Origin of the sequence: Pedobacter ginsengisoli (genome assembly GCF_002736205.1) — a bacterium.
In the GTDB taxonomy this organism is placed as follows: domain Bacteria; phylum Bacteroidota; class Bacteroidia; order Sphingobacteriales; family Sphingobacteriaceae; genus Pedobacter; species Pedobacter ginsengisoli_A.
Genome location: NZ_CP024091.1, coordinates 4,383,030 through 4,440,389, shown reverse-complemented (window position 1 = coordinate 4,440,389; position 57,360 = coordinate 4,383,030). Strand labels below are relative to the sequence as shown.

Genomic DNA, 57,360 nt, shown 5'->3' with positions numbered 1-57,360 from the left:
AGATGAAAGTTTTATTGCTGGACAGGCTGCTGGTGCAGTAGCTGCTTATGCAGCGTTTTTCAAGACAAAGACATCTGTAGCGCCTTTAAAAGAGATTCAGGGGGAATTAATAAAGTACCAATTGTCTCTGATGCCATTTACCGATATTAAGCAAGCTGATACCAATTGGAAATCTATTCAATTTTTAGGACTCTCGGGTTTTTTAAAGACAAACATTACGAATGGTGGGGCTAATTTTGAGCCTGAGCGTACAGTTTCGACCGCAGAAATAAAGGACCCTATTAAAGAGTATTATTATAAAGCCCAAATTTGGTTTGATGAGCATAAGGAGCCTGATATGACTATTGGTGCAACATTAAATCTTGTTTGCTATGTAGGAGGGAAGTCGCCAAAGAACACTGAAGATGAGATTAAAAAGAACTGGAAAAAGATATATAACTTTAAAACAGACTACGATCCAAAGCGCAATATTACACGCAGAGAATTTGCCGTTCTGGTGAATGAATATTTAAAACCATTTGGGGTTAATACCGATAAAACAGGAAGAGTACAACGTTAAAATAAAAATAGACAAAAACTAATTTGTGTTTTTGAGATATAGATTTAGTCTATGTGCCTATCAAGATTAAGTATCCGCTATATCCTGAATATGGTTGTTTTTGAGTGCAGATAGGCTTACCTTTGCACCATCAAAAAAAATAAAACACAAAATATAATTATGGCTATAGTAGGAAAAAAATTCCCAAGTGTAAGTATCGATGCGATGTCAGAAATGGGTGACGATTTAAAGATCAATGTATTTGAAGAAGCAGTAAGTAAAGGGAAAAAAGTTTTATTATTCTGGTATCCAAAAGATTTTACTTTTGTTTGTCCAACAGAATTGCATGCTTTTCAGGCAGCATTACCTGATTTTGAAAAAAGAAACACTATTGTAATTGGTGCATCATGCGATACAAATGAAGTTCATTTTGCATGGTTAAACACGCCAAAAGATAACGGTGGTATCGAAGGTGTAACTTATCCGATTTTAGCAGATACTCACAGACAATTATCAAACATTTTAGGTATTGTTGAGCAAGAGGTTGAGTATGATGAAGAAGGAAATGAAATTTTCTCTGGTTCAAACGTTACTTACAGAGCCACCTATTTAGTTGACGAAACAGGTAAAGTTTTCCATGAAAGCGTTAACGATATGCCGGTAGGTAGAAATGTTAAAGAATATTTACGTTTAATTGATGCTTATGCTCATGTTCAAAAACATGGCGAAGTTTGTCCTGCAAACTGGGAAGAAGGCAAAGAAGCAATGAGTGCAAACAGAACTGGCGTTGCTGAATACTTAAGCGCTAACTAATCAACTAATTTAAAATTATGTTTTTAGAATTAACAGAAGATAATCTTCAACAATATGTTGCTGAAAACAAGAAAGTAATGGTTCAGTATGCTGCATCATGGTGTGGTAACTGTCGAATTATGAAGCCGAAGTTTAAGAAACTCGCTGCTGAAAACGAAGATGTTGCTTTCTTAATTGTGGATGCCGAAAAACTTCCGGCTTCACGTAAACTGGCAACTGTAGACAATTTACCAACTTTTGCTGCTTTTGATGGGGGGGCTTTGGTAGATCAGGTTCAAACGAACAAAGCAGAAGTATTAAGCGAATTATTTAATAAAATAAAATAATGAAAATCCCGGTTATAAGACAGCTATTCCAAAATAGTACTCCAGAAAATCTTGAAGCAACCTTAACTGTTTTAGAAGCTTTTTGTGAATTCAGAGGGGTAAGTGAGAAAGAAATTGATGTAGCAGGAGAAATGATTACCAATATCTGTGGAGCGCTTGAAGTTCATGAGAATGTAAAAGCAGGAGCACTTGAAAAGGATGCGTTAAATGCATTCGGTCAAAAGGTAATGGGATCAATTGATAGGCATTAATTTAGCAACATAATGAAAAGGGGTTCACTTTATTGATGTGACCCCCTTTTTTATTGTTTTATGCCAGGTTGCGGCCTGCGTTTACAACGCCATAAACTGTTCTTATTGCAAGCTTTTCGTAAGCTTGTTTTTCTTCTTCTGTTATTTTGTTTTGTAGCTGTTCCAAGGCGTAATGCTGTATAAGTACCAACGGCAATACAATCTTCTCCCTAACGGCAATAGAGCGCTTCTCAACAGGGTAATTCTCCATCAATGTCTCATGGCCTGCTAATTTTAAAAGCATCTCTTTAGAAAGCGTAAATTCGTCAAAAAGGATTTTCCAGAAAGCACCGTACTCTTTATCGTTTATAAAGTGGGCAGTCACAGCAAAGTCCGACTTACTCATAGACATCATACAGTTATCAATGATTGTTTTAAAGTAACCTGATTCCTGATAAGTTTTAACAACCTTATCCCAGTTTCCTGCTTTTTCCTGGCTCTTCAATGCCGTACCCATACCATAAAATCCAGGAATGTTCTGTTTAAGTTGGCTCCATGCAGTAACAAAACTAATTGCCCTTAAATCTTCCAGTTTTAATGAACCCCCAGCATTTCTTTTTACCGGTCTGCTACTGATTGTAATTTTAGATAATAAGGTAAGTGGCGAGAATTTCTCCAGATAACTTAAAAATAATGGATGTTTACGCAGCGCAACGAATGATTCGTAGCTTTCCTGTGCCATTAAATCCAAAAGGTTTTTATGAACAGGATCCAATAAAATGTTATGTCTTTCCTTAATACCTGCAGAAATACCAGCGTTTATTAACTGTTCAATGTTAAATTCGGCACTGTCAATAGAGCCGTACTGAGAACTGATTGTCTGACCCTGAATCGTCAATTGAATATTTTTATTTGCAATTTCTTTACCCATAGAGGCATAGAAACGGTGCGTTTTACCTCCGCCTCTCGAAGGTGGGCCGCCACGGCCATCAAAAAATGCAAGTTGAATATTGTGTTTATTAGCAGTTTCTGTTAAGGCAACTTTAGCATTAAAAATAGACCAGTTAGCCATTAAGTAACCGCCATCTTTTGTGCTGTCAGAGAAACCAAGCATAATATCTTGTTTGTTGCCTCTTTTTTCTAAATGTTTCTTATAAAACGGATGAGAATATAAAGTTTCCATAATAGCCCCGGCATCGGCAAGGTCATTTACTGTTTCAAATAAAGGAACAAAATCTATAGAAAGATCGTCCTCTTGCCATCCATTCCATAAAAACAGTTCTATCAACTGCAAAATATCACTGGCTTGCTGGCAGTTACTGATAATGAACCTGTGGCAGGCAAGTTCCCCATTGCTTTGCTGTATTTGTTTAACTTCAGTAATGGTTTGAAGTGTGTCCTGAACTAATGAATCAGCCTTTTCGTTATGTGATACCCTCGCACTTTTAAAGGTAAGGATCTTAATTTTTTCTTCTTCCGATAAGCTGTCATAGTTCTCCGGGAACAGAGAATTGATCGGTTTGCTTTGTCGGCAATAAGCATGCACATCCCTTAAAACTCTGCTGTCCTGTCTAATGTCGAGCGAAGCAAAATGACTTCCATAAAGTTCAACTTTGCGGATCAGGTCAGAAACAATATCAGCAAACAAGCCGTCATGGCTTTCAATAAGTGTATTTTTAATTTTATTCAAGTGTTCAATCAGAAATTCCGAGATGTTTTCCATTTCGATATTCGGATCAAATGCATTTTTATATAATACCTCCTGAACTATCGAGATAGGCTCATCAACACCTCTAAAGGTGATGCGTCTTTTCAGGTTTCTAAAATCTCGGTAATAGCATCTGAATAGAATCTGACGGAGCATTTTTGATACCTGTACGGTAGATTCTGTATGTACATTCGGATTTCCGTCTCTATCGCCACCTGGCCAAAAACCAAGTTCTATAATCTTTTTAGACTCCAGACTGTAATCATTCAGGCTTTTGTCTATTTCTGATTGAATATTGGCTGCAGCAAAATAAAACACATTTTCAAGGTACCAGGCTAAACTCAGCGCCTCATCAACCGGAGTTGGGGATTTTTTATTGAAAAATGGCGTTTTACCTAATTGCTGAAGCAAAAGGTGGATGCTGGTAATGTCGTTAATTTTAATGGCAGCAGTTAGGTCTGTGATGATTGACAGTACGCTGCCCGGATAAAATTGAGTAGGGTGTGCTGTTAATACCAGCCTTAAAGAAAACTCTTCAATCAGCTTTTCTATTTTCTGGTTTAAAGAACTATCATCAATTCCTTTTTTCAGGTAAGAAAGTAGCGCATTATGCTCATCAGAAGCATTAAGTTTGTTAAAAGAGGCATCTTCAACAGCATCAAATAACACCACCTGGCGCTCAATATACTGGATAAATCTGAACAGAAGATCAATCACGTCCTTAGCCCCGTTATTTTGTGTATACTTCTTAAAAAAAGCATTAATAATTTCTGCCGGAGTTTCATGGTTATTTACACCATCTTCACAGTATTTTATAAACAGTGGCAGCAGTGTGCCGGTGTCTTTAATCTTGTAAAAAGGAAGGGTAAGGAAAAGGCTGTTATAGAGTTCAAATCGGGATACTACTTCGTTGTTAAATACTGATTCTCTCTGTCCTTTTGCGCGTTGTTTCTGCATCATATTTAAAGGGTATTTTTTCGCGCTTAAGCTACCAAAAATGATTTAAAAAAAAGACCCCTAAGTGCTATTAATTTAATTTTGATTTTTTTACAAAAAAAACTAACTTAGTACCATAGAGGTTAAACAAATCCTTTTAAACTTATGTGCTGATTTGAGGGCGGAAACGCAATAAATGAAGCAATTTAATTGTTAATTTTTTGGGGTAAAACAGCCGTTAAGATTTTCTTAACGGCTGTTTTGTTTAATGTAAATCTGCCGGAACTTCAACATTCTTTTTGAACTTTTGAAGGTATAGCAGCGGAATTGAACACAAAAGTATCAGTCCGGCCACCCAATATGCATCACTGTAAGTGAGTAGTAATGACTGTTTGGTAACTGTCCCTTCTATGGCTTTTACAGCCAGTGATTTTGCGTCCAGATAGTTATATCCCTTGGCCATAAAATTCTTTATAAAGCCATTAAAACGGTCGGTAAATGCAGGGTTATATTCATTAATATTTACAAGTAAATTACTGCGGTGAAAACCTTGTCGAACATGGATCAAAGTTGTTAATGCAGCAATACCAAATGAGCCGCCAAGTTGTCTCATCATATTGTTCAAACCAGAGCCTTGCCCAATCTCGGCACCTTTTAAATCCTGGATGGCAAGCGTAGTTAACGGAACAAATAATAGGGCCATGCCCACACCTCTTATCATCAAAGGAAGAAAGAAATCGTTAGTGCCCGATTGTAATGTTGATTTACTCAGCATAGAGCAAAAAACAAAGAACAAGAACATACCTATGGTAGCCATAAACTGCGCAGGAATACCTTTTTTTAGAAATATCCCTATAAACGGCATCATCACAATGGTACACAACCCACCAGGGAACAAAAGCTCACCCGTCTGCAGAGGCGAAAATCCCAGTAAATTCTGACAAAACACAGGGAACACGAAAACTGATCCATAAAGACCAAAACCCAGAATAAACGAAGTAAACATACCCACAGAGAAACTTCTGTGGCGCATAATTTTAAAGTTTACAATAGGATGGTCGGTACTTAATTCCCTCCAAATAAATAGTAAGAGCCCAAGTACAGAGGTAACTGCAAGCGCTGTAATGTACGGAGTGGCAAACCAATCTTCACTTTCACCTTTTTCAAGAACAGTTTGTAAACTTCCAACAGCAACAGCAAGTAAGGCAATTCCCCACCAGTCAACAGGCATTCCTTTTCCGTCTTTTGGCGTCTCTCGTACAAACATATAGGTGCAATAAGCCGCCAGTATACCTACCGGAATGTTTACATAAAAAATTAACGGCCATGAACTAATCTCCAGCAGATACCCACCAATTGTTGGGCCTACAGTAGGTCCAACAACGGCACCCAATCCAAACAAAGCAGTTGCAATACCAACATCTTCTCGTGGCCAGGTCTCAATTAATATAGCCTGAGCAGTCGAAATTAAGCCCCCTCCGGCTAGCCCCTGTAATATTCGGAACAGGATCAGCTCTTCGAGGTTGGTTGCATTTCCGCAAAGAAATGATGCAACGGTAAAAAGTATAATAGAGAACAGGAAATAGTTTTTACGGCCAAAACGACTACCCAGCCATCCTGACATAGGCAGTACGATTACGTTAGCTACAGCGTAGCCTGTTGATAACCAGGCAACATCCTCTAGGGTGGCGCCAAGGTTACCTTGTATTTGAGGAATAGCAACATTTACAATAGTGGTATCAATTAGCTCCAAAAGCGAAGCTGTGATCACTGTAAAGGTTATTATCCACTTTTTTAAACCTTTCTCGGCCATTTTTAATCTTTTATAGAAACAGAAACCTTAACACTCATGCCGGGGCGTAGTTTAGCCAGGACCTCTTTTGGTGCTTTAGTGATTTTTATTTTTACTGGCACGCGTTGTACAACTTTTACAAAGTTACCGGTGGCATTATCAGGAGGTAATAGCGATCCTTTTGCGCCGGTAATAGGAGCAAAGTTGTAAACCTCGCCCTCAACTTCCGCATCAGGATAAGCATCCACGTCCACTTTCACCTTTAATCCCGGGTTGATGTCTTCAAGCTGGGTTTCTTTAAAGTTGGCAGTAACGTAAATACTATTTTCGTTAACAACAGAAAACAAAGATTGTCCGGCTTGTACCAACTGGCCTTTTTGGACATTCTTTTTAGAAACAATTCCTGTTGCAGGAGCCTTAATGTCTGTGTAGGATAGCTGTAATTTAGCAAAATCCACTTCCGATTGATGCTGAGTAACACCTGTATTGCTGACTACTAATTGCGATTGAGTGGTGCCAACCTGCTTAACTGCGGCATTATATTGATCCTGTGCAGCAGTAAAAGCAACCTGTGCCGATTCTTTTTCGGCTTTGGCTTGGTCAAATTGTTGTTGAGTTATAGAGCCATCTTTAATCAGGTTTGCATAGCGGTTAAAATCTTTCTGAGCTAATGCTAATTTAACTTTTGCAGCTTCAATATTGGCCTTAGCAGTACTTGTGTTGGCAACCGTGGCAGCAATTTGCGATTCAGAAACACCTACGCCTGCACTGGCTCCTTTTTGTCCGGCCATAGCCTGTTCCAGCTTTACTTTATAGTCGCTGTCGTCAAGCTTTACCAGTACATCGCCTTCTTTTACAAGCGTGTTTTCTTCAAATTTAATTTCCTTTACATAGCCACCCACACGTGCAACTACCGGACTAATATCTCCATCAATCTGAGCGTCATCCGTATCAACGTGTTTGCTGTAGTATATATATTCTTTGACGCCAAATATGGCCCCAATTAAAATTAATACCCCTAATATAATTGGTATAACTTTGTTTTTCTTTTTCTTTTCAGTTGTCATTGCTGTAATTTGTTATGGAGTTATTGGGCGATTTTTCCTGTTGATTTTAGTAGCGTGTAATAGGCAAGTCCTGCATCTGCTTTAGCTAATTCCAAGTTAATTTTAGATTGGTATAGCAACGTTTCGGCATCGATACGATCAATTGCAGAGGCTACGTTATTTTTGTATTTAGAAGCTAGTAAGTTGTCGTTTTCAGTAGCTTGGGTAATTGAAGTTTCAAGCACTTTAATTTTACCTAAAGCCAGCTGATAATCCTGGTAATTTTTGTTGATCTCTGTTTTAACCTGATCGGATAAAATATCCTTTTGGATACTTACATTTTTCTGCTGAATCCTGGCTTCGGTTACTTTATTTTTATTGGTCCACAGGCTTCCTATATTCCATGAAATATTTGCTCCCAATGTCATTGGCATAATGTACTGATTAGTAGGAGGGATAAATTTGCCGCTTGGATTAATATAGTACAGGTTTGCACCAACACCAACAGTTGGTAGGGTATTGGCCTGAATGGATTTAATATTAATATCGGCAACTTTATTTTGTAAGTCGACCTGTTTTAATTCCTGGCGATTCGATAATGCTAAATCCAGGTATGAGGTTAATGGCGAAACCGGTTTTATTGCATTGTCTGGCTCCGAAATTTCTATATCAGTACTTTCATCCAGTCCCAGTAAAATATCCAGGTTGTAGTTAATAACCTTTCTGTTGTTCTCAATTTCCATTTCAGTTAGCGAAACGTTGGCTTGCTGAAGCTGAAACCTTAAAACATCGTTTTTAGTTACTATTCCCTGCTCAAAAAAGCGTTGTGATTGTTTTAACTGACCGGCAATAGATTCCAGATTTTGTTCAACAACCTTTTTGCTTTGCAAAACCTTAAATAACGAATAGTAAGTATTTATTACAGCATAGCTAACCTCTTCTTTGTTTTTATCAGCATCAAGGCGTGCCACATCCGTAAGCAATTTTGTCGATGCTTCAGCATACTTCAACTTACCTCCTCCATACACCAGCTGTTCTACAGCAGCAGTACCTATAAAGGCATCAGCTCTGTTGGGCAAATGAATAGGATCCGAACCACCAATGGTTAATTTATTGGTAGGGATTTCGGCATGGTTGTATAAAAATGAAGCGTTAGCTGTAGGTAGCGCATTGTCTTTAACAGAAGCAAGTTTCGAAACCGCTTCATCAATTTTACTTTGCGAAAGCCTTAAGTTTTTGCTGTTGCTTATGCCTAAGTCAATTGCTTCCTGCAGACTTAGCTTTTTTATGTTTTGGGCATATAGCATTCCGGGAAGCAGAAATGCCACAAAGCTTAATTTAATCGTGTTTTGTATCATTGTTGGGGTGTTAGGTAAATAGTGATGAGCTCTTTTAAATGAATAATTAAGCGATCTGAAATGATTTTACGATCGTCCTTGTTATTGATGTCGAGCGTAGTTCCTGAGGTTATTTTAGAAGGAGAGATAGCAACGTAGCTTATGGTGCCCATTACAGTTGCAATCAGCATTTTTACATCTACTTTTCTAAAGCTTCCATCTTCAATTCCATCTTCAATTATGTGCTGTATAACCAAAAGGTTTTCAGCCATTGCATTCTTTATGGTGATAAACATTTCAGGCCTTTGAGATAGCGATAACTCTCTGTGCATCATTTTATGAAAGGTATGATTACATAATATGCGGTTTGCATACCCATCAACAACCTTTAGTAGTTTTTCCATTCCGGTTAAACGGTCTTTGCTAATGCTATTCAGTTCATCCTTGAATCCTTGTATCCGGTTATTCATCATTTCAACGAACACGCCTTCTTTTGACCCAAAATAGTAGTTAATCATAGCCATATTTGCGCCAGCCTCTTTCGCAATCTGACGGGTTGAGGCTCCTTCATATCCTAATTCAGCAAACAGCTTTGATGCTGCTTCCAGAATACTCGATCTCTTATCTGCTTTTTCCATGTAATCAAATTGTGAGGCAAAATTAATCAATCGATTGATTAATTTATGCTAATTTAATCGACATAATGTTTGTTGACTTTGTGTTGACAAAAGTCAAACCTGTAAAGCAAGCGAACAACAGTATGCAAAACAAAAAAGCCTGCCCAAAATATGAGCAAGCTTTTTATAACTATCTTATTTTGAGACTAGTTTCTTTGCTGATCAAGCCATTTTTTCTCAACAACATAAGAAATAATTAGCCCCAAGCCTCCAAAAATGAATATCGATCCAAAATAGACCGCTACAGCCTCTTCATCATCTATACCCGATTGCAGTACGCAAAACAATGCGGTTAGTATGCCTAAGCCCAAACCCACCATAAGCAGTCCAAATTTTAAGCTCAGGAAGGGGGTAGGCGCGCTTTGTCTTGTTTTGGCAATTCCTGGATCAATCCCGCGTTCAATCATCGCCATTTTCTCCTTATTAGACATGTATCTTATGCCAAAAACCATTGCTGTTGCGCAAACAAAAAGAGATATAAATACTAATTCCGGTCCCATGTTATTCTGTTTTATGTTTTAAATATTTTATTGTTTTGAATCTGTGTTCTGTGTGCTATGACTACATCAAAATATATCAGGTTACACAGATTTTAAAAAAATGTTTGTTGCTGTTATTTTATCTTTATATAAATTTTGAAATACTTTGGATGAGCTTATAAAAAAAATAAACAGCATTTATCCGCTAAAGCCTAATAACCTTAAGCTTTTGCTCAATGAAATGCATAAAATAGAGTTGCCCAAAAACAAGGTTTTAGTAGAAGCCGGACAAATTGGTCGCTCGGCTTATTTTATACAAAAAGGGATTGTGCGGGCCTATTGCGAAGGAAAAGACAATCAAATCACTTTTTGGTTTGGTTTGGAGGGTGATTTTGTATTTTCTTATAATAGCTATATAAACGGACTACCGGGTTACGAGAGTATCGAGTTATTAGAAAGCAGCGTACTCTACGAAATTAAAGACGAAGCCCTGCAACGCTTATTTCTTGAGCATACAGACCTGGCAAACTGGGGCCGTAAACTGGCAGAACTTGAACTGATTAAGCTCGAGGAACGCTATATTTCAAGATTGTTTAAATCGGCATCCGAGTGCTATGCTGAACTGCTTAAAAACTCTCCAGGCTTAATTCAAAGAATCCAGTTAGGGTATATAGCATCTTATCTTGGTGTTACCCAGGTAACGCTTAGCCGGATTCGTGCAGAAATAAAGTAGCAAATTCATTTTTTAACATTTGTAAAAAAATGCCCTGTTAATTCGCCCTAATTTTGCAGAAAAAAAAATTATGAGCTGGATTATTTTAATTATTGCCGGATTGTTTGAGGTTGGGTTTACAACATGCTTAAAGCTATCAAATAACTTTACCAACTTTAAATGGAGTGCTGCTTTTGCGGTCTGTATTTCATTAAGTTTTTACTTCTTAAATAAAGCAACTCAAACTTTGCCAATGGGAACTGCATATGCTGTTTGGACCGGTATAGGTGCCGTAGGGACAGTAGTTGTTGGCATAATATACTTTCAGGAACCGGCCAATTTCTGGCGCATCTTCTTTATCGCAACTCTAATAGGGTCTATTCTAGGTTTAAAATTCTTTGCCGGAAGTCATTAATTTTAATGAATTGTTGTAACCTGCAGTCATGACCCGGCGTCATAGCCTGTATATGCAGCAACAGCAAACAGATCAGGAGCTAATTGCACAAGTGCTTAGGGGTAATACCTCTGCCTATTCGGAATTGGTAAAACGCCATCAGCGCTTTGTATTTACCCTTGCTGTGCGTTTTGCTAAAAACCGCGAAGACGCGGAAGAAATAGCTCAGGACTGCTTTGTAAAAGCATATAAAGCTTTAGGGACTTTTAATCAAACCGCTAAATTTTCGACCTGGTTGTATACCATTACCTATACTACCGCTATGTCTTTTTTGCGCAAAAAGCGGATAGAAACACAGTCAATAAATGGCAGCGAAAATGATCTGGAACTAGAAGGACATCAATCAGATCTGAGCAATAACCTGGCTGAAAGAAAATCTGTAAATAAATACCTTGATGAAGCAATAACAACACTATCAAATGATGATATTGTAATAGTTACCATGTTTTATAAAGGTGAGCAGAGTTTAGAAGAAATATCGCAGGCATTAAATATGCCTGCAAATACAGTAAAAATAAGGCTGCACAGGGCAAGGGCTAAACTGAAAGATAGATTAGAGGTTTTACTAAAAGATGAGGTAAAGGAATTGTTATGGAACTAAAAGATGAAGAATTAACCGAATTACTGAAAGGCATGGAGCTCGAAGAGCCATCAATGTCTTTTACACGTAATGTAATGGAGCAGGTAAAGTTCGAAAAACCTCCTGCATCACTAAAAACAAGGGTTGATAATCGAATTATTTACGGAATTGCAGCAATTTTTGTGGCATTTATTGCTGGAGTTATTATATATGCAATTGCCAATACTACAGCTTCTTACAAATTGCCGGAACTTAAAATGGACTTCAGCGAGGCTGTAGACAAAACATTAACCCCGGGGTTTTTAATTGCTTTCCTGTTTATTGATGTAATTATAGCTTTAGTATACTTTGATAGTATCCTGAGACGGAAAAGGATTAAAGGCCTTTAAAAAGGCTATTTTATCTCAATAGGGAGCTCAATATAAGTCTTATCCCATGCAATGATCAGATTAGCACCTTTGTCTTGTTGGCTAAAAGTAATGCATAAAGATTCAACTGTATTCGTCAATGCCTTTACAGGAACATCAACCCTTACTATATCTTTCTCGTGATTATAAATAAGCCCCCATTTATCAGTCTGCTTGTTGATAATTATTGTCCAGATTTCCTTATTTGGAATAGCAAATAAGCTATAAGAACCAGCTTTTATTCTTTTGCCGCCAATAATAACCGGCCTATAAAGTTTTATTTCTGTTGCTTCATTTGCGCCAGCACGCCATACTTTGCCAAATTGTTCAAGTATGCCAAAAATTTCACGGCCTTTTTTAGAAGGACGAGAATAAACAACCTTAATCAGGGGCGAAGAATTGTCTTTAGCTTTTGCAACATTTACAGGGAAATATGCAATATCAGCAGGGCTGGAATCAACGGCGGGGAATTTTACATCCTGAGCCATAGTTTTACCGGCAAACAGGGCAAGCAAGGCCAAAAACAATATTTTCTTCATAGGGATGAGGTGTGATTAAGAAAACCCCGATTTAGTATTCGCGTCCTTTTACGATTCCATTTAAGAAAATGGCGCCAAAAATAAAGCCGATAATACCACCGAGAATTGCAAATCCAAAGCTTCCGGTAATAATAACAGCAGTTAAAATTCCAAAAAACATACCTAAAATGTAATAAACCCAGTCAAAACTGTTGTTGTTTTCTTGTTCAGTCATTGTTAAAATACTTAGGTCGCAAAGGTAAGTGTTAAGTTGCACAATAGAAAGTGCAAAATTGTGTTTTTATCTGTGTTTCTGTTGGGCAGAGTTGTAACAGAATCGGGTCAGGGCCGTAATTTACTTAGTAAAGGGTACCTTTTGCCAAACAATACCCCAACTTGCTACGAGCCCGTTACAACTCTGATAGAAGCTAAGGTGCGGTTTGTTCATTATAAATGATAGAAAAGCTGATGTGAATTCAAGGGGGAGCCATGTTTGTCTTGCCATTTTTGTAATATTGTTAAATGGACAATGATTTGCATTACAGATTCATTAAACCCGAAAAACCACTTTCGGAGTTTGTGGATAGCTTTTGGTGTTTGCATAATCAATCTGATAGTGGTAAAGAAACAATAGGGCTGCCCGATGGGCGTATTGATTTGTTCCTTTTTAAATCATCCGAAGAACCGTTTCGTATTGTACTTATTGGTCTTGGCACGCTTCCGCATGAACAAGCCATTATACCCTCCAATAGCCTGATGTTTTCCATTAGCTTTAAATTACCTGCCGTTGAATATGTTTTTGGCAATACAATATCGGACATCATAAACAGCGGAAGGCTTTTGCCTGAACATTTTTGGGGCTTTGCAGAAGATGATTTGCAGGATTTTGATCTTTTTGTACAAAAAGCTACGCTAAAGATTCAATCGCTTTTACCTAATGAAATTGACGAACGCAAACGCAAATTATTTGAATTGATTTATGCTACAAAAGGAGCAATTACGGTAAAAGAGCTTTCAGAAAAAGTGTTTTGGACCAGCAGGCAAATTAACCGCTATTTTAACCAGCAATTTGGCATTTCGCTTAAAGCATATTGCACCGTTTTAAGGTTTAGAGCTTCGCTTGAACATATTGCACAGGGGAAGCTATTTCCGGAAGAAAATTTTTCTGACCAAAATCATTTCATCAAAGAAATTAAGAAGTTTTCGGGTGTGGCACCTAAAGAATTGTTTAAAAACAAAAACGACCGATTTATACTATTATCATCCCTGATCAAGAAATAGTTTTGCATTGTAAAACAAATTTCAAAATTATGTTGATAGGAAATAAAGCCGTTGCTGTTGTTGGTGGTGGAATGGGAGGTTTAACTTTGGCTCGCTTATTACAAATGAAAAATGCCAATGTAAAAGTTTACGAAAGGGATGCCAATCGTGATGTTCGCGTTCAAGGTTCTACTTTAGATTTACACGAGGGAACCGGTTTGGAAGCCATGAAGCGGGCAGGTTTACTGGACGAATTTTATACCCACCACCGTCCGCTTGCAAGTAAGATGAGGATTGTTGATGAAACGCTTTCAATAAAATTTGACGATCATGGCGATGAAAAAACAATTGCAGAGAACCGCCCGGAAATTGATCGTGCGCCTTTGCGCGATATTCTACTGAACTCACTAAAAGCGGATACAGTTGTATGGGATAGTCATTTTGTTTCGATGGAGAAACAAGGTGATGGCTGGCTGTTGCATTTCAAAAATGGAACAAGCGTTTATGCTGATTTGGTTATTGCTGCGGATGGAGCAAACTCAAAAGTGAGGGGCTATTTAAGTACTGAAAATCCGGTTTATTCTGGGGTTACGCTGATTGAGGGGAACATCTATAATGCAGAAAGAAATACACCTAAGCTTTTTGAGCTTACAAAAGGCGGAAAGGTTATGGCCTTTGGTAATGAGCAATTTATCGGCTATGGTACAAAAGGTGATGGCTCAATTATGTTTGTTGCAAGTTCTAAGGTGCCAGAAAACTCTGTTAAAGAACGCGGTATTGATTTTAAAAATAAAGAGCAGGTTTTTGAATGGTTTAAGCAAGAGTATGCGGGTTGGAGTGATGAATGGCATGAATTTTTTACGAACGATGACGTACATTTTATTCCACGGCCACAATATTATTTTCCGATGGATCAGACATGGGAGACACAAGAAAGCCTTACTATGATTGGAGATGCTGCACATTGTATGCCTCCGTTTGCCGGAGAGGGAGCGAATGTTGCCATGCAGGATGCGTTTGAATTGGCAGATTGCTTAACGGGGAACAAATTTACAGATATCAAAACTGCGATCTCCCATTTTGAAAAAGAAATGGTTAGAAGAGGTGCTGAAGCTACTCGGGATACCCTAGAGAATACAGAAAGAATGCACTCAAAAACCGCTTTGCAACAAATGCTTTTGTTTTTTAGCATATAAACGGAGACTAAATTCCTTTATCCACGCAATAATGTATATCGCAGTGCCATGCAACCGCTGCTTAGCATTTGTGATGAGGTTAGTTTTAAATCCAGATTTTCCGGTAAGGACATTTCAGTAAACAAGCGCCGTCCCTGCCCAACGATTAGCGGATGAACAACCATGTGGAATTCATCTACCAAGCCTAATTCGATCAATCTGGCGGGTAACTCTACGCCGCCTGTTGAGATCGCTTTACCTGGTTGCTGTTTTAACTTGAGGATTTCTTCTTTCAGGTTATCGCGGATTATGATTGTTTGTTTGTCATTTGCACTGTCGGCACTGTGCGAAACCATAATACGCTTAATATTAGCAAAGACCTTGGCAAATGCGTTTCCAGACTCATTCATTGATTGTGTTTGGGCTACCTCAGGCCAGAAAGGGACCATCAGCTCATAAGTTTTTCGTCCGTAGATGATCAGGTCAGTTCCTTCAAGTAGTTCCCTGAAGTAGTCTTGGATATCATCTGTGCCACTGAATCTGGTATGATCGCAACAACCATCCAAGCTAATGTTAATGCCATAAATAAGCTTTCTCATTACTGCCCTGGTTTATTAATGATTGAGACGGTGAGCCGACTTACACAATTCATTTTACCCTTGTCGCTATAGATTTTGATTTCCCATACATGAGTTTTTGCACCAATATGGAGGGCTTTGCAGATGCCGGTTACGAGCCCACTTTTTACCGGGCGCAAATGATTTGCATTTATCTCCAGCCCAACTGCTACATACTTTTCTGGATCGATACACATGTAAGATGCAACACTTCCCAGTGTTTCGGCCAGTACTACTGAAGCCCCGCCATGTAAAATTCCTGTGGGCTGATGGGTCCGTTCATCAACCGGCATGGTTGCGGTTAAAAAGTCTTCGCCTACCTCGGCGAACTGGATGTCTAAAAAGCCACCCATATGATTTTTGGGTTGGTTATTTAGCTTTGCGGGTGAAAATTCAGTAAACCAGATCATAAGTACCTTTCTTTAATAACACTAATGTGATGTATAATATGGCCGGCCATTACAAATAGCAATGCCCTTACGGTAATCTGTCGTTCAGAAGCTGTTCCACTTCTGTTAAGTTCCTTTTCTGTAAGCGAATTTATTAAATAAAGGTTGGATTTGCGCAAAAGAGCAAATTCTTCTGAAAGGCTCAGTAAACTCCTGTCTGAAAAGTGGGCATTTGCAACATAGTCATCCTCCTCAAATCCAGGGAGTGCATGCTGCTCTCCGCGGGCAAAACACATTAGCCTGTAAATGAATACCCGTTCTGCATCTATAATATGTCCAATAACTTCTTTAATGGTCCATTTTCCGGGAGCATAGGCATAATCGGCCTTTTCTACCAAGGAATTAATAAAATCAGGGAAATCTGTGGTTTGTTTTTCCAATATTTCCAATACATCATCGCCAACAAGCTTAATGTATGTTTCGCCCCAGGCGGGATACTCATGTGTTTGTGGTCGGTTCATAAGTTATACTGCTTTTTAAAACGATACGAAATGTGGTGCCTTTGCCAAGTTCAGATTCTTTAACAAAGATCTGTCCGCTATGATAATTCTCAATAATCCGCTTGGTAAGTGACAAGCCTAATCCCCATCCCCGTTTTCGGGTAGTATAGCCGGGCTGGAAAACGGCATCAAATTTAGACCTGGCAATACCTTTTCCAGTATCAGTTACATCAATAAAGACTTCTTCTTTTGCCAGGTTTTCTATAATGTTTATAGCAATGGTGCCTTCGTTTTCAATAGCGTTGGCGGCATTTTTAAGTAGATTTTCAATTACCCAGTCAAACAGGGGGACATTTAACAAGGCGCGTACCTGCTCATCTCCGCCAATTGTAAAGACAATCTTGTCTGATGTGCGCAGTTTAAAATACTCTACAAAATTATAGATCACAGTGTATACCACATGGTCTTCTACAATTGGTTTGGAACCTATTTTTGAAAAACGATCGGTAATTACTTCAAGTCGCTTAATGTCGTTTTCCATTTCGGCAATGAGCGGGTCCTCTTCGGCATCAAATCTTGATTTTATAAGCTCAACCCAGGCCATGAGAGAGGATATAGGGGTGCCAAGTTGGTGTGCTGTTTCTTTTGCCATACCTACCCATACCTGGTCTTGTTCAGCCTTACGGGCAGAACTGAAAGCAACATAAGCCGTAAGTAGGAATAGGGCTATTACGCCTAATTGTATGTAAGGGAAATAACGAAGCTGTGTTAAGGTTGGAGAATCTTTATAGAAAATCCACCACCGTGTACCGTCTAACCCGGTAATTGGGGTTGGAGGGTGTTGCTTTTTCATAGTCCGTAATTCGCGGGCAAAATAGTCGGGGTCGTAGGTTATGCCCTTCTTTTTTTCGAGATCGTAATTTGTCTTGGTTGAATCCAGACCCTGAAAACTAAGGATTTCCATTTTTGTAGAATCCGTCATGATAACAGGAAGCTTGGTATTGGTTCTTATAAGCTCTATCAGGCTGGTATAGCGGTCATCATCGTACATTACCAGCGACTGTTCGGTTACTTTTACATAAAGTTGAAGCTGTAATTGCTCCTCGCGCTCCATTTTTTTAACAAAGAAGTCGCTGTAAAATACTGATGCTGCTCCAATAATAATGGCAAAGAACAGCAAAAAGAACTTCCATCGTCGTTTTTTCTCGTAAGGATTCATAGAATATGAAAAAGGCAAATTACAAAAATATATCTTTGCAGTGTTATTATGGAAAAGAAAGTAAGAGTAAGATTTGCCCCTAGTCCGACAGGAGGGCTGCATTTAGGTGGTGTACGTACCGCTTTGTTTAATTATCTGTTTGCTAAAAAACACAACGGAACGTTTGTTTTGCGTGTTGAAGATACTGATCAAACCCGTTTTGTTGAGGGTGCAGAAGAATATATTGTTTCGTGTTTGGAATGGTGTGGAATGTCGCCGGATGAAAGCCCGCAAAAAGGTGGTGAATTTGGCCCGTACCGTCAGAGTGAGCGTAAAGCGACTTACAGACAATATGCAGATCAGCTAATTGCTGATGGCTATGCTTATTATGCTTTTGATACTCCGGAAGAACTGGACGCGAAACGTAAGGAGGTACCTAATTTTACTTACGGACTTGCAACACGCAATGGAATGCGTAACTCACTTACGCTTAGCGAAAATGAAGTTGCAGAACTTTTGGCCAATAACACCCCGCATGTAGTGCGTATTAAAATGCCTGAAGATGAACTGGTTTCTTTTACAGATCTGATTAGGGGGCATGTAAGTTTCGATACAAATTTAGTTGACGATAAAGTTTTGTTAAAGGCAGATGGCATGCCTACTTATCACTTAGCCGTGGTTGCTGATGATAAAGCAATGGAAATAAGTCATATTTTTAGAGGAGAGGAATGGCTTCCGTCTGCTCCGATACATATTTTATTGTGGCGTTATCTTGGATGGGAGGATGTGATGCCTCAGTGGATTCACTTGCCGTTGATATTAAAACCCGACGGGAATGGAAAATTAAGTAAACGCGATGGTGACAGGTTAGGGTTCCCGGTTTATGCACAAAACTGGACTGATCCTAAAACAGGCGATTTAACTAAAGGATTTAAAGAGCTTGGCTTTATGCCAGAGGCTTTTGTGAATTTATTGGCCATGCTGGGATGGAATGATGGTACAGATCAAGAACTGTTTTCGTTAGCTGAATTAATTGAAAAGTTCTCGGTTGAGCGTATAAGTAAGGCGGGAGCAAAATTCGATTTCGAAAAGGCCAAATGGTATAACCACGAGTGGATTAAAAATGCTGATGCTTTAAAATTAATACCTACGGTAAAAGCCGCTTTTACGGAGCAAGGCATAGCAATTAAAAGCGAGGCTTATTTACTTAAAGTAATAGATCTGGTTAAAGATAGGTGTAACCTGCTGGGAGATTTTGTTGCGCAGTCGGCTTACTTTTTTGTTGCCCCTGCTGAGTATGATCTGGCTGCTGTAAAACCAAAGTGGACAGTTGAAAAGGCCACATTTTTTGAAGCTTATGCTGCGTGGATAACTGATAATACTACTGCTTTAGAGTTAGAAGAGAAATTTAAGGATCTGGCAGCAACACATCAGTTTAAACCTGGGGAGTTGATGTTGCCATTTAGAATAATGCTGGTTGGAGGTAAATTTGGCCCTGGGGTATTTGATATTGCAGTTGCTTTAGGCGCCGCCGAAACTATCCAAAGAATAAAGAATGCATTAGTTGCTTTTAACTAATTATTTGTAATTTGGTATAACAATTGTCTCGGATTTTTGTCTTATCAAATTAAAAAATAATTGTATGCAGTGGTTCGGTAAAGGAAGCGGTAATATTGACGATAGAAGAGGAATGAGTGGTGGTACCATCGGCGGTGGCGTTGGTATTATCATTGTAGTTTTAGGTCTTCTTTTTGGAAAAGATTTAACAGGGTTGGTTAGCCAGCTTCCTGTAAACAATGTTACACAATCTGAAGGGAAACAAGGGGATCCCGCGGATGCTGAAGGTAAATTTGTTGATGGCGTGCTCGAATCGACCAACCAGGTTTGGGAACAACAGTTTCAAAATCTGGGCCAGCAGTATGAAGAGCCAAGGATGGTATTGTTTACCAATATGGTTCAATCGGCCTGTGGAAATGCAAGTTCCGCAGTAGGACCTTTCTACTGTCCCGGAGATCATAAAGTTTATATTGATCTGTCCTTTTATCAGGATTTAAAAAACAGGTTTGGTGCTGCAGGGGATTTTGCTCAGGCTTATGTAATTGCACATGAGGTTGGCCATCATGTCCAGAATTTATTAGGCATATCTGATAAGTTACAAAGAGCCAGAGGGCAGGTAAGTGAGGTTGAGTATAACCGGCTATCGGTTAAGCTGGAACTACAGGCAGATTTCTTTGCCGGTTTGTGGGCGCATCATGCCCAAAATTTAAAAGACTTTAAATTAGAAGAAGGAGATATTGAGGAAGCTTTAAATGCCGCTAATGCAATTGGTGATGATAAATTGCAAAAACAGGCTCAGGGCGAGGTTGTTCCGGATGCTTTTACTCATGGTACATCTGCGCAAAGAATGTACTGGTTTAAGAAAGGTTTTGAAACCGGAGATATTAATCAGGGCGATACATTTAATTCAAGGCAACTATAAATAAGCCGGGAGTTTGCAATTTTTTTGATATATAAATAAGTTTAAACGCTTAATATTCTCTGGAGTTGTATAACTTTAGAGCAAAACTATTATACAAATTAATTTTGCTAATGCAATTTAAAAGCTTATTCCCCTTTAATAATGATATTAATTGTAGATGATACTCCAGAGAACCTTATCTCTTTAAAAAGGGTTCTGGAAAGGCATAATTTTGAAGTTGATACTGCATCATCAGGAGAAGAGGCCTTAAAAAAGGTTCTTAAGAATGAATATGTACTGATTATTCTGGATGTGCAAATGCCTGGTATGGATGGCTTTGAGGTAGCTGAGGCGATATCTGGTTACAGCAAGGCTAAAGAAACAGCAATAATCTTCCTTTCGGCTGTAAATAAAGAGCTCAAGTTTATTACCAGAGGATATTCTTCTGGTGGGCTCGATTATATTACGAAGCCTGTTGATATGGATATTCTTCTTTTAAAAGTAAAAACGTTTTACCGCATTTATGAGCAGAGCAGGAAGCTTATTGAGATTCAAAAGGCTTTGCTTGACGAAATTGAATACAGAAAGCAAGCCGAGCGTAAAAAGGATGAGTTTATTAGTATAGCCAGTCATGAACTTAAAACGCCCTTAACAAGTGTTAAAGGATATATGCAGCTGTTGGGAAGAAGTGTTGAAAAAGGAGATATCCCAACGGTAAAGAAACACCTCGAGAAAGCACAGATCCAGTTAGAGAAGCTTCACGAGCTGATTGCCGATTTATTGGACATATCAAAAATAGAAAGCGGAAAACTTAAGTTCAATAAGAAAACCTTTATAATTGATGAACTTTTGGATAGTGTAATTGACATTATCCGTCAGTCAAATCCTGAGTTCAATATTATTATTAAAGGGCAAAAAGGCATTGAAGTTTATGCTGACGAAATGAGGGTTGAGCAGGTAATTATAAATTTTTTAACCAATGCCATTAAGTATTCGCCGGGAACTGATGAGATTCACATAAATGTAGATTTAATTGACAATAAGATTTATGTGGGTGTTAGAGATTTTGGGATCGGTATTGCTGCGGATCAGCAAAAATCGGTGTTCGATAAATTTTATAGGGTTGAAGAAACTTCGATACACTTTCAGGGATTAGGTATCGGGTTGTTCATTACTGCTGAAATTATTAAAAGGCATGGAGGTGAAATTGGGGTTAAGAGTACGCTTGGAGAGGGCTCCGAATTTTATTTCATTTTACCACTAAATTCTGACACTGATGCAGATTAAAAAGACATTAATTTATGAAGGAAAAATCATTAAAGAATAATCTGCGACTAGGCTTAGGGCTATCGTTACTGATACTTTTTATTTCATCTCTTGCGTCGTTTATCAGCATAAAAAACCTGCTCAGAAATTCAGAACTTGTTTCGCACAGTAATGAGGTTATAACTGATCTGGAAGGTGTAATATCGACCTTAAAAGATGCTGAAACAGGACAAAGAGGTTATTTACTGACAGGGGATAGAGTTTTTTTAGAACCATACAGGGGGGCTAGACAATTAGCTGTTGAAGCTTTAGGTAAAATAAGTTCTGATACAAGAGACAACTCTTTTCAGCAGCAAAATGCGAAGGAACTACAAGGGATTATTGAAGGCCGGCTAAATATTATTGAAGCTACTATTGAATTAAAAAGTAAAGGAGCAAAGATAGGTACTGATCAGCTGCTGGATGGTAAGGTGTATATGGATAAGGCCAGAGCAGTGATTAAGAAAATGGAGGTTGAGGAAAGAAGATTGTTGGATGAGCGTACTGCCAATATGAATAAGCTGGCGGGTTATACACCAATTTTAATTCTTATAGCTGCTTTTTTTGCAATTTTAATTACAATAGTTTTTTATAGAAGGGTTTATTCGGATTTTAATACCAGAACGAAGTTGCAACGGGAGCTGGAGGAAAAGAGCCAGGAGATGGATACCAGAATTGAGGTTATTCAGGACATTGCCTCGCAGATTTCTAAAGGGGATTATCAGATCCGTCTGAATGCTGAACAAAAGGACGGGTTGGGCAGTTTGGTCGGGTCTTTAAACTCGATGGCCGAATCTCTACAGTATTCATTTTCGTTGCTGGGCGATAAAGAATGGCTTCAGTCGGGCATTGCCTCTCTGAATGAGAAAATGGTTGGGGAAAAAAGCTTGGAAGAGCTGGCCAATGATATTCTTGAAGATATTGTTACTTATACTGATAGCGCAGTTGCTGCTTTTTACCTGAGGGGGAGCAGTGAAGAATTACTACTTACAGGAAGCTATTCTCTGATAAAGAATGAAGGTATAGTACGCCTTAAATCTGGAGAAGGTGTTGCTGGTCAGGTGTTTAAATCAGGAAAGCAAATATTAATCAATGATATTCCCGAAGATGAAATGACCATTAGCTTTGCATCGGGCAGTACCAGGCCAAGAAATATTGTAGCTTTTCCTATAATTAGAAATGGTATCACTACCGGGGTATTGGAATTCGGTACGTTAGGCACTTATACTCCATTACAATTGGAGTATTTTAGCAGTATTTCGCACAATATTGGTGTTGCAGTTCATGTAGCACAAAACCGTAAAAAACTACAGGAGCTTTTAGAAGAAACCCAGGCGCAGGCAGAAGAACTGCAGGCTCAGCATAGTGAGTTGGAAGGTCTTAATGCCGAGCTGGAAGCTCAAACGCAAAAAATACAAACTTCGGAAGAGGAGCTGAGGGTACAACAGGAAGAATTATTGCAAAGCAATCAGGAACTTGAAGAAAGAACCAGTTTGCTGGAAGAAAAAAATCAGCTTATACAGGAGCGAAATCTGGATATACAGCAGAAAGCGGAGCAATTGGAGCAAAGCACTAAATATAAATCAGAGTTCCTTGCCAATATGTCGCACGAATTGCGTACGCCTTTAAATTCGATATTGCTGTTGTCTAAGCTTATGTCGGAGAACAAGGATCTCAGTACTGAATATGTAGAGTATGCGGACGTAATTCAGAGCTCGGGACAAGGGTTACTTGGGCTTATTGACGAGATACTGGATCTCTCTAAAATAGAGGCTGGTAAAATGAAACTTGAGTTTGGTGATTTTAGTGTAAATGAGGTATTAACGGACATGAAATCATTGTTTGAGCCGCTTGCTAAAAATAAAGGACTTGAACTTGTTATTGATGTTGCTACGAACGTAAGTATTATTAATACAGATAAAATGCGGCTGGAGCAGATTTTAAAGAACCTGCTATCAAATGCTATTAAATTTACAAGCCAGGGCAAGGTATCATTAACCGTAAAAAGAGATGATGCAAATAGGTTTACTCTGTTTAAAGTTACTGATACAGGTATAGGGATTCCAGACGATAAGCTTGGGCTTATTTTTGAAGCGTTTCAGCAGGCAGATGGATCGACCAGAAGAAAGTTTGGGGGTACCGGACTTGGGCTTTCAATAAGCCGGGAGCTGGCTAAGCTTTTAGGGGGTAAAATTGAACTTGTAAGTAAAGAAAATGTGGGGAGTGAGTTTACTTTCTCTTTGCCTGTAGATAGATTGGCCGAAGTTACAGTTGATGAGCCAGATGACAAGGATACTTTTGCTGTTCCGGAAAAACAAACAGAAGCTGCTTTAGAACGGTTTACGGTTGATCGTATTCCGCAAGAGGTTGAGGACGACAGGGACAGCATTAAGGAAGGCGATAAGGTGATTCTGATTGTAGAAGATGATACCGCATTTGCGAAAACCCTTTTAAATTTTACCCGTAAAAGAAATTACAAAGGTATTGTGGCTGTTAGAGGAGATGTTGGGATTGAACTGGCCAATCATTACAAGCCGCTTGCTATTCTGTTAGATATTCAGCTTCCTGTTAAGGATGGGTGGCAAGTTATGGAAGAGTTAAAATCTAATCCTAAAACCAGACACATTCCGGTTCATATTATGTCGTCGCTTGAGGTTAAAAAAGAGAGTTTGTTAAAAGGGGCCGTTGATTTTATTAACAAGCCCATTGCTCTTGAGCACATGGCTCAGATATTTCAAAAACTTGAACAAGCATTAACCAGAGGGCCTAGAAAGGTGCTTATAGTTGAAGAAAACAAACAGCATGCTCAGGCTTTAAGTTATTTTTTAAGCAATTATAACATCAACACACAGGTAGCTGGGAATGTTAAAGAGGGAATAGGTGCCCTACAGGAAAAGGAAGTGGATTGCGTGATACTTGATATGGGGATACCTGATAAAAATGCATACGAAACCCTTGAAACGATTAAGAAAAGTGAGGGACTTGAAAACCTGCCTATCATCATCTTTACCGGGAAAAACTTATCGAAGGGAGAGGAAAGCAAGATCAGACAATATGCCGATTCGATTGTGGTTAAGACGGCTCATTCTTATCAGCGGATATTAGACGAAGCGGGCTTGTTTTTACACCTCATTGAGGAGAATGAATCGGATGCAAAACATAAAAATCAGGCCACTGAAAAACTTGGTGGTCTATACGAAGTGCTAAACAATAAAACGGTGCTGATTGCTGATGATGATGTTCGGAATATATTTTCGCTTACAAAGGCGCTGGAACAGCATAAGATGAAAGTTTTGGCTGCTACGGATGGAAAAGAGGCGCTGCAGATGCTTAAAGAGAATCCGTTGATAGATATTGTGCTGATGGATATGATGATGCCAGAGATGGACGGATATGAGAGCACAAAAGAAATCAGGAAAATTCCGGCGTATAAACAATTGCCGGTTTTGGCTGTTACTGCAAAGGCAATGATGGGTGATAGGGAAAAATGTATAGCGGCAGGGGCGTCGGACTATATCTCGAAACCTGTTGATATTGATCAGCTGATTTCATTATTACGTGTGTGGCTTTACAACAAAGTGTAAATATATGGCAAAGAAAGTATTGATAATTGATGATGATAACAGGAACATTTTTGCTCTGTCGGCTGTTTTAAAGGCCAGGGGCTATCATTGTTTAACTGCTGCGGGTGGGGAAGAAGGCATAGGTTTGCTTAAAGAGAATAAAGAAATTGCAGTGGTTTTGATGGATATGATGATGCCCGGGATGGACGGATATGAGGCTATTGCTAAAATAGACGAAAGTCCTGATCTTAAGCATATTCCTGTGATAGCTGTTACCGCACAGGCTATGGTTGGCGATAGAGAACGGTGTATTAATGCGGGGGCGGTAGGTTATGTTTCTAAACCTATTAATGTTGAAGAATTAACAAGTTTGCTTATTAAATATATTTAACCTGATTGGAACTCTCTGTAATTAACGACGACCATGTTGAGATTTTACTTTCAGATCTCCTGGAGCAATATGGCTATGATTTTACAGGGTATTCAAGAGCATCTTTAAAGAGAAGAATCATTAGGCTGTATAGTTTAGATAGGGCAGTGAGCTTTGCCGAGTTCAGGTATAAGATAAATAACGACAACTTATATTTTAAACGGTTTGTAGAACAGATTACAGTTAATGTAACCGAGATGTTTAGAGATCCCGGTTTTTTTAAAACCTTAAGAGATGTAGTGCTCCCAAAGCTGGGGACTTATCCGTTTATCAGGATCTGGTTGGCGGGTTGCTCAACTGGCGAAGAGGCGTATTCAATTTCAATTATTTTAAATGAGCTTAATCTGCTGCATAAATCATTAATCTATGCTACAGACTTAAATCCCATTGTGCTGGAAAAGGCTGCTCAGGGTATGTTTGGAATGAATTATATGAAGCAATATTCTGAAAACTATATTTTATCTGGTGGTTTAAAGGATTTTTCAAGCTATTATACGGCTAATTACTCACTTGCAAAATTTAACGATGAATTAAAAAGCAAGATTATATTCTCGACACACAACCTGGTTTCTGATTACTCCTTTAATGAGTTTCAGCTTATTTTATGTAGAAATGTCCTGATCTATTTTGATCGGGAATTACAGCAAAAGGTGCTGAACCTTTTTGATGAGAGTCTTGAAGATTTGGGATATCTGGCATTGGGAACCAAGGAAACGATTAATTTTTCGGGTATTTCTGCTAAATATAAACGGTTGAATTCAGAGAAGATCTGGAGGAAAATACAATGATGAAAAAATGTGAAGCATTTATTATTGGAGGCTCTGCAGGGAGCTTGGATGTACTTTTAAAGGTGCTGCCATTAATTAATGTTAAAATAAGATTTCCGATAGTTATTGTTATTCATCGTAAGCATGGAGCAGATTCTTTATTGCCCGAATTGTTATCGAGCAAAACTGAGCTTAGTGTTAAAGAAGTAGAAGAGAAAGAGCCACTTACCGCGGGGACTATTTACATCGCACCATCAGATTACCATCTACTGATAGAACAGGACAGGACTTTCTCTCTGGATTATTCTGAGAAAATAAACTATTCCAGACCGGCAATTGATGCTACATTTCAAACAGCGGCCGAAGTATATAAAGATAAATTAGCTTGTTTATTGCTATCAGGATCGAATTCGGATGGTGTTAACGGGTTAAGCAGTGTTAAACTTTGGGGTGGGGTAGCATTAATTCAGGATCCATCAACTGCACAGGTTGCTTATATGCCGGCACAGGCTCAGGCCAACGTAAAAATAGATGCGGTTTTAAGTATAGAAGCTATTGCAGAATTTATAAATTTGTTACCCTAAACTTTTTAGTTAATCCCGGGCGCTAATGGAGAAGAATAAGAGAGTATTTGTATTTGATGACAATGCAGAAATTTTAGAGCTATGCACAATTATTCTTGAAGATGCAGGCTATGATATCAGGACATCCTCGACCTCTAATGATATTATAGGGCAGGTGCAGGCTTATGTTCCGGATATTATTTTTATGGACAATTGGTTGCCTGATGTAGGAGGGGTAGATGCAACCAGGGCGCTTAAAGCTCATGAAACACTAAAAAGCATCCCTGTAATTTATTTCTCTGCAAACAACGATGTGAAAACGTTAGCGGCCGAAGCTGGGGCAGATGGCTACTTGTCTAAGCCGTTTGACATACAGGAACTGGAAGATGTTATTAGAAAACATTTGGCAATATAAAGAACCGGCTGCATCTGAGTTAAGGTGCAGCCGGTTTTGGTATTTAGTTATGGTTATTTTACTCCTAAAACATCAACACCCTGTTCAAAAATGATGTCAACAGGAATTCCTTTTTTGGTTAGTTTATCCAGATCGGTTTGAAGTTCGGTTGAAATAACGGCATTTTCCTTTTGCGTCTTTTCTACAGCAGCCTTGTCTCCATTTCCTTGCAGCGTTATAATCAAATTGCTTAATTTATTCATTGCTGTCTCGAACTTAGAAAAGTCAACCTTGTATGTGCCGTTTTCATTTCTCACAAAGGCTCCATTCTCTTTAAAGAAGTTAAAGCATTGCATATTTGCTTTGCCATGTGCGCTTGCTGCACCAAACCTTACTGAACGAAGTATACCCGCCATATAAGTAGTGTAAAACTGCTTAATATCGCCTTCTAGTTCTTTCTTTTTAAGTAAACCTGTTACCATGTAAAGACCCAGAACATCAGCTTTTCCTTCTTCAAGCCATGAGTATTGCTCTTGCAGAGCCTCTTTAACAAAGCCTTTGCCGGTAATTGTTTTTTTGATACCTAAGCCGTGGGCAACCTCATGGAACATTACGTTGGCAAAGAAGGCCTCAAAATTGATGTATTGCTGCTGATCTTTGTCTATAAGTTCCTTGGCTATAGGGATTAGAATTTTATCAAACTTGGCTTTCATTGCATTTTTTAGCTGTGAGCGCCTTGTCCCTTTCTTTTGCTGTATGATCTCGTCATTTGGAAGGTTTACCGCAATTGTTTTTGACCCGGCATTACAATCACCGGCATAGTAGATTACGTCGTAAGCATTTAGTTCAGAATCAGTACCAGGTTTTTCTTTTTTATATTTAGCTTCAACAGGCAAGCCTTGCTGTAACTGAGGGAGCATGCTTACATACTTGGCAAGCCGTTTACTCCATACCTTGTCTTTAATGAGCACATATGCCTCGTAAGATGCACGCGCATTGAATAGTTTGTCTTCATAATTCTCAATAGGTCCTATTATAATGTCTAGGCTATTGTTTTTCATGTCTAACCACGCGTAATCACTTGCCGTATAATTATCTGTTACCAAAGCATCAGCACGAAGATTAAGGTATTTTTTAAGTCCCGCATCTTCTGCCAGTAGTGCAGCCTGCTTTAAAAGATTTGAAACTTTTTGTAGTTCAGTAGCAAAAAGAACATGATAAGGAATTGAAATCAGTTTTCCGGTGCTATCCTTTTTTATAACAGAATATTGGCCGTATTTATCTTTTGCATCAGATTTTTTAAGATCATCTTTAGTCATTCCTGCAGGATAAAAACTGGCGGCATCTGGCTTAGGGCCAATACCTGGTATAAAGGGCTTATCTCCATTAAGTCTGTCCCAGGGGCCATAGTTAATCCAGATAAAAGACTTTGTTTTTTCGTCCTTAATGGTGTTTAGTAAACTATCTCTTTGCGGGTATGCCTGTTTCCAGAATAGATCATCCATTATTTGAGCAGACTGTATCAAAAGCGGAAGTATTTTGCGCTCATTAATAGTCAGGTCATTTAAATTGGTGGTTAGCTTTACTTTTTCATAAATGTCCAGGCGCTCATTTACATACTTCTGTAAGCTGTCGTTTGCTGTTGTCTTTTCTGTTGTTTTTGTGTTTTTGTCCTGCGGGTTACCACACGAGGCAATTCCTGCAATTATTGAGCATCCAGCAATAAAAAGGCTTGCTTTGCTTATGTTTTTCATATATGAATATATTAGTACTTTTATGCCTACATCGCCTGAATTGGGCAAAGCAGATTTAATCGCATAGATTTAATTGCGACTAAAATAGTAAAAAATAGTAATTTCACGCCTTCTATCTTTTCATTATGGCACATCAGATCAAATTACGAAAGGGCTGCCCCTATATTTTAGCAATGCTTATTCTTGCCTCATGTTCAACAGGTAAATATGCCGCTACAAATAAAGTATATAAGAAAAAGGCAGGTGAGTTTGCAGAAACAATAAAGTCAATGCCGCCTGTAAATCAGGGAGTGGTGCTTTCCGATCCGACACTTCAATCATGGGTTGGCTCAGTTAATTTTGGTATACGGAGGCCGAATTTTGTGATTCTCCATCATACTGCTCAAAAATCTACTGACCAGACAATAAAAACGTTTACAATTGCTAAAACAGAGGTAAGTGCGCATTATGTAGTTGGCAGAGATGGGAAAGTTGTACAAATGGTAAATGATTATTTAAGAGCCAATCATGCTGGTGTAGGGAAGTGGGGGAACGACACAGATTTGAACTCTTCTTCAATTGGAATTGAAATTGACAATTCTGGTGCTGAGCCTTATTCTGAGCCTCAGCTAGAAAGCCTGATGACTTTGCTTGCAACATTAAAAAGCAGATATAAAATTCCTACAGCAAATTTTATAGGCCATTCTGATGTGGCACCAAGAAGGAAGGTTGATCCCGCAAATTTCCCATGGAAAAGGTTTGCTGAAAAAGGCTACGGCTTATGGTACGACAGTGTGCTTGTGATGCCGCCAGAGGATTTTGATGCAACACTTGCGTTAAAAATTATTGGGTATGATGTCAGCAATCTACCTGCGGCAATTGTGGCATTTAAGATTCACTTTGTGCAAACAGACGTTACACCGGAATTGACGCCGGCTGTTAAACTGATTCTGTTTAACTTATACAAGAAGTATATGTAAAGAACACATTCCGTCCTTTAAATCAAAGGACAGAATGTGTTATAATCTATTTATTGGCTTTTGCCCAGGCATCCTTTAGAGAAACAGTACGGTTAAATACCAGGTGCTCAGGGGTAGAATCTTTATCAAGGCAATAATAGCCTTTTCTGATGAACTGATAGCGTGCATCCTTATCAGCATTAGCAAGGTAAGGTTCAATATAGGCCTGCTTAATGATTTCTATACTGTTTGAGTTAAGATAATCTTTAAAGTCGCCCTCTTCAGCATCAGGACATTCCGAAGTAAATAAACGATCGTACATTCTGATTTCGGCACTTCTTGCATGTTTGCTGCTCACCCAATGGATGGTACCTTTAACGTTGATGCCACTAGTATCTTCCCCACTCTTAGATTCTGGAATATACGTGCAATAGATTTCGGTCACATTACCATCTGCATCTTTTTTAAAGTCTTCACATTTTACAATGTAAGCATGTTTAAGTCTTACCATTGCTCCGGGTGCAAGTCTGAACCATTTTTTTGCAGGTTCTTCCATAAAATCTTCGCGTTCAATCCACAATTCATTGCTGAAAGGAATCTCTCTTGTTCCACCTTTATCTTCCGCTTCAGGGTTGTTTTCGCCAATTAAAATCTCGTTTTGCCCTTCAGGGTAATTCGTAATTATAAGTTTAATAGGGTCCAATACCGCCATAACCCTGTTAGCAGTTTTATTTAAATGTTCGCGTACACAGAACTCTAAAAGGCTTAATTCAATTAGGTTTTCTCTTTTGGCAACTCCAATCCTCTCACAAAACTCTCTTATACTTTCTGGGGTATAGCCACGTCTCCTAAGTCCGCTTATGGTTGGCATACGCGGATCATCCCATCCACTTACCACGCCTTCGTTTACCAATTGAAGCAATTTACGCTTACTCATAACCGTATAAGAAAGGTTTAAACGGGCAAACTCATATTGTTTTGAAGGGAATATCTCAAGTTTCTCAATTAGCCAATCGTACAATTCACGATGTGCTACATACTCAAGTGTACAAATGGAATGCGTAATGAATTCAATGCTGTCACTTTGCCCATGTGCAAAATCATACATTGGGTATATGCACCATTTGTTTCCTGTTCTGTGATGTTCGGCATGTTTAATACGATAAAGCACCGGGTCCCTCATAATCATGTTAGGGCTGGCCATATCTATTTTTGCACGTAGGGTGTACGTACCATCCGGAAATTCGCCGCTTTTCATTCGGCTAAAAAGATCAAGATTCTCTTCAATGCTGCGGCTTCTCGATGGGCTGTCTTTGCCGGCTTCGGTAGGCGTGCCTTTTAATTCTGCAATCTCTTCTGCAGTGCTGTCATCCACATAAGCAAGACCCTTTTTAATAAGGGTTACGGCATATTCATAAAGAGAATCGAAATAATCAGAAGTATATAATTCGTTTTTCCACTCAAAGCCAAGCCATTTAATATCGGCTTGCTGACTGTCTACATATTCGGTTTTTTCAGTAACCGGATTGGTGTCATCAAATCTTAAGTTTGTATAACCACCATATTTTTTTGTTAGTCCAAAGTTTAAGCATATAGCTTTAGCATGGCCTATATGCAAGTATCCGTTAGGCTCTGGCGGAAAACGTGTAATAAGGGTTTCGTATTTTCCGCTATTTAAATCGTTCTCAATGATTTCTTCAATGAAGTTCAATGATCTTTCTTCACTCATAAAAACTGTAAATTTAGTGCCAAAGTTAATATAAAAGCGCTAATTTACTTACATTTACCACCTACTATTAGTATAAATTATGAGCAAAATGTTAAACAGGCCAATACGTGTTTTAGTAGCAAAGGTAGGGTTGGATGGGCATGACAGGGGCGCAAAAGTAATAGCAACTTCGCTAAGAGACGCTGGTATGGAGGTAATTTATACGGGATTACGGCAAACGCCTGAAATGGTAGTAAACACGGCTCTGCAGGAAGATGTTGATGCCATTGGTATTTCCATACTCTCAGGAGCTCACATGACGGTTTTTCCGAAAATAGTAGAGGTCATGAAGCAGAAGCAATTAAGTGATGTTTTGCTTACCGGTGGAGGGATTATTCCTGAAAATGATATGAAAAAGCTTAAAGAAATAGGAGTAGGCGAGTTATTTGCACCAGGAACTACCATGGCTACTATAGTAGATTACATTAAAAATTGGGTGGCTGAAAACAGAAATTTTTAGACTATGGATTATCAGAATATTTTATCGGAAATAAAGGAGGATATCCTTTATATTACCATAAACCGAGAACATAAATTAAATGCCCTAAATAAGGATACATTGGCCGAGCTGGCTGAAGCAATTAGGCTTGCTACTAATAACAAGGTGATAAGAGGGGTTTTAATTACTGGTGCCGGCGAAAAGGCATTTGTTGCTGGTGCTGATATTTCAGAATTTTCTAATTATAGTATTGCTGAAGGCGAAGAGCTTGCAAGAGCGGGGCAGAACACGGTGTTTGATGCAATTGAGCGCTGCACAAAGCCTGTAATTGCTGCTGTAAATGGATTTGCTTTGGGCGGAGGATTAGAGCTGGCTATGGCTTGCCATATGCGGATAGCCTCAGATAATGCCAAGCTTGGCTTGCCAGAAGTTTCCCTCGGGTTAATTCCGGGATATGGTGGGACACAACGATTGACTCAGCTGGTAGGCAAAGGAAAGGCAATTGAAATGATCACAACAGCAGATATGATCACTGCTTCCGAAGCTGAAAAAATAGGGTTAGTGAATTATGTAGTTCCACAAGCTGAGCTTATTGCTAAGGCAGAAGAAATATTAAGTAAAATAAAATTAAGAGCGCCATTGGCAATTACCGGTGCCATAAAAGCTATAAATGCATCACTATCACACGATGTTGATGGCTTTGATGCTGAGATAAAAGAATTTGGTAAATGCTTTGGTACTTTGGATTTTAAAGAAGGAACAACTGCATTTCTTGAGAAAAGAAAACCGGTATTTTCTGGGAAATAAAGTCATCATTTCGCCAAAACTCATTAGTCAATAGTAGAAACTTAGCGGCGTATTGGTTGCAAGTGAGAAATAATTGTATACTTTTTTCATAAAAGTGTAGAAAAAATTTCCCAGTAAAAAAAAACTAGCTATATTTATTTCATTAATTACGCTCTAATTTTTTAGGTAATATGAGAAAAATATTAATTGTCGACGATGAGGTAAACATCGGTGTGCTGTTGTCCAAATTTTTAACCCGAAATTCATTTAGTGTATCAACGGCTACAAGTGGTGTGACAGCAATGGATTACCTCGCTAAAGAAGCTTATGACCTTGTTTTATGTGATTATAGGCTAGAAGATACAGACGGGAGAGAGATGCTGATCAAGATAAAGGAAAGTTATCCCAGTACCGGGGTTATTATTATTACCGGCTATTCTGATATCAAGCTTGCAGTTGAACTGATAAAATTAGGCGCGTATGATTATATTACCAAGCCTCTATATCCCGACGAAATTTTAAATACCATTAATAAGGCAATTGAAACTCAAATTGCCTTAAATGTAAATCAATCTGAAACCTCGTCTGAAGCACCTAAGCAAAAGACTGCAAAGCAAGTTTACCAGCAGGTTGATAATTTTGTTACCGGTCAAAGCCCGGCTTCAAAAGAGTTAATGAAGCAGATTCAATTAGTTGCACCAACTTCTTATAGCGTAATTTTAACTGGCGAAAGTGGTACAGGAAAGGAATCTGTTGCTAAAGCAATTCATTTAAATAGCCCCAGAAAAGACCGCCCTTTTGTGGCAATGGACTGTGGTTCTCTTACTAAAGAACTGGCAGGAAGCGAATTCTTTGGTCATGAAAAAGGATCCTTTACCGGAGCACTTTATACTAAAATAGGTCATTTTGAAATGGCCAATGGTGGAACACTTTTTCTTGATGAAGTAGGTAATCTTTCATATGATATTCAGGCTGCATTATTAAGAACTGTACAGGAGAGAAAAATTAAAAGAATAGGAAGTACCAAAGAGATTGATCTGGATGTAAGGATAATTGTTGCTACAAATGAAAACCTTGGTAATGCTATTCAGAAAGGGAAATTCAGAGAAGATCTGTACCATAGGTTTAATGAGTTTTCTATTGGATTACCGCCGTTAAGTCAAAGAGGTGATGATATTATGGTGTTTGCCTATACATTTTTAGATGTGGCCAACCAGGAGCTTTCCAGAAATGTACAGGGATTTTCTGAAGAAGTTGTAGACTGCTTCCTGACCTACAATTGGCCGGGTAATGTAAGGGAACTTAAAAACGTGGTAAGAAGGGCTACTTTGCTTACCGAAAGTCAGGAAATACAATTAAAAGCACTTCCTCTTGAAATCTCTACTTATGCCAAGGCTTCGGCCATTGAAAGCTCAATTTCCCGTATTGAAAAACCAAGGGATTTGAAAAATGCTGCCCTTGAAGCGGAGTATGATGCTATTTTAAAAGTTTTAAGAGAAGTGAATTTTAATAAAACAAAGGCCGCAAAAATCCTGAACATCGACCGGAAAACATTGTATAACAAAATGAGAGCGATTAATTTGGATACGTAAAGTGTTACTGATAGCTACTGTCGTCTTTATCGGATTACTGATACTGGGATATTTCCTTGTCAGGAGTGTGCAGTTTGTTAACCGGTTGAGGAGAGAGGCTACAGGTCTAAAAAAATATAATAAATATTTACTTGAGCGGGTTGAGGTTCTTAATCTGGCTGAACGGATTACCCATCTGGGTAGTTGGGAAATTTTCGTAGAAAGCGGACAGGTTAAATGGTCTGATGAGCTTTATAAGGTATATGGGTTTAAAAATGACAACTTTTTACCCGATACGCATATCAATGAACAGGTTATAGCACCTGAATACCGGGATAAGGTAAATAAAGAATTAAAATCAGCAATTGACAACAAAACATCTTTTGCCGTTGAATATCAGATTGTGCAGCCCTCCGGAGCAAGGAAATACGTGCTTGGGCAGGGCTTTTATATTGAAGGAGAAGATAAGCTTGTTGGCACCATACAAGACATTACAGAGCTAAAAGAAGCTGTTCTAAAGTTACGTATAAACGAATCTTTGTTAAGAGAGGCCGAGATGGTTTCGCATAGTGGGAGCTGGGAATGGATTGATGGAAAAGAATTCATACTTTGGTCTGATGAAATGTATAACATACATGGCTTTCTTCCTCATTCAGTGTTTGTTAATTTTGCGTTTTATAAAGGGCTTGTCCACGATGACGACCTCTATGCCTTTATGCAGAACTTTAATAAGGCTAAAAAAGATAAGCTTCCTTTTAAAATAAACTATAGGATTGTGCTACCTGGCGGAGAGACCCGGCACGTACTTACAACAGCCGAATATAAACGAATAGGCCTGAATGAAAACTATGCCTATATTGGAAATACGCAGGATGTAACTCAATTAAGAGAGGCTGAGGTGCAACTTGAAGAAAAGATAGCCGAGCTAAATCGCTCCAATCATGACCTTGAGCAATTTGCCTATGTTGCTTCGCACGATTTGCAGGAGCCCTTAAGGAAAATACAGGCTTTTGGAGATCGTTTAAAAGATAAATATGCCGGGCAAATGAATGCTGAGGCTCAAGACTACATCAGCAGAATGCGTGGAGCTTCTGAAAGAATGCGGGCGTTAATTGATGACTTGCTTGCGTTTTCTAAGTTAACAAGAGGCAATAAAGGCTTTTCTAAACTTAAACTTGGTGATATTGTTAGAAAAACATTAAGCGATCTTGATTTTACAATTGAGCTTAAAAAGGCTACAGTAAACATTGATCTTGAAGATGATGAAATAGACGGAGTTGAAAGTCAGCTGATACAGCTTTTTCAAAATTTGATAGGTAATTCTTTAAAGTTCACAAATCAAAATGAGCCTCCATACATTTCAATATCCTGTACCACAAAATATGGATATGAATTAAGTATAACGGAGATTAATAAAAACCAGATATTTTATGTTATTGAAATAAAAGATAACGGAATTGGTTTTGAAACTGAAGAGGCAATGAAAATATTTGATATCTTTCACCGCCTGCATTCCAGAGCCGACTATGAAGGAACTGGTATTGGCTTGGCCATATGCAAAAGGATAACCGATAACCATTCTGGTTTTATTTTTGCAGAAGGTAAATCTGATGAGGGAGCTACTTTTGTTGTAGTTCTTCCAAAGAAACAAATAAAATGAAAACAATCTCATTATGAAGCAAGTAAGAGTCCTGTTAATTGACGATGATGAAGATGACTACGTTCTTACCAGGGAGGTTTTTAACCAGATATCTCCGAGATATGAACTGTCATGGGTGAACAGTTATGAGAAGGGCATTTATGCTATTTTAAAGAAACAGTTCGACGTTTTTCTTGTTGATTACAGATTAGGTAAAGGAACCGGAATAGACTTGCTCATTGAGGCTATTAATTCGGGGTGCGAAGAGCCAATAATTATGCTTACGGGTAAAGGTGACTTGGCTATTGATGAACAGGCGATGAATATTGGCGCGGCCGATTACTTGGTTAAAGACGAAATAGACCCCTCATCTCTAGATCGCAGTATCAGGTACGCTATTAAACAGGCCGGATCAGTAAAAGCCCTCAAAGCTAGCGAACGTAAGTACAGAGCTATTTTTGAACAGGCAAACGACCCCATTCTTGTGTCTGATTATTCAGGAAGAATTTACGATATCAACACCGCAGGATTAAAGTTTTTTGATTATGAACGATCAGAAATACTTCAGTTAAATACCAATGCTGTTTTTAGTAATGCTGTGGACGCAGAAAAATTTAGGGAGCTAATGGAAAGCAATGGTTCTCTGAGCGATTTTGAATGCGAACTGATTTCAAGTAAATCAGAGATTTATTATTGTAGCTTATCCTCATTTATTCAAACAGATATGGTTAATATGGAAGAGGTATATCATACCATTGTTCATAACCTTAGCCATCGAAAAAATATTGAAGAAAAATCCGTTAGTTTGGGTAAAATGTCTATTTCAGAGCATATAGCAAAGGGATTGGGCGAGGAAATAAGAGATCCTTTAAGTAGTGTGAACCTGGCATTAGATGAGCTGGCGGCGGATTCGTCAATTGTTTATAATGAAACCATTCAATCTTATCTGGAAATTATAAAAAGTAATTGCGACAGGGTAAATCAGCTGATGCAAAACTTTATTTCGAGTACAGAAACCAAGACCTTAAACCTTCAGCGGCATAATATTTTAACAGTTATTGAAGAGGCCATTTCAGAAGTGCAGGATTTAATAATTGGGCATAACATAAAGCTAACAACAGAGTTTCATCAGTCAGAGCAAAAGGTATTGCTCGATAAGCCAAAAATAAAGAACGCATTGGTCAGTGTAATAAAAAATGCAGTTGAGGCCATGCAAATATATCCTAAAATGATACATATTAGCAGCAGCTCTGATGGCGGAATGTATGAGATTGGGGTAGAGGATAATGGCATTGGTGTTGATCCTAAAGATCATGAAAAGATTTTCGAGCCATTTTTTACAACAAAAAAGCGTGCCAGCGGATTGGGGCTTACCCACACTCAGCGTGTGTTAACTACACATAATGGGTCCATTAAGCTTAAGCAACTTGCGCAAGGCAGTTTATTCCTTATTCGTATTCCAATATACCATGAGGGAACACTATGGTTTTAAACTGCATTTGGCGTAGTTATTGGTGTGCTTTTGTTAATATCTTATTTTGTATAATTGATAAAAATATATGAAACTAGTGCTGTGGCGACTGAAAGATTGGAGAGAATTAAAACAATTTCAGAGCAAGGTGAGTTATAAGAATACAAAGAGCAGAAATAAAAAATAAACGTTAAACATAAATTAAAATATCATGAGTGATAATTCAAAAGTATTAATAGGGCTTTTAGCCGGTTTGGCTGCAGGTGCAGCATTGGGATTACTTTTAGCACCTGAAAAAGGAAGTGATACCAGAGATAAATTAAGTCAATCACTAAAAGATCTTGGGGACTCTATCAGAGATAAAGCTGCTGATGAAATAAACCATCTTGCCAGCTTAAAAGATAAGGTTGTAGGGTCTGTTAAAAGCAAACTCCGTCAGTCTGAAGAAGAATTTATTGATGATGTAGAGCACGCTTAATAAACAACCTTTAAACCAATAGTATGGAGGAAAATCACGAGAATAAGGAGAAGGGCATTGAGGACCTGTATGAAGATGCAAAAAGTTATTTAGATACCAGGGTTGAGTACACACGTTTATATCTTGTAGAGAAAATCTCAAAGATATTTGCCGATTTGGTAACCAACGCTGTGGTAGCTATTTGCTTTGTGTTGGCCTTTTTGTTTGGCACTTTTACTTTAGCCCTTTTCTTGTCAGACCTGCTTGGAAGTTATACAAGAGGTTTTGGTTGCGTGGCGTTAATCTATGTCTTTTTGGCACTGATCGTTTATTACACGAAAGAAAAATATATCGAGAAGGCAATAATAAACTTTACTATCAGAAATTACTTTAACAAATTGGCGGATAAGGATGAAGAAGACAAGAAAATATAATATCCGGAACCTGGAAGAACTGCATGCAACGGTAGCCAGCCTAAAAGCTGAATACACCATGCAGGAAGATGCGCTGCTAAGTGATACGAAAGTGTATTTCAGGCAATTTACTTTAGGCGGTTTTATTAAAAAATATGCAACTCCTTCAGCTTTCCTGAAAATGGATGATAAATTGAATCTGAGCAGTAGTTTAATGTCTTATATATTGCCTTTTATTATGAATACCACATTGTTCAGAGGGTCGGGTTTTCTTACAAAAACACTTGTGGGCCTGGCATCAAATAAAGTAGGGAAAACTTTAGATGCAGAGCATTTGTCGGCTATTTTTAATTCCGTTAAATCCTGGTTTACCGGCTCTAAGAAAAAGAGAGAAAGTACGGAAGTCGATTATGGCATTCCGCCAGATAGTGAAAGCTATTAAAATAAAAAAGGGAGTTCAAACGAACTCCCTTTTTTATTTGCCAACCGGCCTTAAGCCGTTGTTTTTATTTTCAATTCGTTCAATTGCTTATCGTCAATTGTAGAAGGGCTATCAATCATAACATCTCTGCCCGAGTTGTTTTTAGGGAAAGCAATTACATCACGAATGGTATCAAGGCCTGCAAAAATAGAGCATAACCTGTCAAAGCCAAATGCAATACCACCATGCGGAGGTGCCCCGAACTCAAAAGCGTCCATCAAAAATCCAAACTGTTTTTGGGCTTCTTCAGCCGAAAAACCTAAATGTTTAAACATTAAGGCTTGTAAAGCCCGGTCGTGGATACGGATTGAACCACCACCAATTTCAGTTCCATTTACTACCATATCATAAGCATTAGCCCTTACTTCTCCTGGTTTAGAGTCTAGCAGATCAATGTCTTCTGGCTTAGGCGAGGTAAATGGATGGTGCATAGCATGGTATCTTTCAGTCTCTTCATCCCATTCTAAAAGAGGGAAGTCAAGTACCCATAAAGCGCTGAATTTGTTTTTATCGCGTAAACCTAAACGGCTGCCCATCTCTAAGCGCAGCTCACTTAATTGTTTGCGCACTTTATCTTGTAAGCCTGCCATAACCAGCACTAAATCGCCGGGCTGAGTATTAAAAGCTGCCGACCATTTCTTTAACTCATCTTCATCATAGAACTTGTCTACAGATGATTTTAATGAGCCATCTTCATTATGCCTTAAATAGATCAATCCTGTTGCACCAATCTGTGGACGCTTAATAAAATCAGTCAGCTCATCAACCTGTTTACGGGTATAGCTTGCACAGCCTATAGCATTAATACCAACAACAAGCTCTGCATTGTCAAATACAGGGAAATCTTTGCCTTTAACAAGATCCGTGATTTCAACAAACTTCATGTCAAAACGGGTATCAGGCTTATCAGAGCCATAAAAACGCATGGCATCAGCATATTGCATTCTTGGCACTTCAGGCAAATCAAAGTTCTTAACTTCTTTAAACAAAGTACGGATCAGCCCTTCAAAAGTATTTAATATATCTTCCTGCTCAATAAACGACATTTCGCAGTCTATCTGAGTAAATTCCGGCTGCCTGTCAGCACGCAAATCCTCATCCCGAAAGCATTTTACAATCTGGAAGTACCTGTCAAATCCAGATACCATTAACAGTTGTTTAAAGGTTTGTGGAGATTGAGGTAAAGCATAAAACTCACCGGCATTCATACGGCTTGGCACTACAAAGTCCCTTGCACCTTCTGGTGTAGATTTAATAAGTACAGGTGTTTCAACTTCAATAAAGTCTAGCCCATCTAAATATCTGCGTACAGCCTGTGCCATTTTGTGACGCAATATCATATTGTTACGAACCGGATTTCTACGTAAATCAAGGTAACGATATTTCATTCTCAGGTCATCACCACCATCAGTTTCATCGTCTATTAAAAAAGGAGGTAGTTTAGCTGAATTTAATACTTCAAGGGCAGTTATTTTTATCTCAACTTCACCAGTAGGTATTTTAAGGTTCTTGTTAGAGCGCTCTACAACCAATCCGCTGGCTTTAATAACGAACTCTCTTCCTAAATTACGGGCAGCTTCACACAATTCACGATTATCATCCATATTGAAAACCAATTGGGTAATCCCGTATCTGTCACGGATATCTATAAAGGTCATGCCTCCTAAATCTCTTGATTTCTGTACCCAACCGCAAAGGATTATATTTTCTCCTAAGTTCTTAATGGTTAAAGCGCCGCAAGTAGTTGTTCTTAACATTATTAAAATTATTAAGCGGCAAAAATATTCATTTTGAACCACATATTTTAAATGCTGACGATTTTACTTGCTATATTTAATTTATTAACTGTTTAGAAGGGCTTCTCATCATGCTGAATTCATTTCAGCGCCCCGCTTAACCATGTTTTTTGAAAGATAAGTCCGGGATGATGAAATGAATTCAGCATGGAGGTGTCAGATTACGGAGCTTGGATGGGAGGGTTCTCAAAACTTTTTTTAATACAACATGCAACGTTTTAGAAAACCTGCTGTCATATTAAACGAATCAGAAAAACATTGGAAGCAGTATACATAGATAAGCACGTAGAATTAGTAGCCAATTGCCGCAAAGGCGATAGGAAAGCACAATTTGAAATTTACAAATTGTATGCTAAAGCTATGTACAATGTGGCCCTCAGAATAGTTAACCATGAGGCCGAGGCTGAAGATGTTTTACAGGAAGGATTTTTAGATGCCTTTACAAGAATAGAAACCTTTAGGGGCGAAACAACTTTCGGCTTATGGCTAAAGCAGATCATCATTAATAAATCAATTAACCAGCTGCGGAAACGAAAAGCAGAATTTATAAGTATTGATGACGTAGATGTTGCTGATAACGAAACAGAGGATGAAGAAGAACTGGAATTAAAAGTAAATGAAATCAGAGAGGCCGTGGCCAGGCTTCCTGATGGATATAGAGTGGTGTTAACACTGTATTTATTTGAAGGGTATGATCATGAAGAAATATCGCATATCCTAAAAATATCTGAAAACACATCGCGTACACAATACATGAGAGCCAAGATGAAGTTAAATGGCTTATTAGAAAAGAGAGGAGCATAAGATGAGCAAAAAGTTAGAAGAGTATATCAGAGAGCATAAAAAGGCCTTTGATGACGGGACACCTTCAGATCAGTTGTGGAGTAAAATTGAAACAGCATTAGATAAAGAAAAAGTAAAAAAGCCTTTGAGGGTGCCGTTGTGGTTCGCTATAGCTGCATCCCTGATCGTGGTGATGGCAATTACTTTTATATATACTTATCGTAGTCAAAAAACAGGGGTAGAAATAGCAGATGTGAATCCGGTTTATGCACAAAAAGAAATGAAATTTGCCAGCCTTATAGAACAGAAAAAAGATAGTTTAATGGTGTATGCAGAGGAAAATCCGAAACTATACAGCGAGTTTAGTGCTGATTTGCAAAAACTGGGTGCTGATTACGAAAACCTGAAAAAGCAATTGCAAAACAGTCCAAACCAGAAATTGGTAGTACGGGCCATGGTAAAAAATCTGGAGCTGCAGCTTCAGGTAATAAACCAGCAATTATCCATTATAAACGAGGTCAGTCAATATAAAAGGGAAAACAAAATTTAAACAAATGAAACCATCATGATTTTTCAAACCACTTAGTGGAATGGATAAATCTGATAGTATCATCACAATCGAAAAATAATAAACTATATAAGGATGAAAAATTTAACGGGAGTTCTTGCAGCCCTGCTACTAGCATCGGGCATTGCCGACGCACAATCTATAAATATCGAAAGTGCGATAAATACAGAGGTGGCAGTTAATGTTTCGCAGAAAACAGATATTGATGTTGATACACCTGTAGGCTTTACGCAGAACCTAAGCCAGGGAGACGATGACCCAATGCGTTCAAAAACCTTTACTAAAACTTTTGCTGCCGATAATTCTGATAAAATAGTATTGAGTAATCAATATGGATCAATACAGGTAAAAACATGGGACAGAAAAGAGGTAAAAGTTGATGTTGATATAAAAGCTTACAGCAATAATGAAGCAGATGTTCAGGCTTTATTGGATAACATTGAAATAGAAGCCGGAAAATCGGGAGACCAGATTGTTTTTAAAACCAAAATGGAGCAAAGGAACGGCAATTGGGGTAATGGAAGCCGAAACGGAAGAAGATGGCGCAGGGAAGTGAAAATTAATTACGTTGTTTACATGCCGGCAGCCAATGCACTAACCATGTCGCAAAATTATGGAGATATTAATATGGGCGACTTAGGCGGCGCACTTTATGTAAAAGTACAGTATGGTAATTTTACCGCTCAGAACTTAAATAATAGCAACAATTACATCTCAGTTCAATATGGTAAAACCAATGTTCAATCAGTAAATAAAGCCATTGTTAAACAGCAATATGGATCTGGCTTGACCATAGGTACGGCTAACACAATTGATATTGATGCCCAATATACCGCGGTTAATGTTACAAATATTAAAGGAAACGCAGTTATTAAACAACAATATGGCTCAGGTCTTACCGTAGGGTCAGTAGAAAACCTAGATCTGGATGTTCAGTATGCCAATGTTAATCTAAACACCATTAAAGGAAACGCAAAAATCAGACAGCAATACAACAACATCAGCATTTCATCAGTTGGCAGCTTAGATCTTAATGCGCAATACACAAGTGCAAGTATTGGAACTTTAAGGGGCGATGGAAAATTCGATATGCAATACAATAAGTTAAGCATTGATGAGGTAACCAATAGCTGTAAATCGTTAACTGTTGATGGCGGGTACCTTGGCATCTCTGTTAATTTTAACAATTCCTTTAATGCAGATTTTGATGTACATACCAGTTATGCTTCCTTTAACTATGGCGACAGGGTTTCGGCCAGAATTACAGATGGAGGAGACAGAGGATCGACTACTAAAAACTATACCGGTAAAATAGGCAATGGAGGTGGCGCCAGGGTAAAGGTAAAATCCGATTACGGTTCAGTATCATTTAAATAAAACTAAACCAAACACAACTAAAGCTTGTTGATAAATTCAGCAAGCTTTTTTTATATCTTAGCTTCAAAATATAATTTAAAAAATATGGAATTTTTGAGCAGTCCCGAAGCTTGGATATCATTACTGACCCTGACCATTTTAGAGATTGTTTTAGGGATAGATAACATCATTTTTATCTCTATTCTGTCTGGTAAATTACCTGTCGATCAACAAAAAAAAGGCCGTCAATTGGGTTTGGCTCTTGCCATGATTACCCGAGTACTGCTGCTATTGTCGCTTACCTGGGTAATGACTTTAACCTCCGAGCTGTTTAATCTGGGGAACTTAATAGGCGTTTCTAATGCCGAATGGTTAGCAAAACTGTCCATATCCGGGCGTGACCTCATCCTTATTGTAGGAGGGCTCTTTCTAATTTATAAGAGTACCCACGAAATCCACGAGAAACTGGAAAGTGAAGAAGAAAAAGAAATTAAAGGCAAGGTGCACTCTTTTGCAGGTGTAATCATCCAAATTCTACTCCTGGATATTGTATTTTCATTAGATTCTGTAATTACAGCCGTAGGTATGGCAGAGCATGTTGAGGTAATGATCGCTGCGGTTGTTATCGCTGTAATTATCATGATGTTCTCGGCCAGTGCAATCAGTAATTTTGTAAACGACCACCCTACAGTAAAAATGCTCGCCTTATCATTCCTGTTGTTAATTGGTGTTTCGCTTTTGGCCGAAGGTTTAGATCAGCATATTCCTAAAGGATATATTTATTTCGCAATGGCTTTTTCAGTTTTAGTAGAGATGCTGAATTTGAAAATGAAAAAGAATGCCAAAAAACCTATTGAGTTGAGAAATACCCCTCGCGAAGAGGAAACTAAAAACTAATACCATTAATGATTTCTTTTTTTGAAGCCTCCCTTGCTGAGCTTTCCATACATAGAATTGGAAACAAATCGCAAGACGAATTTTACGTGTTGTCTGAGCAGTCTGTAACCATACAAGATAACATGCTAAGCAATCTGTTACAGCAATATTTTCTTAGCCCTTACGAAAAGGTGAATGAGATTTATCGTTTTTTTCATCCCAATTCCGATCTTAACTTAAATGAAGTATATCATTTTGCATCAGAGATATTCGAAAAAGGGGAAACCTTTCATGAAAACGGTAAAGAGCTTGCCAAATATCTTTACGATGTATCCGGGCATCCGAAAATAAAATCAGGAGAGCTCTATTTGGCCTATTTCGAAAACGTGCAAATAGAAGGAGAGCTTCATGATGCTATCGGGATCTTCAAATCGGAAACCAAAGAAACTTACTTAAAAGTATACCCGGAAAATAGTGGCTTCGGCTTAAGTTACGAACAGGATGCCATTAATATCAATAAGCTTGATAAGGGTTGCCTAATCTTTAATACCGATAAAGAAGAGGGGTTCAGGGTAGCAGTAATAGATCAAACCAATCGTAGCGCAGAGGCAGTTTACTGGAAAGATGAGTTCCTGAAGCTAAAAATCAGAAACGATAACTTTAATCAGACAAACAATGTGTTGGGGGTATACAAAACCTTTGTTACCGAACAGCTAGATCAGGAATTCGATATCTCTAAGGCCGATAAAATAGATTTGTTAAACAAGTCTATGAAATACTTTAAAGAAAAAGAAAGCTTTGATATTGATGAATTCTCGAACGAGGTGATTGGCAATACCGAAGGGATCGAAGCCTTTAAAAACTATAAGAAAAATTACGAAGAAGAGTTTGATGCACCTATTCCTGATAGTTTTGATATTTCAGGAGCCGCGGTAAAGAAACAAGCACGTGTTTTTAAAAGTGTGCTTAAGCTTGATAAAAACTTCCACATCTATATCCATGGCGATAAGGAACTGATAGAAAAAGGGTTCGATGACGATAAATCTATGAATTACTACAAGGTTTATTTCAGGGATGAGGAGTAATTAGTAATTAAATAATTGTAGTTTAGTGGTAAGCCAAATATCCTAAACTATAATATGAACCCTGAACCGCAAAAGAGTAGTATTTTCAAAGTAATAGGGGCGTCGTCCCTCGGCACATTAATCGAATGGTATGATTTCTATATTTTTGGAAGCCTTGCCACCATTATCGGATCACAACTTTTTCCTGCCGATGCAGGCGCCTCTGCATTAATAAATACCCTTGCAATATTTGCTGCGGGGTTTATTGTTCGTCCTTTTGGCGCATTGGTATTTGGTCGTTTAGGAGATCTTATTGGCCGTAAATATACCTTTCTGTTAACCCTGGTACTTATGGGCGGCTCAACCTTTTTAATCGGGCTTATCCCATCTTATTCCAGTATCGGCTATGCCGCACCAATTTTAGTATTGATTTTACGATTGATACAAGGCCTTGCCCTTGGGGGCGAGTATGGCGGTGCAGCAACGTATGTAGCAGAGCATGCACCTGCAAATAAACGCGGCTTTTTTACCAGCTGGATTCAAACCACGGCAACCGGAGGGCTATTCCTTTCGCTTGGTATAATTGTATTAACCAAAAACATACTTGGTACAGATGATTTTGCCGACTGGGGTTGGCGGGTTCCATTCCTGTTATCTATTTTATTAGTAGGTGTTTCCATCTATATCCGCATGAAAATGCACGAATCGCCAATGTTTGCTAAGCTTAAAACCGAAGGCAATATTTCTAAAAATCCGCTCAAAGAAAGCTTTAGCCACAAGGCGAATTTTAAAATGGTTTTGCTGGCTCTTTTTGGTGCAACAATGGGGCAAGGAGTTATTTGGTATACAGGTCAGTTTTATGCCCAATCGTTTATTGAAAACACTTGCCATGTAGATTTTAACGACTCCAGGTATATTCTTTTATGGGGTATAGCATTTGCAACCCCCTTCTTTGTGGTATTTGGTTCTTGGAGCGATAAAGTAGGCCGAAAGTGGATCATGCTTACCGGGATGTTGCTGGGTATTATTTTTTACAGGCCAATATATCAGATATTTCTAGACGATACCGATGTAACCAGAATAGAACAAAAATACATTAAAGTGATTTCCAATCCTGTAACTACAAGAACCTTAATAGAAAACAGCTCAGATAGTTTAATTACTACTACATCGCAGGTTACCTTATTAAGCGGAGGCTCATTTACAAAAATACAGGCGCATACCAAATATGCTGATCCAGGAAAACCGGCAACTATTTCGCCGGATGTTTTTAAGGATAAGAAACTTTCTACTCCTGTTTTCTGGAAATTTGTATTCCTTATTTTCTTTCAGATTGTTCTGGTAACTATGGTTTATGGCCCAATTGCAGCTTTTTTGGTTGAGTTGTTCCCAACCAAAATAAGATACACCTCTATGTCGCTGCCATACCATGTGGGTAATGGCGTGTTTGGTGGTCTGGTACCTTTTATTGCTACGCTTATAGCCAGTTTCTCGGGTTCTACGCCACTATCCGGCTTGTGGTATCCAATTGGTATTGCGGCATTAAGTTTCGTTATAGGCGCAGTTTATTTATCCAATAAGAAGCCAGACCATGGCGAGGCTGATCATTAATTAAAAAAGAAATTACGATGAACGCATTAAAAAAAGCATTAGGAATATTCTGGATCATACTTGGTCCGGCATCCATCATATTTATGTTTATGCAGGCTATTGAAAAAGTAGGCCTGGCACCCGAAGGAGTTGCCAAAACAAATACCGCCCTGCAGTGGGGAATTATCCTGTTTATTTTTATCCCAATCAGTGCAGGCCTTGTTGTTTTTGGCTATTATGCACTTAAAGGAGAATACGATAAGTTACCGGAAGATTAGGTTACAATACCCGTAGTAATAATCCTTTTAAATACTCACCTTCAGGGAAGGAAATACGTACAGGGTGATCTTCTGGCTGGCTAAATTGCTTTATAATTTGCACTTCTTTACCTGCGTCTAATGCTGCCCAGGCAATAATCTGTTTAAAAGTTTCTAAATCCACAGCGCCAGAGCAGGAGAAAGTAGCCAATATACCACCACTTTTAAGAAGAAGCATGCCAAGTCGGTTTAAGTCCTTGTAGGCACGTGCAGCCCTGTCTAATGCCGATCGTGACGGTGCATATTTTGGTGGGTCAAGCACTAGTACATCAAACTTCTTACCCTCTTCTTTAAACGTACGCAGTTGCTTGTTTACGTCTGATTGGATACTGGTTTGCTTATCCTGAGCAATTCCGTTCAGGCTAAGGTTATGTTGCAAGGTTTCTATGGCAAGGGCAGAGCTGTCAACACTGGTTACATGAGCTGCTCCCTGCTTTAAGCTGTTTAATGAAAAACCACCACTATAGCAGAAACAATCCAATACGGTTTTATCTTTGGTATATTCTGCAAGGATTAATCTGTTGTCACGCTGATCACAATAGAAGCCCGATTTTTGTCCGTCTGCAATATTAATGTGGTAAACCACGCCATTCTCTTTTACTTCAATAAACTCCGGAGGAGTTTCTCCCCATAACAAGCCCTGGGTAGCTTCCAGGTTTTCGTGTTTGCGAGCTCCGGCATCACTTTTATCAAATATTCCTTTAGGATTTAGCTCTTCCCTTAAAATATCAATAATATCTTCTTTAGCAGCTTCTATACCTGCGCTTAAAATCTGCAGAGATAAAAAGTCAGCATATTTATCTACAATTAAGCCGGGCAAAAAGTCGGCCTCACTAAATACAAGTCTGCAGGTATTCGTGTGTTCATTTAACACATGCTTGCGCGATGCAATTGCACCTTTAAGCTTTTGCTGATACCAGGCTTTGTTTATTTCAGTATTCTGATTCCACTCTAACAAGCGCAAAGCAACTCTCGACTGGTCATTGTAATACGCATAGGCCAGAAATTCTTTCTCTGCCGACCATACAGATACGATCTCGCCGTTTAAAGGCTTGCCTTTAACTTTATCTAATGCTCCTGAAAAAATCCATGGATGGCGAAGTACGGCAGCTTTTTCTTTGCCTTTTTTGAGTATTACATCGATCATGGCGCAAATATAATGGAAAAATAGCATTTTCTTCGGAGTCTGGCATCTGTTGCCCGCTACGCTAAATAGGCAACAGCGCCTTGGCCTCCTCTGAGAAAACAATTTTTTTTGGAAAACAGAGGGGCAAAGAGGGTGGGCAGTATGAGAATTGGGGTGCATAGCTATTTTTCATTACTTTTACGATTTGAGAGGAATAATATGGAAGAAATAACCTGGAATGACTTTGAAAAGGTAGAACTCAGGGCGGGAACTGTTCTGGAGGTTTTCGATTTTCCGGAGGCGAGAAAGCCGGCTTATAAAGTAAAGGTAGATTTTGGTGAGCTGGGAATCAGAATGAGTAGTGCGCAAATTACCGCTCTTTACACTAAAGAGGAGCTTGTAGGTAAGCAAATAGTAGGAGTGGTTAACTTTCCTAGAAAACAGATCGGTAAATTTATGTCGGAGTTTTTAGTAACCGGTTTTGCAGATGAGAATGGAGATATTGTATTAACAACCTTAAATGGTAAAGTGCCTAATGGCAGTAAATTGTGCTAAATGAGCTATTATAATTTTTCAGAAGAAGAAAACCCGGCTGCAGAGGATGAACACTACATGCTTTTAGCCCTCCAGGAGGCTCAAAAAGCATTTGATGCGGAAGAAATCCCAATTGGCGCAATAGTGGTATGTAAGGGCAGGATAGTAGGTCGGGGTCATAATTTAACAGAACAGCTAAATGATGTTACTGCACATGCCGAAATGCAGGCATTCACAGCAGCTTCGCAAACTCTTGGTGGTAAATATTTAAAAGATTGTACTCTGTATGTAACGGTAGAGCCTTGCGTAATGTGCGCAGGAGCAAGTTATTGGACACAAATAGGCCGCATTGTTTACGGTGCACCGGAGCCAAAAAGAGGTTTCACTACTAAAGGAGGGTCGTTATTACATCCTAAAACCATTTTACAGGGAAATGTTCTTGCACTTCAGTGCGGTGATCTGATGAAACGGTTTTTTATAAATAAAAGGGGTTAATATTGACAAATAATTGAACAAAACTTAACCCCCGAATGTTATATTTGCTCAGTTGAATTCCAATTCAACCAGAATTGTCCAGAAATATTTTTTAAACTTAAATCATAATTAATATGGCTTTTGAATTACCTGCGTTACCATACGCAACAGATGCATTAGAACCGCATATCGATAAACAAACTATGGAGATCCACCATGGTAAACATCATCAGGCTTACGTTACCAACTTAAATAAAGCTTTAGAAGGCAAGCCAGAAGCTGGCCAAAGCATCGAAGAAATCGTTAAAAACATTTCTAAATTCCCGGCTGCTGTCAGAAACAATGGCGGTGGTCATTATAACCACTCTTTGTTTTGGGAAGTTATTGGTCCAAACAAAGGCGGGGAACCTAAAGGCGAATTAGCTGAAGCAATCAATGCAGCTTTTGGAACTTTTGCTGATTTCAAAACTAAATTTGCTGAAGCTGGCGCAACCCGTTTTGGTTCAGGATGGGCATGGTTAAGCGTTGGTGCTGATAAAAAACTGGTAGTTTCTTCTACTCCTAATCAGGATAATCCTTTAATGGATATTGCTGAAGTAAAAGGTACGCCAATTTTAGGTATGGATGTTTGGGAACACGCATACTATTTAAAATATCAAAACAGACGTCCTGATTATATTTCAGCTTTCTGGAATGTAGTTAACTGGGATGCTGTTGCTGAACGCTTCAAAAAGGCATAATTAGCATACTGTTTTAAAGAGATATATAAACAAATGGGCGTTGATATTTCAACGCCCATTTGTTTATATCGACTTATTAAATTTTTATATTCCTACAACATCCTTTTTCTTTTTCTGGCGCATCGTTTTTGGGATAACGGTCAGGATCTCTTCTTTCAGCGCATTCAACATTCTTTTTTTGATGAAGTTTTTATGGGTAACCAGGCTGATTTCGCGAACAGGTTCAGGGGATTTGAAATGCCTTACTTTACTCATTTGCTTGTTACTTAATTCTTCAAGTGCAAGCTCAGGGAGCAGCGTAGCACCATTATTCATATCAACCATACGGATAAGGGTTTCAACGCTACCTGTGTTATAGGTTAAGCCTTGTAAGCGGTTTTGCTTGGTTGAACGGCATATGTTTAACACTTGTGATCGCATGCAATGCCCCTCATTTAATAACCAGATGTTTTCATCCTCAAGATCATCGGCATCTATTGCTTTCTTTTTATATAGTTTGCTGTTTTTGCTGATGTAGGTAACAAAGTTTTCATAATACAGCGGCGCCTCTTCTACTGAATTGTCTCCCAGTGGGGTGGCAAGAATTCCGCAATCCAATATTCCTGTTTTTAAATGATGGATGATATCTTCAGTGGTATATTCCCAGATCAGGAGTTTTAATTCGGGGTACTTTTCCATCATTGCCGCAATCACCTTTGGTAAAAGGTAAGGTGCAACTGTGGGTATAATGCCGACCTTAAGTTCGCCAACAACATCTTGTTGCTGACTGCTGATAATCTCTCTGATTTTTTGACTTTCCTGAAGAACAAAGCGCGCCTGCTCAATAATCTGAGCACCTATTTCTGTCGGAATTATGGGCTGTTTACTTCGGTCAAATATTTTTACATTCAGCATTTCTTCAAGCTTTTGCACCTGCATACTAAGGGTAGGCTGGGTAACAAAACACTTTTCGGCAGCGCCTACAAAACTTCTGTAAGTATCTACCGCTACTATGTATTCCAGTTGAACTAAGGTCATATAGCTAAAGTTTATTCTCTTTAGCAAATATATCAATTTTAACTATGCTTAGCTAAAAAATCCTGATAAGCCAATTTAATTCCTTCTTCGAGCTCTATTTTATGTTTCCAGCCCAGTGAATGTAGTTTAGATACATCCATTAATTTGCGGGGTGTTCCGTCTGGTTTACTGTTGTCGAAAGTTAATTCGCCCTCAAAGCCAACAATTCGTTTAATTAATAGTGCAAGGTCTTTTATCATGAGGTCTTTTCCGGTTCCAATATTTACAAATCCGGGTTCGTTATATTCCTGCATTAAAAAATAACAGGCATCAGCTAGGTCATCGGCAAATAAAAATTCGCGCATTGGAGAACCAGAACCCCATATGTTAACTTCTGTAGCTCCGCTAACTTTTGCCTCGTGAAATTTACGAATTAAAGCAGGAAGCACATGTGAATTTTGCGGATGATAGTTGTCGTTATAGCCGTATAGATTGGTTGGCATTACAGAGATAAAATCGCAGCCATATTGGGAGCGGTAAGCATCGGCCATTTTTATGCCTGCTATTTTTGCAATGGCATAAGGTTCGTTGGTTTCTTCGAGCAGGCCTGTAAGCAGATAGTCTTCTTTTAAGGGTTGCGGTGCAAGTTTAGGATAGATGCAGCTTGAACCTAAAAACATCAGCTTTTTTACGCCTGTTTTATAGGATTCATGAATAACATTGTTTTGGATGCAAAGGTTCTCGTAAAGGAAATCGGCCCGGTAAGTGTTATTGGCAATTATGCCACCTACTTTTGCCGCTGCCAGGAATACATACTCTGGTTTTTCGGTTTCAAAAAAATCAGTTACAGCTTGCTGATTGCGTAAATCTAATTCGGCTGAAGTTCTGGTGATCAGATTGGTAAAACCTTCGTTAACTAATTTGCGGTAAATTGCTGAGCCAACCATACCACGGTGACCAGCTACATATATTTTTGCGTTCTTTTCCAATGTGCTTTTAATGATTAATACAAAAGTACGAAATAGTTAGGGAAGGGAATAGTGGTTGGTATTTAGCAGGTAGTATTTAGATACATAGTGATTAAGGGTGATAGCTTATAAATAATCTGTCATTGAATGAAATAACTAATTGCTTAAGTTTGCATAAAAATAATTTTAGTAGTGGGTAAAGATAAGTTAAGAAAATTTGCAGAAATAGATACCTTTCCTAATGTTTATCAGCTTGATGCCGGTAAAGAATTAAAAGGTAAATGGGCCGCTCAGCATTTTAAAAATAACAATCCGGTTGTTTTAGAACTTGCATGTGGCAAGGGCGAATACTCTGTAGGACTGGCTAAGATGTTTCCAGATAAAAACTTTATTGGTGTTGACCTTAAAGGAAACAGGATTTGGCGCGGAGCCCGTACGGGTATGGATGAAGGGATTGCTAACCTCGCTTTTTTAAGGATTCAGATTGAAGATATTATAGAGTTTTTTGGTGAGCATGAAGTTGATGAGATATGGATAACCTTTCCGGACCCACAACCACAAGATAGCCGTGAAAAAAAGCGCTTAACATTTCCGGGATTTTTAGATAAATACAGGACTTTTTTAAAGCCAGGTGGTAAAATTAACCTGAAAACTGATAACGACGGTTTGTATCTTTATACTGTTGAGAAAGTTCAAGAGCTGGGATTGATTTGCCATAAAAGTACAGATCAATTGTATAAATCGGAATTCGCAGATGCTGTTTTAGCTATAAAAACGCATTATGAAAGGATTTATCTGAAGCACGACAAGAATATAAATTACATCCAGTTCTCATTTGAATAATTAAGGGCAGGATATAAATTGATTACATGGAGCAGTCATTTTATGACCAGGTTTTTGAACTGGTAAGATTAATACCCAAAGGACGGGTAACCTCGTATGGAGCAATAGCCAAGAGCCTTGGAGCCGGTGGTTCGGCCAGGATGGTAGGCTATGCCATGAGTAATGCGAGCCTTGCGTATCCGGCAATACCTGCCCATAGGGTAGTTAACAGTACAGGCTTACTAACTGGTAAATTCCACTTTGCAGAACCCAACCTGATGCAGGAACTGCTGGAGCAGGAGGGTGTGGTAGTTAAAAATGACAAGATTCAGAATTTTAAACAGCATTTCTGGGATCCTTTGGTTGAATTGTAAGATTGAAATATGGTAGAAATAGTTAGATGTGGTTGGTGCGGAACCGATCCTTTGTATGTAAAATATCATGATGAAGAATGGGGTAAGCCGGTTTATGATGATAAGATATTATTCGAATTTCTGATTCTTGAAGGAGCTCAGGCTGGCTTAAGCTGGATCACTATTTTAAGGAGAAGGGATGGCTACAGGCAGGCCTTTGCTAACTTTGATGTAGAAAAAGTTGCGGCCTTTACAGATGCTGATGTGGAAAGGCTAATTAATGATGCCGGAATTATTAGAAACCGGTTAAAGGTTAATGCAGCCATAAACAACGCAAAACTTTTTATAGCGATACAAAAGGAATTTGGCTCATTTGCAGATTATATGTGGGGCTTTTTGCCTGATAAAAAACCCATTTTGAATAAGGTTAGATCCTTAGGGGATGTGCCACCGAGAACAGAAATATCAGACAGGATAAGCAAGGATATGAAAAAGAGAGGCTTCAAATTTTTTGGCACCACAATCTGTTATGCCCATATGCAGGCTACAGGTATGGTAAATGATCATGTTGAGGGTTGTATAAGCAGATAGCTATTTTTTCTGCATATCATTATAAGCTGCAACAAAAGCTTTTATAAGTTTAGCATCAAAAGTTTCAGTTGCCATTATCCGTTCGGCAAGGTCCTCATCATTAGTAAGTTTTTGAAGCAAAATACTTTTAATCATTTGTGTTTTGTTTGATGAGTTGCCCCCATCGGCAGGTATTTCCTGCATTGGTCCTGTGCCATACTTTTCTATAAAATAAGCCGTTGGCAAGTTACGATTAGCTGGTTCGGCATCATTTCTTCGGCCTCCTCCAAACGAGATGCCAACACCTCCACCTACGCCTCCAAAACCTCCGGTTCCTGTGCCAATGCCAACAGAAGGCCTGATGCGTGCTCTTTTTGGCTGAGGTTGTTCAATACTGGTGGTACCACCAATTGCATATAAGTTTACTGCACCCTGTTCTATAATTTTGAAAAAGCGGTGCTCCATTTTCTTTTTAATTACTATGGGTTTACTTACATAGGTTTCGCCATTCCATAAAAACTCTTTAATGTCGCTGGCTTTGTATTGAGAAAGCGTCTCGTCGTCGTTTTTAAGGATAACGGTCGAAAAATCAGTGCCCTGTATGGTTCCTCTCACAAAATCGCCCGAAGCAATAACTACTGCATCCTGTGCAGATGAGTGTAATGCCATTACCAAAAGCATTGTTAATAAACCGAAAGTTTTAATTGCTCTTTTCATAATTATCCAAATAACGGAATTTCTTTTGTGTTTGTTATCTATTACGATCTCTATTATTAACTTTGAGAATGTTGAAGGCAGAAGCTTTCACGATCATTAAATGAATCAGATACCAATGAAAAAACTTTTCCTTCTTGATGGCATGGCGCTTATTTACCGGGCTCATTTTGCGCTGAGTAAAAACCCCAGGTTTACCTCAACAGGGGTGAATACCTCGGCTGTTATGGGCTTTACAAATACTTTACTGGAAGTTCTTAAAAAGGAAAAACCTACTCATATAGCGGTTGTGTTTGATACCGAGGCGCCTACCGAAAGGCATACTGATTTTGAAGCCTATAAAGCACATAGGGAGGCAATGCCGGAAGATCTATCGGCCGCACTGCCTTATATTTTTAAACTGATAGAAGGGTTTAATATTCCGGTAATTACAAAGGATGGATTTGAAGCAGATGATATTATTGGTACACTGGCCAAAGAGGCTGAAAAGGCAGGGTTTCAGGTATACTGTATGACCCCTGACAAGGATTTTGCGCAGCTGGTATCTGAAAATATCTTTATTTACAAGCCTGCCAGAATGGGTAATGAGATGGAGATTATGGGGGTAAAGGAAGTATTGGCCAAGTGGGAGATTGACAATGTAAAACAGGTAATTGATATCCTTGGTTTATGGGGTGATGCGGTTGACAATATTCCGGGAATTCCGGGGATAGGAGAAAAAACAGCAAAAGCTTTAATAAAGCAATATGGCTCTATAGAGAATATTATTGCCAATTCGCATGAGCTGAAAGGAAAGCAGCGTGAAAATGTGGAAACGTATGCCGAGCAGGGGATGATTTCAAAAAAGTTGGCCACAATTATACTTGATGTTCCAGTTCCATTTGATGAAAAAGCCCTGGAACTTGAGGAACCAAGCAGAGAATTGTTAGAGCCTTTATTTGCGGAACTGGAATTCAGAACAATTGGTAAGCGTGTTTTTGGAGAAGGGTTTAGCGTAAATGAAGGTAAAACCGGAGGGTCGCAGCAGATTGATCTTTTTGGGAATGTGGTTGATCAGATTGAGGTTAAGACCAAAACAACAATTATTGTTTCGGAAGTATTTGAGCAGGTAGTTGCAGCTAAGACCATTGAAAATACGGAACATGATTATAAATTAATAGATACTCCGCAGTTACGCAAAGAACTTGTTGATTTACTTTTAACGCAGGAAAGTATTTCGTTTGACACTGAAACAACGGGTACTGATGCGAACCTTGCAGATCTTGTGGGCATTTCGTTTAGTATTAAGCCGGGCGAGGGCTACTATATTCCGGTGCCTGCAGACAATGCTGAGGCGCAATTGATTGTTAATGATTTTAAACCTGTTCTTGAAAATGAAAACATAGTTAAAATTGGACAGAACATTAAATATGACATGCTTGTATTTAAATGGTATGGTGTATCTGTAAAAGGAAAGCTGTTTGATACCATGTTAGCACATTATTTAATTGATCCTGATACGCGCCATAATATGGATGTACTGGCTGAAAACTACTTGAGTTATTCACCAATCTCGATAACCAAACTTATTGGTGCCAAAGGAAAAGGGCAGGGAAACATGCGTGATGTGCCTGTTGAGCAGGTGGTAGATTATGCAGCTGAAGATGCTGACATAACCTTACAGCTTGCCAATGTATTTGAGCCAATGCTTACCCGGCTTAATGCAGAACAGCTGGCCACAGAGGTAGAAAACCCTTTGATTTATGTGCTTGCAGATATTGAAAAGGAAGGGGTTAGGATAGATATGGATACCTTGATTAACTATTCTAAGGAACTGGAACTGGACATCAGAAAATTTGAACAGAATGTTTATGACAAGTGTGGTATTAAATTTAACCTGGCCTCACCAAAGCAATTGGGAGAGGTTCTTTTTGATAAGCTGCAATTAGACCCGAAAGCAAAGAAAACAAAAACAGGGCAGTACCAAACCGGAGAGGATGTGTTATTGGCCCTTGCTCATAAAAGTGATATCGTTCAGGATATTTTAGATTTCAGGCAGCTGCAAAAATTAAAATCTACTTATGTTGATGCATTGCCATTGTTGGTTAATCCTAAAACAGGCCGTGTGCATACTTCATATAATCAGGCTGTTGCCGCAACAGGAAGGTTAAGTTCTAATAACCCGAACCTACAGAATATTCCTATCCGTACAGAAAGAGGCAGAGAGGTACGCAGGGCATTTATTGCAAGGGATGCTGATCATGTTCTGCTTTCGGCGGATTATTCTCAGATAGAGCTTCGCATTATCGCTGAGATCAGTAAGGAAGAAAATATGCTGGATGCTTTTAATAAAGGCATCGATATTCATACTGCAACGGCAGCAAAGGTATATGGGGTTTCAATTGATGAGGTTGATTCTACTCAGCGAAGAAATGCTAAGGCAGTGAACTTTGGGATTATTTATGGACAATCTGCTTTTGGCTTATCACAAAACCTGGGGATTCCTCGTAAAGAGGCTGCTGCAATTATTGAGCAGTATTTTGAGCAATATCCGGGGATTAAGAAATACATGTCTGACACGATGAATTTTGCCCGTGAAAACGGCTTTGTTGAAACTATTTTAGGTAGAAGAAGGTATTTACGCGACATTAATTCTGCTAACCAGACTGTACGTGGTTTTGCTGAGCGAAATGCCATAAATGCCCCTATACAAGGTTCGGCGGCAGATATGATTAAGGTTGCAATGATTAATATTCATAAGGATATACAGGAGCAGGGGCTTCAATCAAAAATGACCATGCAGGTGCATGATGAGTTGGTTTTTGATGTGCTAAGATCTGAAGTT

The 57,360-nt window shown here is 38.7% G+C and carries 60 protein-coding genes (2 of these 60 running past the window's edge); 41 read left to right on the top strand and 19 right to left on the bottom strand.

What is annotated here, in order from left to right; genetic code table 11:
* The 4 genes from CPT03_RS18455 to CPT03_RS18440 all read left to right on the top strand — a co-directional run.
* Positions 1-559 carry the final stretch of a hypothetical protein gene (locus CPT03_RS18455; RefSeq protein ID WP_099440209.1) on the top strand. It extends 611 nt beyond the left edge of the window, so the window shows 559 of its 1,170 coding nt (coding positions 612-1,170); its start codon lies beyond the left edge, outside the window; the stop codon is at positions 557-559.
* 159 nt (positions 560-718) lie between these two features.
* Positions 719-1,351, top strand: coding sequence for a peroxiredoxin (locus CPT03_RS18450; RefSeq protein WP_099440208.1), 633 nt, complete (start codon positions 719-721; stop codon positions 1,349-1,351).
* 17 nt (positions 1,352-1,368) lie between these two features.
* Positions 1,369-1,677 (top strand): thioredoxin family protein, encoded by a 309-nt coding sequence (locus CPT03_RS18445; RefSeq protein ID WP_099440207.1) that lies wholly within the window; start codon positions 1,369-1,371, stop codon positions 1,675-1,677.
* Complete coding sequence (locus CPT03_RS18440) at positions 1,677-1,928, top strand: DUF6952 family protein (RefSeq protein ID WP_099440206.1); 252 nt, start codon at positions 1,677-1,679, stop codon at positions 1,926-1,928. Before CPT03_RS18445 ends, CPT03_RS18440 begins: the two co-directional genes overlap by 1 nt.
* A gap of 58 nt (positions 1,929-1,986) precedes the next feature.
* Here CPT03_RS18440 and CPT03_RS18435 read toward each other — a convergent pair whose 3' ends face one another.
* From CPT03_RS18435 to CPT03_RS18410, 6 genes are all read right to left on the bottom strand, one after another.
* Positions 1,987-4,575: a phosphoenolpyruvate carboxylase gene (locus tag CPT03_RS18435; RefSeq protein ID WP_099440205.1), complete on the bottom strand. Its 2,589-nt coding sequence runs from the start codon at positions 4,573-4,575 to the stop codon at positions 1,987-1,989.
* Positions 4,576-4,816: 241 nt separating this feature from the next.
* Positions 4,817-6,364, bottom strand: coding sequence for a DHA2 family efflux MFS transporter permease subunit (locus tag CPT03_RS18430; protein ID WP_099440204.1), 1,548 nt, complete (start codon positions 6,362-6,364; stop codon positions 4,817-4,819).
* Positions 6,365-6,366: 2 nt separating this feature from the next.
* Complete coding sequence (locus CPT03_RS18425; protein WP_099440203.1) at positions 6,367-7,410, bottom strand: HlyD family secretion protein; 1,044 nt, start codon at positions 7,408-7,410, stop codon at positions 6,367-6,369.
* A 20-nt stretch (positions 7,411-7,430) separates the two neighbouring features.
* Positions 7,431-8,747, bottom strand: a complete 1,317-nt coding sequence (locus tag CPT03_RS18420; protein WP_099440202.1) for a TolC family protein — start codon at positions 8,745-8,747, stop codon at positions 7,431-7,433.
* Complete coding sequence (locus tag CPT03_RS18415; protein WP_099440201.1) at positions 8,744-9,364, bottom strand: TetR/AcrR family transcriptional regulator; 621 nt, start codon at positions 9,362-9,364, stop codon at positions 8,744-8,746. The genes CPT03_RS18420 and CPT03_RS18415 overlap by 4 nt, the downstream gene beginning before the upstream one ends.
* A 185-nt stretch (positions 9,365-9,549) precedes the next feature.
* Positions 9,550-9,903: a DUF6249 domain-containing protein gene (locus CPT03_RS18410; RefSeq protein ID WP_099440200.1), complete on the bottom strand. Its 354-nt coding sequence runs from the start codon at positions 9,901-9,903 to the stop codon at positions 9,550-9,552.
* A 145-nt stretch (positions 9,904-10,048) separates the two neighbouring features.
* Here CPT03_RS18410 and CPT03_RS18405 point away from each other — a divergent pair, with 145 nt between their 5' ends.
* From CPT03_RS18405 to CPT03_RS18390, 4 genes are all read left to right on the top strand, one after another.
* Entirely contained in the window at positions 10,049-10,615 is a 567-nt protein-coding gene (locus CPT03_RS18405; protein WP_245869886.1) for a Crp/Fnr family transcriptional regulator, read from the top strand.
* Between the two features lie 70 nt (positions 10,616-10,685).
* A complete protein-coding gene (locus CPT03_RS18400) occupies positions 10,686-11,009 on the top strand; it encodes a DMT family transporter (RefSeq protein ID WP_099440199.1) in 324 nt (107 codons plus the stop codon).
* A gap of 28 nt (positions 11,010-11,037) precedes the next feature.
* The gene (locus CPT03_RS18395; RefSeq protein WP_245869885.1) at positions 11,038-11,649 is read left to right on the top strand and encodes an RNA polymerase sigma factor; all 612 of its coding nucleotides are present in this window, start codon (positions 11,038-11,040) and stop codon (positions 11,647-11,649) included.
* On the top strand, positions 11,640-12,017 hold the full coding sequence (locus CPT03_RS18390) for a hypothetical protein (RefSeq protein WP_099440198.1): 378 nt from the start codon (positions 11,640-11,642) through the stop codon (positions 12,015-12,017). Before CPT03_RS18395 ends, CPT03_RS18390 begins: the two co-directional genes overlap by 10 nt.
* A gap of 5 nt (positions 12,018-12,022) precedes the next feature.
* Here the strand turns inward: CPT03_RS18390 and CPT03_RS18385 are convergent, their stop codons facing one another.
* Both CPT03_RS18385 and CPT03_RS18380 read right to left on the bottom strand, forming a co-directional pair.
* Positions 12,023-12,574, bottom strand: a complete 552-nt coding sequence (locus CPT03_RS18385) for a DUF2911 domain-containing protein (RefSeq protein WP_099440197.1) — start codon at positions 12,572-12,574, stop codon at positions 12,023-12,025.
* A gap of 31 nt (positions 12,575-12,605) precedes the next feature.
* Positions 12,606-12,788, bottom strand: coding sequence for a hypothetical protein (locus CPT03_RS18380; protein ID WP_099440196.1), 183 nt, complete (start codon positions 12,786-12,788; stop codon positions 12,606-12,608).
* A 287-nt stretch (positions 12,789-13,075) separates the two neighbouring features.
* On the opposite strand from CPT03_RS18380, the gene CPT03_RS18375 reads away from it, so the two are divergent.
* Both CPT03_RS18375 and CPT03_RS18370 read left to right on the top strand, forming a co-directional pair.
* Positions 13,076-13,834 (top strand): helix-turn-helix domain-containing protein, encoded by a 759-nt coding sequence (locus tag CPT03_RS18375; RefSeq protein ID WP_099440195.1) that lies wholly within the window; start codon positions 13,076-13,078, stop codon positions 13,832-13,834.
* A 29-nt stretch (positions 13,835-13,863) separates the two neighbouring features.
* Positions 13,864-15,009, top strand: a complete 1,146-nt coding sequence (locus tag CPT03_RS18370) for an FAD-dependent oxidoreductase (RefSeq protein ID WP_099440194.1) — start codon at positions 13,864-13,866, stop codon at positions 15,007-15,009.
* A 17-nt stretch (positions 15,010-15,026) separates the two neighbouring features.
* Here CPT03_RS18370 and CPT03_RS18365 read toward each other — a convergent pair whose 3' ends face one another.
* The 4 genes from CPT03_RS18365 to CPT03_RS18350 are packed head-to-tail and all read right to left on the bottom strand — an operon-like array spanning position 15,027 to position 17,713.
* Positions 15,027-15,587 (bottom strand): dihydrofolate reductase family protein, encoded by a 561-nt coding sequence (locus CPT03_RS18365; RefSeq protein WP_099440193.1) that lies wholly within the window; start codon positions 15,585-15,587, stop codon positions 15,027-15,029.
* A complete protein-coding gene (locus tag CPT03_RS18360; protein ID WP_099440192.1) occupies positions 15,587-16,015 on the bottom strand; it encodes a hotdog fold thioesterase in 429 nt (142 codons plus the stop codon). Before CPT03_RS18360 ends, CPT03_RS18365 begins: the two co-directional genes overlap by 1 nt.
* Complete coding sequence (locus CPT03_RS18355; RefSeq protein WP_099440191.1) at positions 16,012-16,515, bottom strand: DinB family protein; 504 nt, start codon at positions 16,513-16,515, stop codon at positions 16,012-16,014. The genes CPT03_RS18360 and CPT03_RS18355 overlap by 4 nt, the downstream gene beginning before the upstream one ends.
* Positions 16,493-17,713, bottom strand: a complete 1,221-nt coding sequence (locus tag CPT03_RS18350; protein WP_099440190.1) for a sensor histidine kinase — start codon at positions 17,711-17,713, stop codon at positions 16,493-16,495. Before CPT03_RS18350 ends, CPT03_RS18355 begins: the two co-directional genes overlap by 23 nt.
* 48 nt (positions 17,714-17,761) lie before the next feature.
* Between CPT03_RS18350 and gltX the strand changes: the two genes are divergently transcribed.
* The 8 genes from gltX to CPT03_RS18310 all read left to right on the top strand — a co-directional run bounded on the left by gltX (position 17,762) and on the right by CPT03_RS18310 (position 27,193).
* Entirely contained in the window at positions 17,762-19,270 is a 1,509-nt protein-coding gene (gene gltX, locus CPT03_RS18345; RefSeq protein WP_099440189.1) for a glutamate--tRNA ligase, read from the top strand.
* 64 nt (positions 19,271-19,334) lie between these two features.
* Complete coding sequence (locus CPT03_RS18340; RefSeq protein ID WP_099440188.1) at positions 19,335-20,171, top strand: neutral zinc metallopeptidase; 837 nt, start codon at positions 19,335-19,337, stop codon at positions 20,169-20,171.
* Positions 20,172-20,312: 141 nt separating this feature from the next.
* Positions 20,313-21,437 (top strand): hybrid sensor histidine kinase/response regulator, encoded by a 1,125-nt coding sequence (locus CPT03_RS18335; RefSeq protein WP_099440187.1) that lies wholly within the window; start codon positions 20,313-20,315, stop codon positions 21,435-21,437.
* Positions 21,438-21,451: 14 nt separating this feature from the next.
* Positions 21,452-25,039 carry a response regulator gene (locus tag CPT03_RS18330; RefSeq protein ID WP_099440186.1) on the top strand — a complete coding sequence of 1,196 codons (3,588 nt, stop codon included), beginning with the start codon at positions 21,452-21,454 and terminating at the stop codon, positions 25,037-25,039.
* A gap of 4 nt (positions 25,040-25,043) precedes the next feature.
* The gene (locus CPT03_RS18325) at positions 25,044-25,409 is read left to right on the top strand and encodes a response regulator (RefSeq protein ID WP_099440185.1); all 366 of its coding nucleotides are present in this window, start codon (positions 25,044-25,046) and stop codon (positions 25,407-25,409) included.
* A 5-nt stretch (positions 25,410-25,414) separates the two neighbouring features.
* A complete protein-coding gene (locus CPT03_RS18320; protein ID WP_099440184.1) occupies positions 25,415-26,236 on the top strand; it encodes a CheR family methyltransferase in 822 nt (273 codons plus the stop codon).
* A complete protein-coding gene (locus CPT03_RS18315; RefSeq protein ID WP_245869884.1) occupies positions 26,233-26,799 on the top strand; it encodes a chemotaxis protein CheB in 567 nt (188 codons plus the stop codon). The genes CPT03_RS18320 and CPT03_RS18315 overlap by 4 nt, the downstream gene beginning before the upstream one ends.
* 25 nt (positions 26,800-26,824) lie before the next feature.
* Complete coding sequence (locus CPT03_RS18310; protein WP_099440182.1) at positions 26,825-27,193, top strand: response regulator; 369 nt, start codon at positions 26,825-26,827, stop codon at positions 27,191-27,193.
* A 53-nt stretch (positions 27,194-27,246) separates the two neighbouring features.
* Here CPT03_RS18310 and CPT03_RS18305 read toward each other — a convergent pair whose 3' ends face one another.
* Entirely contained in the window at positions 27,247-28,926 is a 1,680-nt protein-coding gene (locus tag CPT03_RS18305; RefSeq protein ID WP_099441176.1) for a dipeptidyl-peptidase 3 family protein, read from the bottom strand.
* A 125-nt stretch (positions 28,927-29,051) separates the two neighbouring features.
* Here CPT03_RS18305 and CPT03_RS18300 point away from each other — a divergent pair, with 125 nt between their 5' ends.
* Complete coding sequence (locus CPT03_RS18300; RefSeq protein WP_099440181.1) at positions 29,052-29,885, top strand: N-acetylmuramoyl-L-alanine amidase; 834 nt, start codon at positions 29,052-29,054, stop codon at positions 29,883-29,885.
* A 46-nt stretch (positions 29,886-29,931) separates the two neighbouring features.
* Here the strand turns inward: CPT03_RS18300 and CPT03_RS18295 are convergent, their stop codons facing one another.
* Positions 29,932-31,593: a glutamine--tRNA ligase/YqeY domain fusion protein gene (locus CPT03_RS18295; RefSeq protein WP_099440180.1), complete on the bottom strand. Its 1,662-nt coding sequence runs from the start codon at positions 31,591-31,593 to the stop codon at positions 29,932-29,934.
* Positions 31,594-31,672: 79 nt separating this feature from the next.
* On the opposite strand from CPT03_RS18295, the gene CPT03_RS18290 reads away from it, so the two are divergent.
* The 8 genes from CPT03_RS18290 (at position 31,673) to CPT03_RS18250 (ending at position 38,850) form a co-directional block, all read left to right on the top strand.
* Positions 31,673-32,092 carry a cobalamin B12-binding domain-containing protein gene (locus CPT03_RS18290; RefSeq protein ID WP_099440179.1) on the top strand — a complete coding sequence of 140 codons (420 nt, stop codon included), beginning with the start codon at positions 31,673-31,675 and terminating at the stop codon, positions 32,090-32,092.
* A gap of 3 nt (positions 32,093-32,095) precedes the next feature.
* Positions 32,096-32,878 (top strand): enoyl-CoA hydratase/isomerase family protein, encoded by a 783-nt coding sequence (locus CPT03_RS18285; RefSeq protein WP_099440178.1) that lies wholly within the window; start codon positions 32,096-32,098, stop codon positions 32,876-32,878.
* 170 nt (positions 32,879-33,048) lie between these two features.
* Complete coding sequence (locus tag CPT03_RS18280; RefSeq protein WP_099440177.1) at positions 33,049-34,449, top strand: sigma-54-dependent transcriptional regulator; 1,401 nt, start codon at positions 33,049-33,051, stop codon at positions 34,447-34,449.
* A 1-nt stretch (position 34,450) separates the two neighbouring features.
* The gene (locus CPT03_RS18275) at positions 34,451-36,088 is read left to right on the top strand and encodes a sensor histidine kinase (RefSeq protein ID WP_099440176.1); all 1,638 of its coding nucleotides are present in this window, start codon (positions 34,451-34,453) and stop codon (positions 36,086-36,088) included.
* 13 nt (positions 36,089-36,101) lie between these two features.
* Positions 36,102-37,559: a hybrid sensor histidine kinase/response regulator gene (locus CPT03_RS18270; RefSeq protein WP_099440175.1), complete on the top strand. Its 1,458-nt coding sequence runs from the start codon at positions 36,102-36,104 to the stop codon at positions 37,557-37,559.
* Between the two features lie 190 nt (positions 37,560-37,749).
* Entirely contained in the window at positions 37,750-38,016 is a 267-nt protein-coding gene (locus tag CPT03_RS18260; RefSeq protein WP_099440174.1) for a YtxH domain-containing protein, read from the top strand.
* 23 nt (positions 38,017-38,039) lie between these two features.
* Positions 38,040-38,429, top strand: a complete 390-nt coding sequence (locus tag CPT03_RS18255; protein ID WP_099440173.1) for a phage holin family protein — start codon at positions 38,040-38,042, stop codon at positions 38,427-38,429.
* Positions 38,407-38,850, top strand: a complete 444-nt coding sequence (locus tag CPT03_RS18250; RefSeq protein ID WP_099440172.1) for a hypothetical protein — start codon at positions 38,407-38,409, stop codon at positions 38,848-38,850. Before CPT03_RS18255 ends, CPT03_RS18250 begins: the two co-directional genes overlap by 23 nt.
* Positions 38,851-38,900: 50 nt before the next feature.
* On the opposite strand, the gene aspS is transcribed toward CPT03_RS18250, so the two are convergent.
* On the bottom strand, positions 38,901-40,646 hold the full coding sequence (gene aspS / locus CPT03_RS18245; protein ID WP_099440171.1) for an aspartate--tRNA ligase: 1,746 nt from the start codon (positions 40,644-40,646) through the stop codon (positions 38,901-38,903).
* A gap of 297 nt (positions 40,647-40,943) precedes the next feature.
* On the opposite strand from aspS, the gene CPT03_RS18240 reads away from it, so the two are divergent.
* From CPT03_RS18240 to CPT03_RS18210, 7 genes are all read left to right on the top strand, one after another.
* Positions 40,944-41,489, top strand: a complete 546-nt coding sequence (locus CPT03_RS18240) for an RNA polymerase sigma factor (RefSeq protein WP_099440170.1) — start codon at positions 40,944-40,946, stop codon at positions 41,487-41,489.
* 1 nt (position 41,490) lies between these two features.
* Positions 41,491-42,018: a hypothetical protein gene (locus tag CPT03_RS18235; RefSeq protein WP_099440169.1), complete on the top strand. Its 528-nt coding sequence runs from the start codon at positions 41,491-41,493 to the stop codon at positions 42,016-42,018.
* 93 nt (positions 42,019-42,111) lie between these two features.
* Complete coding sequence (locus CPT03_RS18230; protein WP_099440168.1) at positions 42,112-43,413, top strand: hypothetical protein; 1,302 nt, start codon at positions 42,112-42,114, stop codon at positions 43,411-43,413.
* 84 nt (positions 43,414-43,497) lie between these two features.
* On the top strand, positions 43,498-44,289 hold the full coding sequence (locus CPT03_RS18225; RefSeq protein WP_099441175.1) for a TerC family protein: 792 nt from the start codon (positions 43,498-43,500) through the stop codon (positions 44,287-44,289).
* A gap of 8 nt (positions 44,290-44,297) precedes the next feature.
* Complete coding sequence (locus CPT03_RS18220; RefSeq protein ID WP_099440167.1) at positions 44,298-45,353, top strand: nucleoid-associated protein; 1,056 nt, start codon at positions 44,298-44,300, stop codon at positions 45,351-45,353.
* Positions 45,354-45,407: 54 nt separating this feature from the next.
* Positions 45,408-46,943 (top strand): MFS transporter, encoded by a 1,536-nt coding sequence (locus CPT03_RS18215; RefSeq protein WP_099440166.1) that lies wholly within the window; start codon positions 45,408-45,410, stop codon positions 46,941-46,943.
* A 17-nt stretch (positions 46,944-46,960) separates the two neighbouring features.
* Complete coding sequence (locus tag CPT03_RS18210) at positions 46,961-47,200, top strand: DUF6814 family protein (RefSeq protein WP_099440165.1); 240 nt, start codon at positions 46,961-46,963, stop codon at positions 47,198-47,200.
* A gap of 1 nt (position 47,201) precedes the next feature.
* Here the strand turns inward: CPT03_RS18210 and CPT03_RS18205 are convergent, their stop codons facing one another.
* Positions 47,202-48,386 (bottom strand): class I SAM-dependent rRNA methyltransferase, encoded by a 1,185-nt coding sequence (locus CPT03_RS18205; protein WP_099440164.1) that lies wholly within the window; start codon positions 48,384-48,386, stop codon positions 47,202-47,204.
* A 198-nt stretch (positions 48,387-48,584) separates the two neighbouring features.
* Here CPT03_RS18205 and CPT03_RS18200 point away from each other — a divergent pair, with 198 nt between their 5' ends.
* The 3 genes from CPT03_RS18200 to CPT03_RS18190 all read left to right on the top strand — a co-directional run bounded on the left by CPT03_RS18200 (position 48,585) and on the right by CPT03_RS18190 (position 50,113).
* Positions 48,585-48,920, top strand: a complete 336-nt coding sequence (locus CPT03_RS18200) for a tRNA-binding protein (RefSeq protein ID WP_099440163.1) — start codon at positions 48,585-48,587, stop codon at positions 48,918-48,920.
* Positions 48,921-49,394: a nucleoside deaminase gene (locus CPT03_RS18195; RefSeq protein ID WP_099440162.1), complete on the top strand. Its 474-nt coding sequence runs from the start codon at positions 48,921-48,923 to the stop codon at positions 49,392-49,394.
* 113 nt (positions 49,395-49,507) lie between these two features.
* Positions 49,508-50,113, top strand: a complete 606-nt coding sequence (locus CPT03_RS18190) for a superoxide dismutase (RefSeq protein ID WP_099440161.1) — start codon at positions 49,508-49,510, stop codon at positions 50,111-50,113.
* A gap of 84 nt (positions 50,114-50,197) precedes the next feature.
* Here the strand turns inward: CPT03_RS18190 and CPT03_RS18185 are convergent, their stop codons facing one another.
* Both CPT03_RS18185 and CPT03_RS18180 read right to left on the bottom strand, forming a co-directional pair.
* On the bottom strand, positions 50,198-51,130 hold the full coding sequence (locus CPT03_RS18185; RefSeq protein ID WP_099440160.1) for a hydrogen peroxide-inducible genes activator: 933 nt from the start codon (positions 51,128-51,130) through the stop codon (positions 50,198-50,200).
* A gap of 38 nt (positions 51,131-51,168) precedes the next feature.
* The gene (locus CPT03_RS18180; protein ID WP_099440159.1) at positions 51,169-52,098 is read right to left on the bottom strand and encodes a GDP-L-fucose synthase family protein; all 930 of its coding nucleotides are present in this window, start codon (positions 52,096-52,098) and stop codon (positions 51,169-51,171) included.
* A gap of 171 nt (positions 52,099-52,269) precedes the next feature.
* Between CPT03_RS18180 and trmB the strand changes: the two genes are divergently transcribed.
* Genes trmB through CPT03_RS18165 form a run of 3 tightly spaced genes read left to right on the top strand, consistent with a single transcriptional unit; the run spans position 52,270 to position 53,843 of the window.
* Positions 52,270-52,920, top strand: coding sequence for a tRNA (guanosine(46)-N7)-methyltransferase TrmB (gene trmB, locus CPT03_RS18175; RefSeq protein WP_099440158.1), 651 nt, complete (start codon positions 52,270-52,272; stop codon positions 52,918-52,920).
* A 26-nt stretch (positions 52,921-52,946) separates the two neighbouring features.
* Positions 52,947-53,273: an MGMT family protein gene (locus tag CPT03_RS18170; protein ID WP_099440157.1), complete on the top strand. Its 327-nt coding sequence runs from the start codon at positions 52,947-52,949 to the stop codon at positions 53,271-53,273.
* A 9-nt stretch (positions 53,274-53,282) separates the two neighbouring features.
* Positions 53,283-53,843: a DNA-3-methyladenine glycosylase I gene (locus CPT03_RS18165; RefSeq protein ID WP_099440156.1), complete on the top strand. Its 561-nt coding sequence runs from the start codon at positions 53,283-53,285 to the stop codon at positions 53,841-53,843.
* Here the strand turns inward: CPT03_RS18165 and CPT03_RS18160 are convergent, their stop codons facing one another.
* Positions 53,844-54,539, bottom strand: coding sequence for a hypothetical protein (locus CPT03_RS18160; protein ID WP_099440155.1), 696 nt, complete (start codon positions 54,537-54,539; stop codon positions 53,844-53,846).
* Positions 54,540-54,654: 115 nt separating this feature from the next.
* Here CPT03_RS18160 and polA point away from each other — a divergent pair, with 115 nt between their 5' ends.
* Positions 54,655-57,360, top strand: the 5' portion of a protein-coding gene (gene polA, locus CPT03_RS18155; protein WP_099441174.1) for a DNA polymerase I. The gene runs 108 nt beyond the window's last position; the window shows 2,706 of its 2,814 coding nt (coding positions 1-2,706); it begins with the start codon at positions 54,655-54,657; its stop codon lies off the right edge, out of view.

Coding starts and splice junctions, on each gene's coding strand:
- CPT03_RS18340 (WP_099440188.1), top strand. CDS start 19,335: ATGCAGTGGTTCGGTAAAGGAAGCGGTAATATTGACGATAGAAGAGGA.
- CPT03_RS18330 (WP_099440186.1), top strand. CDS start 21,452: ATGAAGGAAAAATCATTAAAGAATAATCTGCGACTAGGCTTAGGGCTA.
- CPT03_RS18220 (WP_099440167.1), top strand. CDS start 44,298: ATGATTTCTTTTTTTGAAGCCTCCCTTGCTGAGCTTTCCATACATAGA.
- CPT03_RS18280 (WP_099440177.1), top strand. CDS start 33,049: ATGAGAAAAATATTAATTGTCGACGATGAGGTAAACATCGGTGTGCTG.
- CPT03_RS18160 (WP_099440155.1), bottom strand. CDS start 54,539: ATGAAAAGAGCAATTAAAACTTTCGGTTTATTAACAATGCTTTTGGTA.
- CPT03_RS18215 (WP_099440166.1), top strand. CDS start 45,408: ATGAACCCTGAACCGCAAAAGAGTAGTATTTTCAAAGTAATAGGGGCG.
- CPT03_RS18315 (WP_245869884.1), top strand. CDS start 26,233: ATGATGAAAAAATGTGAAGCATTTATTATTGGAGGCTCTGCAGGGAGC.
- CPT03_RS18190 (WP_099440161.1), top strand. CDS start 49,508: ATGGCTTTTGAATTACCTGCGTTACCATACGCAACAGATGCATTAGAA.
- CPT03_RS18170 (WP_099440157.1), top strand. CDS start 52,947: ATGGAGCAGTCATTTTATGACCAGGTTTTTGAACTGGTAAGATTAATA.
- CPT03_RS18385 (WP_099440197.1), bottom strand. CDS start 12,574: ATGAAGAAAATATTGTTTTTGGCCTTGCTTGCCCTGTTTGCCGGTAAA.
- CPT03_RS18230 (WP_099440168.1), top strand. CDS start 42,112: ATGAAAAATTTAACGGGAGTTCTTGCAGCCCTGCTACTAGCATCGGGC.
- CPT03_RS18440 (WP_099440206.1), top strand. CDS start 1,677: ATGAAAATCCCGGTTATAAGACAGCTATTCCAAAATAGTACTCCAGAA.
- CPT03_RS18195 (WP_099440162.1), top strand. CDS start 48,921: ATGAGCTATTATAATTTTTCAGAAGAAGAAAACCCGGCTGCAGAGGAT.
- CPT03_RS18200 (WP_099440163.1), top strand. CDS start 48,585: ATGGAAGAAATAACCTGGAATGACTTTGAAAAGGTAGAACTCAGGGCG.
- CPT03_RS18400 (WP_099440199.1), top strand. CDS start 10,686: ATGAGCTGGATTATTTTAATTATTGCCGGATTGTTTGAGGTTGGGTTT.
- CPT03_RS18450 (WP_099440208.1), top strand. CDS start 719: ATGGCTATAGTAGGAAAAAAATTCCCAAGTGTAAGTATCGATGCGATG.
- CPT03_RS18445 (WP_099440207.1), top strand. CDS start 1,369: ATGTTTTTAGAATTAACAGAAGATAATCTTCAACAATATGTTGCTGAA.
- CPT03_RS18410 (WP_099440200.1), bottom strand. CDS start 9,903: ATGGGACCGGAATTAGTATTTATATCTCTTTTTGTTTGCGCAACAGCA.
- CPT03_RS18235 (WP_099440169.1), top strand. CDS start 41,491: ATGAGCAAAAAGTTAGAAGAGTATATCAGAGAGCATAAAAAGGCCTTT.
- CPT03_RS18210 (WP_099440165.1), top strand. CDS start 46,961: ATGAACGCATTAAAAAAAGCATTAGGAATATTCTGGATCATACTTGGT.
- CPT03_RS18395 (WP_245869885.1), top strand. CDS start 11,038: ATGACCCGGCGTCATAGCCTGTATATGCAGCAACAGCAAACAGATCAG.
- CPT03_RS18430 (WP_099440204.1), bottom strand. CDS start 6,364: ATGGCCGAGAAAGGTTTAAAAAAGTGGATAATAACCTTTACAGTGATC.
- CPT03_RS18270 (WP_099440175.1), top strand. CDS start 36,102: ATGAAGCAAGTAAGAGTCCTGTTAATTGACGATGATGAAGATGACTAC.
- CPT03_RS18285 (WP_099440178.1), top strand. CDS start 32,096: ATGGATTATCAGAATATTTTATCGGAAATAAAGGAGGATATCCTTTAT.
- CPT03_RS18305 (WP_099441176.1), bottom strand. CDS start 28,926: ATGAAAAACATAAGCAAAGCAAGCCTTTTTATTGCTGGATGCTCAATA.
- CPT03_RS18350 (WP_099440190.1), bottom strand. CDS start 17,713: ATGAATCCTTACGAGAAAAAACGACGATGGAAGTTCTTTTTGCTGTTC.
- CPT03_RS18310 (WP_099440182.1), top strand. CDS start 26,825: ATGGAGAAGAATAAGAGAGTATTTGTATTTGATGACAATGCAGAAATT.
- CPT03_RS18205 (WP_099440164.1), bottom strand. CDS start 48,386: ATGATCGATGTAATACTCAAAAAAGGCAAAGAAAAAGCTGCCGTACTT.
- CPT03_RS18415 (WP_099440201.1), bottom strand. CDS start 9,364: ATGGAAAAAGCAGATAAGAGATCGAGTATTCTGGAAGCAGCATCAAAG.
- CPT03_RS18325 (WP_099440185.1), top strand. CDS start 25,044: ATGGCAAAGAAAGTATTGATAATTGATGATGATAACAGGAACATTTTT.
- gltX (WP_099440189.1), top strand. CDS start 17,762: ATGGAAAAGAAAGTAAGAGTAAGATTTGCCCCTAGTCCGACAGGAGGG.
- CPT03_RS18425 (WP_099440203.1), bottom strand. CDS start 7,410: ATGACAACTGAAAAGAAAAAGAAAAACAAAGTTATACCAATTATATTA.
- CPT03_RS18355 (WP_099440191.1), bottom strand. CDS start 16,515: ATGAACCGACCACAAACACATGAGTATCCCGCCTGGGGCGAAACATAC.
- CPT03_RS18165 (WP_099440156.1), top strand. CDS start 53,283: ATGGTAGAAATAGTTAGATGTGGTTGGTGCGGAACCGATCCTTTGTAT.
- CPT03_RS18250 (WP_099440172.1), top strand. CDS start 38,407: ATGAAGAAGACAAGAAAATATAATATCCGGAACCTGGAAGAACTGCAT.
- CPT03_RS18435 (WP_099440205.1), bottom strand. CDS start 4,575: ATGATGCAGAAACAACGCGCAAAAGGACAGAGAGAATCAGTATTTAAC.
- CPT03_RS18300 (WP_099440181.1), top strand. CDS start 29,052: ATGGCACATCAGATCAAATTACGAAAGGGCTGCCCCTATATTTTAGCA.
- aspS (WP_099440171.1), bottom strand. CDS start 40,646: ATGTTAAGAACAACTACTTGCGGCGCTTTAACCATTAAGAACTTAGGA.
- CPT03_RS18375 (WP_099440195.1), top strand. CDS start 13,076: ATGGACAATGATTTGCATTACAGATTCATTAAACCCGAAAAACCACTT.
- CPT03_RS18380 (WP_099440196.1), bottom strand. CDS start 12,788: ATGACTGAACAAGAAAACAACAACAGTTTTGACTGGGTTTATTACATT.
- CPT03_RS18390 (WP_099440198.1), top strand. CDS start 11,640: ATGGAACTAAAAGATGAAGAATTAACCGAATTACTGAAAGGCATGGAG.
- CPT03_RS18370 (WP_099440194.1), top strand. CDS start 13,864: ATGTTGATAGGAAATAAAGCCGTTGCTGTTGTTGGTGGTGGAATGGGA.
- CPT03_RS18225 (WP_099441175.1), top strand. CDS start 43,498: ATGGAATTTTTGAGCAGTCCCGAAGCTTGGATATCATTACTGACCCTG.
- CPT03_RS18360 (WP_099440192.1), bottom strand. CDS start 16,015: ATGATCTGGTTTACTGAATTTTCACCCGCAAAGCTAAATAACCAACCC.
- CPT03_RS18255 (WP_099440173.1), top strand. CDS start 38,040: ATGGAGGAAAATCACGAGAATAAGGAGAAGGGCATTGAGGACCTGTAT.
- CPT03_RS18335 (WP_099440187.1), top strand. CDS start 20,313: ATGATATTAATTGTAGATGATACTCCAGAGAACCTTATCTCTTTAAAA.
- CPT03_RS18365 (WP_099440193.1), bottom strand. CDS start 15,587: ATGAGAAAGCTTATTTATGGCATTAACATTAGCTTGGATGGTTGTTGC.
- CPT03_RS18295 (WP_099440180.1), bottom strand. CDS start 31,593: ATGAGTGAAGAAAGATCATTGAACTTCATTGAAGAAATCATTGAGAAC.
- CPT03_RS18420 (WP_099440202.1), bottom strand. CDS start 8,747: ATGATACAAAACACGATTAAATTAAGCTTTGTGGCATTTCTGCTTCCC.
- CPT03_RS18260 (WP_099440174.1), top strand. CDS start 37,750: ATGAGTGATAATTCAAAAGTATTAATAGGGCTTTTAGCCGGTTTGGCT.
- CPT03_RS18185 (WP_099440160.1), bottom strand. CDS start 51,130: ATGACCTTAGTTCAACTGGAATACATAGTAGCGGTAGATACTTACAGA.
- CPT03_RS18290 (WP_099440179.1), top strand. CDS start 31,673: ATGAGCAAAATGTTAAACAGGCCAATACGTGTTTTAGTAGCAAAGGTA.